This window comes from Gammaproteobacteria bacterium (assembly GCA_016195665.1).
Classification (GTDB): domain Bacteria; phylum Pseudomonadota; class Gammaproteobacteria; order SURF-13; family SURF-13; genus JACPZD01.
In genome coordinates this window covers 1-57671 of the sequence record JACPZD010000011.1, presented here as the reverse complement: position 1 = coordinate 57671, position 57671 = coordinate 1, and the positions used below count along the sequence as shown (strand labels likewise).

Annotated in this window: 53 protein-coding genes, 5 tRNA genes and 1 pseudogene (1 of these 59 running past the window's edge); 46 read left to right on the top strand and 13 right to left on the bottom strand. The window is 59.7% G+C overall.

Going from position 1 to position 57671, the window contains the following annotated elements; genetic code table 11:
- Positions 1-414, top strand: partial view of a transporter gene (locus tag HY028_04055; protein MBI3344024.1) — the 3' portion only. Its footprint begins 42 nt before the window's first position; 414 of the gene's 456 nt are visible here — the last part of the coding sequence; its start codon lies off the left edge, out of view; the stop codon is at positions 412-414.
- Between the two features lie 119 nt (positions 415-533).
- On the opposite strand, the gene HY028_04050 is transcribed toward HY028_04055, so the two are convergent.
- Together HY028_04050 and folD are read right to left on the bottom strand one after the other, a co-directional pair.
- Entirely contained in the window at positions 534-812 is a 279-nt protein-coding gene (locus HY028_04050) for a SelT/SelW/SelH family protein (GenBank protein ID MBI3344023.1), read from the bottom strand.
- A gap of 96 nt (positions 813-908) precedes the next feature.
- Positions 909-1766 carry a bifunctional methylenetetrahydrofolate dehydrogenase/methenyltetrahydrofolate cyclohydrolase FolD gene (folD, locus tag HY028_04045; protein ID MBI3344022.1) on the bottom strand — a complete coding sequence of 286 codons (858 nt, stop codon included), beginning with the start codon at positions 1764-1766 and terminating at the stop codon, positions 909-911.
- A 185-nt stretch (positions 1767-1951) separates the two neighbouring features.
- Between folD and HY028_04040 the strand changes: the two genes are divergently transcribed.
- The 5 genes from HY028_04040 (at position 1952) to HY028_04020 (ending at position 3300) form a co-directional block, all read left to right on the top strand.
- Positions 1952-2028, top strand: a tRNA-Pro gene (locus HY028_04040).
- Positions 2029-2100: 72 nt separating this feature from the next.
- Positions 2101-2177 (top strand) — tRNA-Arg (locus tag HY028_04035).
- A gap of 62 nt (positions 2178-2239) precedes the next feature.
- Positions 2240-2315 (top strand) — tRNA-His (locus HY028_04030).
- 110 nt (positions 2316-2425) lie between these two features.
- Positions 2426-2501 (top strand) — tRNA-Lys (locus HY028_04025).
- Between the two features lie 19 nt (positions 2502-2520).
- On the top strand, positions 2521-3300 hold the full coding sequence (locus HY028_04020) for a hypothetical protein (GenBank protein MBI3344021.1): 780 nt from the start codon (positions 2521-2523) through the stop codon (positions 3298-3300).
- A 388-nt stretch (positions 3301-3688) separates the two neighbouring features.
- On the opposite strand, the gene HY028_04015 is transcribed toward HY028_04020, so the two are convergent.
- Positions 3689-3913, bottom strand: coding sequence for a hypothetical protein (locus HY028_04015; GenBank protein ID MBI3344020.1), 225 nt, complete (start codon positions 3911-3913; stop codon positions 3689-3691).
- An 80-nt stretch (positions 3914-3993) separates the two neighbouring features.
- On the opposite strand from HY028_04015, the gene HY028_04010 reads away from it, so the two are divergent.
- From HY028_04010 to HY028_04000, 3 genes are all read left to right on the top strand, one after another.
- Positions 3994-4950 (top strand): uracil-DNA glycosylase, encoded by a 957-nt coding sequence (locus HY028_04010; GenBank protein ID MBI3344019.1) that lies wholly within the window; start codon positions 3994-3996, stop codon positions 4948-4950.
- 1 nt (position 4951) lies between these two features.
- A complete protein-coding gene (rimI, locus tag HY028_04005; GenBank protein MBI3344018.1) occupies positions 4952-5422 on the top strand; it encodes a ribosomal protein S18-alanine N-acetyltransferase in 471 nt (156 codons plus the stop codon).
- 72 nt (positions 5423-5494) lie between these two features.
- Positions 5495-7075, top strand: coding sequence for a peptide chain release factor 3 (locus HY028_04000; GenBank protein MBI3344017.1), 1581 nt, complete (start codon positions 5495-5497; stop codon positions 7073-7075).
- Here HY028_04000 and HY028_03995 read toward each other — a convergent pair.
- The 3 genes from HY028_03995 to HY028_03985 all read right to left on the bottom strand — a co-directional run bounded on the left by HY028_03995 (position 7072) and on the right by HY028_03985 (position 12018).
- Entirely contained in the window at positions 7072-9963 is a 2892-nt protein-coding gene (locus HY028_03995) for a valine--tRNA ligase (protein MBI3344016.1), read from the bottom strand. The two genes, HY028_04000 and HY028_03995, sit on opposite strands and share 4 nt — an antisense overlap.
- A gap of 77 nt (positions 9964-10040) precedes the next feature.
- A complete protein-coding gene (locus HY028_03990) occupies positions 10041-10460 on the bottom strand; it encodes a DNA polymerase III subunit chi (protein MBI3344015.1) in 420 nt (139 codons plus the stop codon).
- Between the two features lie 52 nt (positions 10461-10512).
- On the bottom strand, positions 10513-12018 hold the full coding sequence (locus tag HY028_03985) for a leucyl aminopeptidase (GenBank protein ID MBI3344014.1): 1506 nt from the start codon (positions 12016-12018) through the stop codon (positions 10513-10515).
- A gap of 68 nt (positions 12019-12086) precedes the next feature.
- Here HY028_03985 and lptF point away from each other — a divergent pair, with 68 nt between their 5' ends.
- Both lptF and lptG read left to right on the top strand, forming a co-directional pair.
- On the top strand, positions 12087-13199 hold the full coding sequence (lptF, locus tag HY028_03980) for an LPS export ABC transporter permease LptF (protein ID MBI3344013.1): 1113 nt from the start codon (positions 12087-12089) through the stop codon (positions 13197-13199).
- Between the two features lie 4 nt (positions 13200-13203).
- The gene (gene lptG / locus HY028_03975; GenBank protein ID MBI3344012.1) at positions 13204-14268 is read left to right on the top strand and encodes an LPS export ABC transporter permease LptG; all 1065 of its coding nucleotides are present in this window, start codon (positions 13204-13206) and stop codon (positions 14266-14268) included.
- 6 nt (positions 14269-14274) lie between these two features.
- Here the strand turns inward: lptG and HY028_03970 are convergent.
- Positions 14275-14350: transfer RNA gene (locus HY028_03970), tRNA-Glu, on the bottom strand.
- Between the two features lie 180 nt (positions 14351-14530).
- Between HY028_03970 and pcnB the strand changes: the two genes are divergently transcribed.
- From pcnB to HY028_03890, 16 genes are all read left to right on the top strand, one after another.
- On the top strand, positions 14531-15826 hold the full coding sequence (gene pcnB, locus HY028_03965; GenBank protein ID MBI3344011.1) for a polynucleotide adenylyltransferase PcnB: 1296 nt from the start codon (positions 14531-14533) through the stop codon (positions 15824-15826).
- 13 nt (positions 15827-15839) lie between these two features.
- Positions 15840-16337, top strand: a complete 498-nt coding sequence (gene folK, locus HY028_03960) for a 2-amino-4-hydroxy-6-hydroxymethyldihydropteridine diphosphokinase (protein MBI3344010.1) — start codon at positions 15840-15842, stop codon at positions 16335-16337.
- A 145-nt stretch (positions 16338-16482) separates the two neighbouring features.
- The gene (locus tag HY028_03955) at positions 16483-17148 is read left to right on the top strand and encodes a deoxynucleoside kinase (protein ID MBI3344009.1); all 666 of its coding nucleotides are present in this window, start codon (positions 16483-16485) and stop codon (positions 17146-17148) included.
- Positions 17145-17948: a 3-methyl-2-oxobutanoate hydroxymethyltransferase gene (gene panB, locus HY028_03950; GenBank protein ID MBI3344008.1), complete on the top strand. Its 804-nt coding sequence runs from the start codon at positions 17145-17147 to the stop codon at positions 17946-17948. The genes HY028_03955 and panB overlap by 4 nt, the downstream gene beginning before the upstream one ends.
- A gap of 145 nt (positions 17949-18093) precedes the next feature.
- Positions 18094-18963, top strand: a complete 870-nt coding sequence (locus HY028_03945) for a pantoate--beta-alanine ligase (protein ID MBI3344007.1) — start codon at positions 18094-18096, stop codon at positions 18961-18963.
- Positions 18964-18992: 29 nt separating this feature from the next.
- A complete protein-coding gene (locus HY028_03940; GenBank protein MBI3344006.1) occupies positions 18993-19373 on the top strand; it encodes an aspartate 1-decarboxylase in 381 nt (126 codons plus the stop codon).
- Between the two features lie 59 nt (positions 19374-19432).
- Positions 19433-19618: a hypothetical protein gene (locus HY028_03935; protein MBI3344005.1), complete on the top strand. Its 186-nt coding sequence runs from the start codon at positions 19433-19435 to the stop codon at positions 19616-19618.
- Positions 19619-20126: 508 nt separating this feature from the next.
- A complete protein-coding gene (locus HY028_03930; GenBank protein ID MBI3344004.1) occupies positions 20127-22664 on the top strand; it encodes a DEAD/DEAH box helicase family protein in 2538 nt (845 codons plus the stop codon).
- A gap of 104 nt (positions 22665-22768) precedes the next feature.
- Positions 22769-23593 carry a KilA-N domain-containing protein gene (locus HY028_03925; protein MBI3344003.1) on the top strand — a complete coding sequence of 275 codons (825 nt, stop codon included), beginning with the start codon at positions 22769-22771 and terminating at the stop codon, positions 23591-23593.
- Positions 23593-26139 carry an N-6 DNA methylase gene (locus HY028_03920; GenBank protein ID MBI3344002.1) on the top strand — a complete coding sequence of 849 codons (2547 nt, stop codon included), beginning with the start codon at positions 23593-23595 and terminating at the stop codon, positions 26137-26139. Before HY028_03925 ends, HY028_03920 begins: the two co-directional genes overlap by 1 nt.
- An 828-nt stretch (positions 26140-26967) precedes the next feature.
- Positions 26968-27222 (top strand): hypothetical protein, encoded by a 255-nt coding sequence (locus HY028_03915; GenBank protein MBI3344001.1) that lies wholly within the window; start codon positions 26968-26970, stop codon positions 27220-27222.
- Positions 27219-27629 carry a type II toxin-antitoxin system VapC family toxin gene (locus HY028_03910; GenBank protein MBI3344000.1) on the top strand — a complete coding sequence of 137 codons (411 nt, stop codon included), beginning with the start codon at positions 27219-27221 and terminating at the stop codon, positions 27627-27629. The genes HY028_03915 and HY028_03910 overlap by 4 nt, the downstream gene beginning before the upstream one ends.
- Positions 27630-27672: 43 nt before the next feature.
- On the top strand, positions 27673-28137 hold the full coding sequence (locus HY028_03905) for a hypothetical protein (protein MBI3343999.1): 465 nt from the start codon (positions 27673-27675) through the stop codon (positions 28135-28137).
- 221 nt (positions 28138-28358) lie between these two features.
- A complete protein-coding gene (locus tag HY028_03900; GenBank protein ID MBI3343998.1) occupies positions 28359-29513 on the top strand; it encodes a glycosyl hydrolase in 1155 nt (384 codons plus the stop codon).
- 51 nt (positions 29514-29564) lie between these two features.
- Positions 29565-29822, top strand: a complete 258-nt coding sequence (locus HY028_03895) for a MoaD/ThiS family protein (protein MBI3343997.1) — start codon at positions 29565-29567, stop codon at positions 29820-29822.
- 10 nt (positions 29823-29832) lie between these two features.
- Entirely contained in the window at positions 29833-30270 is a 438-nt protein-coding gene (locus HY028_03890; GenBank protein ID MBI3343996.1) for a DUF4124 domain-containing protein, read from the top strand.
- 110 nt (positions 30271-30380) lie between these two features.
- Here the strand turns inward: HY028_03890 and HY028_03885 are convergent, their stop codons facing one another.
- Positions 30381-30536: a hypothetical protein gene (locus tag HY028_03885; protein MBI3343995.1), complete on the bottom strand. Its 156-nt coding sequence runs from the start codon at positions 30534-30536 to the stop codon at positions 30381-30383.
- A gap of 464 nt (positions 30537-31000) precedes the next feature.
- Here HY028_03885 and otsB point away from each other — a divergent pair, with 464 nt between their 5' ends.
- The 4 genes from otsB to HY028_03865 all read left to right on the top strand — a co-directional run bounded on the left by otsB (position 31001) and on the right by HY028_03865 (position 36596).
- Positions 31001-31780 carry a trehalose-phosphatase gene (gene otsB, locus HY028_03880; protein MBI3343994.1) on the top strand — a complete coding sequence of 260 codons (780 nt, stop codon included), beginning with the start codon at positions 31001-31003 and terminating at the stop codon, positions 31778-31780.
- Positions 31781-31783: 3 nt separating this feature from the next.
- Complete coding sequence (locus HY028_03875) at positions 31784-33565, top strand: glycoside hydrolase family 15 protein (protein ID MBI3343993.1); 1782 nt, start codon at positions 31784-31786, stop codon at positions 33563-33565.
- An 898-nt stretch (positions 33566-34463) separates the two neighbouring features.
- Positions 34464-35891 (top strand): trehalose-6-phosphate synthase, encoded by a 1428-nt coding sequence (locus HY028_03870; protein MBI3343992.1) that lies wholly within the window; start codon positions 34464-34466, stop codon positions 35889-35891.
- Positions 35892-36098: 207 nt separating this feature from the next.
- Positions 36099-36596 (top strand): hypothetical protein, encoded by a 498-nt coding sequence (locus HY028_03865; protein ID MBI3343991.1) that lies wholly within the window; start codon positions 36099-36101, stop codon positions 36594-36596.
- 114 nt (positions 36597-36710) lie between these two features.
- On the opposite strand, the gene pmbA is transcribed toward HY028_03865, so the two are convergent.
- Entirely contained in the window at positions 36711-38075 is a 1365-nt protein-coding gene (gene pmbA / locus HY028_03860; protein ID MBI3343990.1) for a metalloprotease PmbA, read from the bottom strand.
- A 68-nt stretch (positions 38076-38143) separates the two neighbouring features.
- Between pmbA and HY028_03855 the strand changes: the two genes are divergently transcribed.
- A complete protein-coding gene (locus HY028_03855) occupies positions 38144-38644 on the top strand; it encodes a DUF615 domain-containing protein (protein MBI3343989.1) in 501 nt (166 codons plus the stop codon).
- Positions 38645-38788: 144 nt separating this feature from the next.
- Here HY028_03855 and ampE read toward each other — a convergent pair whose 3' ends face one another.
- Entirely contained in the window at positions 38789-39712 is a 924-nt protein-coding gene (ampE, locus tag HY028_03850; protein MBI3343988.1) for a regulatory signaling modulator protein AmpE, read from the bottom strand.
- A 76-nt stretch (positions 39713-39788) separates the two neighbouring features.
- Positions 39789-40379: a 1,6-anhydro-N-acetylmuramyl-L-alanine amidase AmpD gene (ampD, locus tag HY028_03845; GenBank protein MBI3343987.1), complete on the bottom strand. Its 591-nt coding sequence runs from the start codon at positions 40377-40379 to the stop codon at positions 39789-39791.
- A gap of 221 nt (positions 40380-40600) precedes the next feature.
- Here ampD and HY028_03840 point away from each other — a divergent pair, with 221 nt between their 5' ends.
- Both HY028_03840 and HY028_03835 read left to right on the top strand, forming a co-directional pair.
- Entirely contained in the window at positions 40601-41344 is a 744-nt protein-coding gene (locus tag HY028_03840) for a class II glutamine amidotransferase (protein ID MBI3343986.1), read from the top strand.
- Positions 41345-41375: 31 nt separating this feature from the next.
- A complete protein-coding gene (locus tag HY028_03835) occupies positions 41376-43349 on the top strand; it encodes a cation:proton antiporter (protein MBI3343985.1) in 1974 nt (657 codons plus the stop codon).
- Positions 43350-43357: 8 nt separating this feature from the next.
- Here the strand turns inward: HY028_03835 and HY028_03830 are convergent, their stop codons facing one another.
- A complete protein-coding gene (locus HY028_03830; protein ID MBI3343984.1) occupies positions 43358-44296 on the bottom strand; it encodes a LysR family transcriptional regulator in 939 nt (312 codons plus the stop codon).
- 92 nt (positions 44297-44388) lie between these two features.
- Here HY028_03830 and HY028_03825 point away from each other — a divergent pair, with 92 nt between their 5' ends.
- From HY028_03825 to HY028_03815, 3 genes are read left to right on the top strand one after another with little or no spacing between them, the layout of a single operon-like run.
- Positions 44389-46659: a SulP family inorganic anion transporter gene (locus HY028_03825; GenBank protein ID MBI3343983.1), complete on the top strand. Its 2271-nt coding sequence runs from the start codon at positions 44389-44391 to the stop codon at positions 46657-46659.
- 24 nt (positions 46660-46683) lie between these two features.
- Complete coding sequence (locus HY028_03820; GenBank protein MBI3343982.1) at positions 46684-46974, top strand: transcriptional regulator; 291 nt, start codon at positions 46684-46686, stop codon at positions 46972-46974.
- A gap of 40 nt (positions 46975-47014) precedes the next feature.
- Complete coding sequence (locus HY028_03815; GenBank protein ID MBI3343981.1) at positions 47015-47986, top strand: sodium-dependent bicarbonate transport family permease; 972 nt, start codon at positions 47015-47017, stop codon at positions 47984-47986.
- A 38-nt stretch (positions 47987-48024) separates the two neighbouring features.
- On the opposite strand, the gene HY028_03810 is transcribed toward HY028_03815, so the two are convergent.
- The gene (locus HY028_03810) at positions 48025-48288 is read right to left on the bottom strand and encodes a 4a-hydroxytetrahydrobiopterin dehydratase (protein ID MBI3343980.1); all 264 of its coding nucleotides are present in this window, start codon (positions 48286-48288) and stop codon (positions 48025-48027) included.
- 82 nt (positions 48289-48370) lie between these two features.
- Between HY028_03810 and HY028_03805 the strand changes: the two genes are divergently transcribed.
- The 9 genes and pseudogenes from HY028_03805 to HY028_03765 all read left to right on the top strand — a co-directional run.
- The gene (locus HY028_03805) at positions 48371-49033 is read left to right on the top strand and encodes a hypothetical protein (protein MBI3343979.1); all 663 of its coding nucleotides are present in this window, start codon (positions 48371-48373) and stop codon (positions 49031-49033) included.
- A gap of 343 nt (positions 49034-49376) precedes the next feature.
- Positions 49377-50846 (top strand): annotated as a pseudogene (locus HY028_03800) (ribulose-bisphosphate carboxylase large subunit).
- 21 nt (positions 50847-50867) lie between these two features.
- Positions 50868-51293 carry a ribulose bisphosphate carboxylase small subunit gene (locus HY028_03795; GenBank protein MBI3343978.1) on the top strand — a complete coding sequence of 142 codons (426 nt, stop codon included), beginning with the start codon at positions 50868-50870 and terminating at the stop codon, positions 51291-51293.
- Between the two features lie 254 nt (positions 51294-51547).
- Positions 51548-54943: a CbbX protein gene (gene cbbX, locus HY028_03790; GenBank protein ID MBI3343977.1), complete on the top strand. Its 3396-nt coding sequence runs from the start codon at positions 51548-51550 to the stop codon at positions 54941-54943.
- Between the two features lie 34 nt (positions 54944-54977).
- Positions 54978-56603, top strand: coding sequence for a carboxysome shell carbonic anhydrase (locus tag HY028_03785; protein ID MBI3343976.1), 1626 nt, complete (start codon positions 54978-54980; stop codon positions 56601-56603).
- A complete protein-coding gene (locus HY028_03780) occupies positions 56600-56869 on the top strand; it encodes a carboxysome peptide A (protein MBI3343975.1) in 270 nt (89 codons plus the stop codon). Before HY028_03785 ends, HY028_03780 begins: the two co-directional genes overlap by 4 nt.
- A complete protein-coding gene (locus tag HY028_03775) occupies positions 56844-57137 on the top strand; it encodes a carboxysome peptide B (protein ID MBI3343974.1) in 294 nt (97 codons plus the stop codon). The genes HY028_03780 and HY028_03775 overlap by 26 nt, the downstream gene beginning before the upstream one ends.
- 34 nt (positions 57138-57171) lie before the next feature.
- Entirely contained in the window at positions 57172-57435 is a 264-nt protein-coding gene (locus tag HY028_03770; protein MBI3343973.1) for a BMC domain-containing protein, read from the top strand.
- Positions 57436-57500: 65 nt separating this feature from the next.
- Positions 57501-57671, top strand: a 171-nt coding sequence (locus HY028_03765; protein MBI3343972.1) for a BMC domain-containing protein, incomplete at its 3' end; no start/stop codon positions are given.

The following is a 57671-nucleotide window of genomic DNA, read 5'->3' as shown; positions in this document are numbered from 1 at the left end:
CTACTCGGCGCGATGTTGGCCGGCAGCACGTTGTTTAATCCGTCCGCGCAAGCGGTAGAAAAAACAGAGGCCAAAGTGGAGATTCCAACCACCGCTGAGGCTATTTGGCAGTCAATAGATAAACGGACCGAGGAGTTAGCCAGGGTTATCGAAACCGGCAAGCTGGATGAAGTACACCATCACGCCTTCGCCATCCGTGATCTCGTAGCGGCGTTACCGGCCCGTTCCGGCGCCTTACCTGCCGACAAGCTGGCAAAAGTTAAAACCAACAGTCAGTTCGTAGCGACTTTGGCGGAACGCCTGGATGCCAGCGGTGACGCCAAGGATAAGGCCGGCACGGAATCCAATTTCCAAAAATTGCAGAAAGTGCTGAAGTCGATTCGAGAAAATTACTCCAGCTCCACACGGCTTTAAATTGGCCACCACGGAATTAAGAGGAGTCGTGGGCTCACCCTGTTTTATCTGTGGAGAGAGGGGCCGTTATTGAGGTTGCTTTAGCAAGGCTGAAGGAAAATTCAAGGGGTGACCATCTATTAACGATCGCTATGACCGAGGTCTTTATCAGGGGCGATTGTATCGCGCAGCAGTTGTTTGATTTCTTTCGCTTCGGGAAAGCGGTTCTGTTGTTTGCGCGAAAACAGTGTCTCGCCGTTTACGCGGACTTCAAAGATGCCGCCTGTGCCTGGAATCAACGCGACTTCGCCCAATTCCTGCTCGAAGGTGGTGAGGAGTTCTTGCGCCAGCCAGGCGGCGCGCAACAGCCAGCGGCACTGCGTGCAGTATTCGATTTCAACGCGGTGTTTGGCGGTCATCTGGCAACTATGGAAGCGGCATGCAGGTCGGATCAAGCGTAGCGGATCCGACTAACACTGGTACGTCGGCTCCGCCTAACGGCTTGAGCCGGCCTGCTAATTAGTATGAAATTGCTCCGCGGCATAAAGGGTGTTCTGCAACAGCGTCGCCACGGTCATCGGCCCTACACCGCCCGGCACGGGCGTGATCCAGGCGGCGCGTTGTTTGGCTTCGTCGAATTCCACATCGCCGGTCAATGCTCCACTTTCCAAACGGCTCATGCCGACATCTATTACGATACTCCCTGGTTTAATCCAGGCGCCCTTGATGAGTCCCGGTTTACCAACCGCGGAGACCACGATGTCGGCACGCGCGACCTGCGCCGCAAGGTCCATGGTAAAGCGGTGACACACTGTGACGGTGCAACCGGCGAGCAAAAGCTCTAACGCCATAGGACGTCCGACAATATTCGAAGCGCCGACCACGACAGCATGTTTGCCCTGGATAGCCAGTCCGGTGTTTTCCAGCAGCATCATCACGCCGTACGGTGTGCAGGGCCGTAATAAAGGCAGCCGCAGCGCTAGCCGCCCGATGTTGTAAGGATGAAACCCGTCCACATCTTTGTCGGGCAAAATCCGCTCGATCACCGTCTCGGTGTCAATGTGCGCGGGCAGGGGGAGCTGCACCAGGATGCCGTCCACGGCGGCGTTGCGATTAAGGTCATCAATCAGCGCGAGCAGACGTTCTTGGGTGAAGTTAGCGGGAAGGTCGTGGGCAAGCGAGACGATTCCGACCTCCGCGCAGGCCTTGCGCTTGCTTGCCACATAGACCTCGGAGGCAGGGTTGTCGCCAACCAAGATGACCGCCAGCCCCGGGCTGCGCTGCCCCATGCGGCCCCGCTCGCTGACGCGCTGTTTAAGTTTAAGACGTATCCCCGCGGCAATGGCCTTGCCGTCAATGATCTGGGCGCTCATGGGAGGTATTGATTATGATGGATTTGTGGGGCTAATCATCGCATGCCTTGGTCATTTCACCAAGACTCAAAACAGAATTATCCACGACGGGCCGTGCGAGGTTCTGTTAAAATTGCCAATTAACCCTCCACACCAGCGGCGGTTTCTAATGGCCGACTAGGTAAGGGTCTGAACAGAACAATACTCGGGGTATAGCGCAGCCTGGTAGCGCACCTGCTTTGGGAGCAGGGTGTCGGGGGTTCGAATCCCTCTACCCCGACCATCCCTCATCCCCATCCCTTCTCCCGGAGGGAGAAGAGGGCGAGCCGAGGCGCTCGCGCGCTTTGTATGATTGGCGCCCGTAGCTCATCCGGATAGAGCACCGGCCTTCTAAGCCGGGGGTAGCAGGTTCGAGTCCTGCCGGGCGCGCCACGTTGAAACTAGAGACTCCCGCTTTGAGTCCCGGTATAATGTTCGTTTTAGCCGGTTTGATGGTGGGCGTAGCTCAGTTGGTAGAGCCCCGGATTGTGATTCCGGTTGTCGTGGGTTCGATCCCCATCGCTCACCCCAGTTTACAGATAAGGGCGTTTCGCCCTCATCCCCACCCCTTCTCCCGGAGGGAAGAGCGAAGCAAAGGGTGCAGGGGGCGGGCCGAGGCGCGGTGCGCGCTAAATATATTTGGGCCGTTAGCTCAGTTGGTAGAGCAGCTGACTCTTAATCAGTAGGTCGTAGGTTCGACCCCTACACGGCCCACCAATTCTCAAGGGAGGGTTCCATGCCAAAACCACGCAGTCTTATTCTGGCTGGTTTGTTGGTTTTAACAGCCAGTCCCCTGTGGGCAGCCACCAACTATCAAGACTGGTGGTGGAACTCTGCGCAGTCGGGACAAGGCGTGAATATCGGCCAGCAGGGCAACACCCTGTTTGCGAGTTGGTTCACCTACGATCAAGCCGGCGCGGGCACGTTTCTCACCTTGGCCGGCAACCTGATCAATAATAAAGTCACAGGCGATCTCATTCGTACTGTCGGCCCCGCGCTCGGCACCCCCTTTAATCCTGATCTAGTGGTGCGCACGGTAGTAGGGACGGCCACCTTGACCTTCAGCGACGCCAACAACGCCACGCTGCAATCTACTGTGAACGGCATCAGCGGCACTCTCACGCTCACGCGCTTTACGTTTGCTCCGCTTAATCCAGTGGGTGCTTATTTGGGCGGCGCTACGAATAACAACAGCGGTTGTACGCTCTCTGCTAATAATGGCCAGATCATCTACAGCGCAGCGTATGGGATCACTACCAATAATAATAGCCTGAACATCCAGGAGGCCGTCGTAGGAGGCGGTACCTGCAGCTATGCAGGTACCTATACGCAAAACGGCTCGAGAATCTCGGCCTCAGGATTATTCTCCTGCACAGGCGGGATTGGTGGTACCTGGTCTTCTAAGGAGATACTGCTGCTGGACGATGCCTTTGTTGCGAGCAACTTAAACCTGAAATACACCGCGGGCGAGACCTGTCAGAGCAGTGGAGGCATTAGCGCGACTAAACTGCAATAAGCCCAAGTTGAGCGAGATCAGTCTTCATTTAGATGTGAAGCCCTCGCTGATCGGCAAAAAAATGGGGGTAGTTTTTTAGGCTACCCCCCAACATGTCTACCTTGCACTCGCTTAGCGTAACACTGTCGCCGCATTACTCTACTTGAGTGGGGAAAGACATTCCACACTTCATCAATCCCGTGCCCGGTCGGGCGGGGGCCCGGCGGCACGGCACTGTAATCAGAAGACAGCATAATTTATGCCAAGTTCAGTGTATTCCGAGATTATTTATATAACTTATTGAATATCAATATATTATTTTTTAGAGCGAGAATGGGCTAAGGCGGGGGCGTGTCGGTACAAGTTGGTAGGTTGCGCATTTTTGAGGCGTATCTTGGACGCCCTTACGTCATGGCAGGTAAGGAGAGGGACCCGAAAAGTAGCGCCTGATCAGCCCATTTAATAGCCCAGTCAGCCTTTCCTCTCCGGCGTGGCCGATCTCGGCATATAAGGATTCTGCAATGCCGTTAAAGATATTCAACAGGTGTGGGTCGAAATGCGTCCCGCTCTTCGAGTGCATGATACGCATGACTTCGGCAAGATCGAACGCCTCCTTATTATTAAGCGGGGACAAGTTTGATGTGACGGGTAAGTAGGCGCTATGCTAAGCCCATGGACAGCATTGAGACTCGGCGTAGGCAGTATCTACAGGCGATGGGCATAGATCTCTGGGAGAGACCGTCTGATCGCCCATTGTCGCCAATTGCGACCATGCATCAGACGGTCTCTCCCTCATCCGGCCCTGCGGGCCACCTTCTCCCACAGGCGGGAGAAGGAGAGTCAGTGCGGCCTTCCGGCCGCAAGGTTTTGGGCGGGCGTACGGCGGTCGCTGATGAATCACCCCTCGAATCGTCTTCGGTCGCTCCCGTCGTCCTGCCTCTGACGTACAGGGAAGAACTAATGTCGCGGGAGGCAGGACGCCGGGAGCGACCCGCGACACTAGTAGAACCCTTCGCCAGCGCTCTTCCCTGTGCGTCGGAGGCCAAGATTTTGCAAGGCCATGCTCAACCGGCCTGTGACGCGGCCGAGTCGGCACAGTCCACCATTATGAGCATGGATTGGCCCACATTGGAGCAAGCGGTGCTCGCTTGCACGCGCTGCGCACTGCATAAGACCCGTACCCACGCCGTGCCCGGCGTAGGCAACCGCCGGGCCGAGTGGCTGGTGATCGGCGAAGCTCCGGGCGCGGACGAAGACCGTCAAGGCGAGCCGTTTGTGGGGCGCGCCGGACAATTGCTGAACGCCATGCTGAGGGCTATCGGTCTTGCGCGTGAAGAGGTTTACATCACAAACATCGTCAAGTGCCGGCCCCCAAGCAACCGCGAACCTTTACCTGAGGAGGCGGCGGCCTGTGAGCCCTATCTCAAACGCCAAATAGCGTTGATAAAGCCCAAGATCATTCTGGCCGTTGGACGCATCGCCGCGCAAAACCTGCTCAAGACCGACACCAAGATCGGCGCCTTGCGCGGCAAACGTCATGTTTATCCGGGGAGCGACATCCCCGTCGCCGTGACCTATCATCCGGCCTATCTGTTGCGCTCGCCGCAGGAAAAGCGCAAGGCGTGGGAAGATCTGCGGTTTGCATCCCGTGTGTTCAAGGGCGAGACGTGACATGAGCGCCGTACTGAAGCAGCCCGCCGTCAGTTTGCGGCCCATGGACCCGTCAGACCTGTCTGCGATCATGGCCATCGAGCATCGTGCCTACGATTACCCTTGGAGCGAGGGTGTCTTCCTCGATTGCCTCCGGGTAGGGTATTGCTGCTGGGTCTGTACCAACGGTGAAGCGATTGTGGGCTATGCCGTGATGTCGGTCGGCGGAGGCGAGGCGCACCTGCTCAACATTTGCGTGAGCCCCGAATTCCGCCGCCAGGGTCTCGGCCGCCGCCTGCTCGATCACATGCTGGATTTGGCGCAGCAACACAACTCCGACATGGCATTGCTGGAGGTGCGCGCGTCGAACCTGGCCGCAATCGGGCTTTATCGGAGCATGGGGTTCAATGAGGTGGGCTTACGTATGGGTTACTACCCTGCGCCCAACGGCAAAGAAGACGCTATCATCCTGGCGCGGAGTCTCATGCTCTGAAGGGCGCCCTGATTTGGTGATGGGACTTTAGTACGGTATAATTAATCGTTTTACCAAGTAGTACCGTCCAGTATGTCCGCAATTGTCCATGAAGCGGCGCGCCGCCGCACCTTCGCCATTATCTCACACCCCGATGCCGGTAAGACCACGCTCACCGAGAAGCTGTTGCTGTTCGGGGGCGCGATCCAGCTTGCCGGCACGGTGAAGGGGCGTAAGGCTGCGCGCCATGTAACATCCGACTGGATGGAGCTGGAGAAGCAGCGTGGCATTTCGGTGACCTCGTCGGTGATGCAGTTTCCCTACCGCGACAAGATTATCAATCTGCTCGACACTCCCGGCCACGAGGATTTTTCCGAAGACACCTACCGCACCCTCACCGCCGTGGACTCCGCGCTCATGGTGATTGATTCCGCCAAGGGCGTGGAGGAGCGCACTATCAAGCTGCTGGAGGTGTGCCGGTTGCGCGATACGCCCATCATCAGCTTTATCAATAAGCTCGATCGTGAGGGCCGTCCGCCCATCGAGTTGCTCGATGAAATTGAAACGGTTTTGAAGATACGCTGCGCGCCGGTCACCTGGCCGATTGGCATGGGCAAGGGCTTTAAGGGCATTTTTCACTTGCATAACGACAGCGTGCATTTATACAGCCCCAGTCACGGGGGTAAGATTCAACAGGGTGAGACAGTACAGGGGTTGAACAATCCCAGGCTTGATGAACTGTTTGGCACACAGGCCGGCGAGCTGCGTGAGGAAATCGAGTTGGTGAAAGGCGCGAGCCATGCCTTTGACTTCGAGGCGTTTCGCGCAGGCGAGTTGACGCCGGTGTTTTTCGGCTCGGCGATGAATAATTTCGGCGTGCGGGAATTGCTGGAAGCCTTTGTGGAATACGCACCGTCGCCGCTGCCCCGCGCGACCACGACCCGCACGGTGTCGCCCGAGGAAGATAAATTCACCGGCTTTGTGTTTAAGATTCAAGCCAACATGGACCCCGCGCATCGTGATCGTATCGCCTTCATGCGCGTGTGTTCGGGGAGCTATACCAAGGGCATGAAGCTGCATCAAGTGCGGCTCAAGCGCGAGGTGCAGATCTCCAACGCCATCACCTTCATGGCCGGCGAGCGGGAACACATTGATGAGGCGTACCCCGGCGATATTATCGGCTTGCACAACCACGGCACCATCCAGATCGGCGACACCTTTACTCAAGGCGAGGATCTGAAATTCACCGGCATCCCGCACTTCGCGCCGGAGCTGTTTCGCCGTGCGCGGCTGCGCGATCCGCTGCGCATGAAGGCGCTGCAGAAAGGTCTGGATCAGCTTTGCGAAGAGGGCGCGACACAATTGTTTAAGCCGCTGAGCAGCAATGACCTGATCCTGGGTGCGGTCGGGACGCTGCAATTTGATGTGGTGACCTACCGCCTGCAACACGAATATGGCGTCGAGTGCAGCTTCGAGAGTGTGCCGGTGGTGACCGCGCGCTGGGTGAGCAGCGACAACGCGAAAAAGCTGGAGGAATTTCGCCTCAAACTGGCCGATCATCTGGCGCTCGACAACGCGGGCGATTTGGCCTACATCGCCCCCACCCGGATCAATCTGGAATTGACCCGGGAGCGCTGGCCGGACATACAGTTCCGGGCCACGCGCGAGCATTAACCCAACTGCTGCATCCGCGCCTGCTGCTCGATGAGCTTTTCAAGCGCGGCATGGAAGCCGGCCACTCGCTGCTGTTCCTCCGCGACCACTGCGGCAGGGGCGCGATTCACGTAGTCTGAGTTGGCAAGTTTGGTCTCACTGCGGTCCAGGTCCTTGCGGATTTTCTCGATCTCCTTGGTAAGTCGCGCGAGTTCGGCCTGTTTGTCTATCAGGCCCGCGAGGGGAATGAGTACCTTCATGGCGCCGACCAAGGCGGTCGCCGATTCAGGGGCGGGCTGACCGGCTTCCAGCCAGGTGATGCTCTCCAGGCGTGCCAGATTTATAAGATACGAACGATTGCTGTCTAGCCACGCGCGATCCTGTTCTGAACCGTTTTGCAGCAAGACGGGCAGCGGTTTGGCGGGCGCGATATTCATGCCGCTGCGGATGCTGCGTACACCGAGGATGAAACTCATCACCCAATTCATTTCGGTGACGGCGGCCTCGTCTATCTTGTCCGGCTGCGGAACAGGGTAGGGCTGCAACATAATGGTTGAACCTTGTTTGCCCGCAAGCGGAGCCACACGCTGCCAGATTTCTTCGGTGATAAGCGGCATGATCGGGTGGGCGAGCCGCAATAATGTTTCCAGCACGCGCGCCAAGGTGCGGCGCGTGCCGCGCAGGCTGGACGCACTGCTCTGTTCGGATGTCAGTATCGTCTTGGAAAGTTCCAGATACCAATCGCAGTATTCATTCCAGGTGAATTCATAGATGGCCTGGGAGGCGAGGTCAAAGCGGTAACCGGCGATGGCCTCGGTGACCTGTTGCTCGGCGAGTTGCAGCCGCGAAATAATCCAGCGGTCGGCAAGGCTTAGTGTTGCCTCGCCACCGTCTTGACCAGTCGCTCCCGGCATCCTGCCTCCCGCGACACTGGCACGTCCCTGTGCGTCGCAGTCTTGCCCCTCGGTGTTCATCAGCACATAGCGCGCCGCGTTCCATAATTTATTGCAGAAGTTGCGATAGCCCTCGATGCGGCCAGTGTCGAATTTAATGTCGCGCCCCTGCGTGGCGAGCGAGGCCAGGGTGAAGCGCAGCGCATCGGTGCCGTAAGCGGGTATGCCCTCCGGAAAATGTTTGCGTGTGGCCTTCTCGATTTTCCGCGCCATCTCCGGTTGCATCAAACCGGTGGTGCGTTTGGCGACCAATTCCTCCAACCCGATACCATCAATGAGATCAATGGGGTCGAGTACATTGCCCTTGGATTTCGACATCTTCTGCCCTTCGGCATCGCGCACCAAACCGGTGATGTACACCTCGCGAAAAGGAACCTCGCCGGTGAACTTGAGGCCCATCATAATCATGCGCGCGACCCAGAAGAAGATGATGTCGAAGCCGGTGACCAGCACGCTGGTGGGGTAAAAGGTTTTTAGTTCTGACGTATAGGGAAGAGCGCCAGCGAAGGGTCCTACTAATGTCGCGGGAGGCACGACGCCGGGAGCGACCGGCGCCTCATCCGGCCAGCCTAAGGTGGAGAATGGCCACAGTGCGGAGGAAAACCAGGTGTCGAGCACGTCCTCGTCCTGCCGGAGTGAGGCGTGAGGCGCGAGGCGTGAGGCGTACTTCTGCCGTACCTCGGCTTCGCTGCGGCCCACGTAAATGTTACCCGTATCGTCGTACCACGCCGGGATGCGATGACCCCACCAGATTTGGCGCGAGATGCACCAGTCTTGAATGTTGCGCATCCATTCGAAATAAGTCTTGCTCCAGTTCTCCGGCACGAAACGGATGCGCCCGTCCTCAACCGCCTTGATGGCCGGCTCGGCCAGCGGTGCGACTTTGACATACCACTGATCGGTGAGATAGGGCTCGATTACCGCATGGGTGCGATCGCCGCGCGGCACCATAAGCTTATGGGGTTTAATCTCTGCTATGAGGTCAAGCGCCTCTAAATCCGCGACAACCTGTTTGCGCGCCTCGTAGCGATCCAGGAAGTTATATTTTGAATCCGGCAACAGGATACGCGCATCGCGGGTGAAAATATTAATTAACGGCAGGTCATGGCGCGCCCCCACCTCGTAGTCGTTAAAGTCATGCGCGGGAGTGATCTTCACACATCCGGAGCCGAAGGCAGGGTCCACGTAGTCGTCGGCAATGATAGGTATTTCGCGCCCGGTGAGCGGCAGCTTCACTTGCTTGCCGATCAGCATTTTGTAACGTTCATCATCGGGATGCACGGCGACGGCCGCGTCGCCCAGCATGGTTTCCGGGCGCGTGGTGGCGACGGTCAAATGTCCGCCGCCGTCGGCGAGCGGATAACGGATGTGCCAGAGAAAACCGTCTTCTTCTTGGGAAACCACTTCCAGATCGGACACCGCGGTGTGCAGCACCGGATCCCAGTTGACCAGGCGCTTGCCGCGGTAGATCAGATCCTCTTCGTACAGCCGCACGAATACTTCCGTTACCGCCTTCGATAAACCTTCGTCCAATGTGAAACGTTCGCGCGACCAATCCACCGAGGCGCCCATGCGCCGCAACTGGCGGGTGATGTGGCCGCCCGATTCCTGTTTCCATTTCCAGATTTCATTGACGAACGCCTCGCGCCCGAGATCGTGCCGCGTCTTGCCCTGTGCGGCGAGCTGGCGCTCCACCACCATTTGGGTCGCGATACCGGCGTGGTCGCTGCCGACCTGCCACAGGGTGTTATCGCCCTTCATGCGGTGATAGCGGACGAGCGCATCCATCAGCGTGTCCTGAAAGGCGTGGCCCATGTGCAGACTGCCGGTGACGTTGGGCGGCGGGATCATGATGCAATAAGGCGTTCCCGTCCCGCGTGGCGAGAAATGATTATTTTTTTCCCACGTCTCATACCATTGCTTTTCGATGGACTGGGGGTTGTAGGTTTTATCCATTTAGTAAATTTTCCCTCTGCGTTCTCTGCGGTAAATACGCTACTTCACCACGGAGGACGCAGAGTAATGATGTGAGGCTATGTTGAAATAGTATGGGATTCTAGCGGGTAACCGCGGTCCCGATAAAATCGAAAGCGTTCGCGCGCAGCCTGTCTGCGGGGTTCACCCGGTTCAACGATTTCCGCGATGCGAAGGAACTGGCTGAAAAAAGCCGGGACTTCCTGGCAGAGGTTGATAAGGACATCGAGCCCTGCCTCGGGCTCTGCATCATGACCGATGTGTATCGGCAAATCTGTTTGCTGCCCACTCTTGTAGAGAGCGTGAGGGATAAAGCTGCCTTGCCTGAAGCTCCACAACAGGTCATCGAGTTTCGCCGCTTGCTGTTCGGAACTGCAATGGATGTACAAGCGCTGCCCTTGTGTATAAATCTTCTCGGCGAGACGGCAGGTGAAGAGAAGATGATTGTCCTCAAGGATATAAAAATCAATCCGCGTCACGCGGGTCGCTCCCGGCGTCCTGCCTCCCGCGACATTAGTACATCCGTGTACGTCACATCCTTCCCTTTTTGGGTATGCGATTGAGCAGAAATTGCATCAACAGCGGCGCCGGCCGGCCCGTGGAGCCTTTACGGTCACCGCCCGTCCAGGCGGTGCCGGCGATATCCAAATGCGCCCAATGGAATTTTTTGGTGAAGCGCCACAGGAAACAGGCGGCGGTGATGGCGCCCGCCTCGCGGCCGCCGACGTTGGACATGTCGGCAAAATTGCTCTTGAGCTGATCCTGGTAGTCTTCCCAGAGGGGTAATTCCCACACGCGGTCGCCGCTGTCATCACTCGCCTTTTGCAATTCGTCGGCGAGCGGCCGGTGGTTGCTCAACAAGCCGCTGGCGTGGCGGCCCAGGGCGATTACGCACGCGCCGGTGAGCGTGGCAATGTCAATGACCACCTCCGGCTTGTAGTGTTCGCTGTAGGTGAGTGCGTCGCACAGAATCAGGCGGCCTTCGGCATCCGTGTTGAGGATCTCGATGGTCTGACCCGAGAGGCTGGTCACGATGTCGCCGGGTTTGATGGCATTGCCGCTCGGCATATTTTCGGTGGCCGGAATAATGCCGACCACGTTGATCGGCAACTGCAGCTCGGCGCAGGCGGACAGTGCGGCGAGTACGCTGCCTGCGCCCGACATGTCATATTTCATCTCATCCATCTTGTCGGCGGGCTTGATGGAGATGCCACCCGTGTCGAAGGTGACGCCCTTGCCGACCAGCGCAACCGGTTTATGAGCCTTGCCGGCGCCTTGGTATTCCAGGGTAATCAGCTTGGCGGGCTCGCGCGAGCCGCGCGCCACGGCGAGCAGCGCGCCCATGCCGAGCCGCTCCATGTCCGCTTTTTCAAGCACCGTGACCTTGAGCTTTTTGTGGCGCTTGCCCAGCGATTTCGCCTGTTCCGCGAGGTACGAAGGCGTGCAGATGTTAGCGGGCAGGTTGCCCAAGTCCCGCGCCAGTTTTACGCTTGTTGCGATGGCCAAACCTTCTCGCAAACCTTGCTCGGCCTGCGCGCGCGCGTTGGCTTGGGTCAGGCCCCAGATTATTTTCTTTAGATGGGTGGGAGTATTCTCTTTCTTGCTCTTGAGACGATCAAACTCATAGAGGGCATGATCGGCAACTTCCACAGCCTGGCGGATCTTCCAGTGGAAGTCGCGCGCCTTGATATCCAACTCGGCGAGATAGGCGATGGCTTCCGCTGCGCCGGTGGCCTTGAGGGCGTTGCCCGCCTTGTCGAGCAGTTTGCGATAATGCGCTTCGTCAAGCTCGCGCTCTTTGCCGCAGCCCACCAACAGGATGCGCTCGCAGAGCGTACCCGGGACATGATGCAGCACCAAGGTCTGTCCAATCTTCCCCTCCAGATCGCCGCGCTTCAGTACCTGGGTAAGGAAACCGCCGCTCACTTGATCCAGGGCCTTGGCGGAGGGCGTGAGACGACGTCCCTCGAAGACCCCTACCACCAGGCAGGCGCTGCGTTGTTTTTCGGCGGGGCCGATTTTGATGCTGAATTCCATGTGTTCTCCCGGTTGTGCCATAATTCAAACTAGTTTACCTCAAAAAGCCTCATTTGTAGCCGCCGGCGATGCCTATCATAGACCGCTATCTCATTAAAGAAGTGACGCTCACCCTGCTGGCCGTCATGCCCGTCTTGTTGCTCATTTTTTTAAGCAACCGGTTTGTGCAATACCTGGCCGAAGCGGCGGCGGGCAAACTTCCTTCCGATGTGCTGTGGGCCTTGTTGGCATTCCGTTCCATCAGCGTGCTTTCCCTGTTGTTACCGCTCGCGTTTTTCCTCTCCGTGGTCCTGGCGCTCGGACGTCTGTATAAGGACAGTGAAATGACGGTGCTGGCCGCGTGCGGCGTAAGTCCGCTGCGCATCGTGCAAACCATAGGTGCGGCGGGGGTGGTGATGGCGCTGCTGGTGGCTGCGCTGACCTTTTATATCGAACCCTGGGCGAACGGCCAGACCAATGAGATCAGGAAGCGCGCCGAGGCGACCTCCGAGATCAAGATCATCACGCCGGGGCGTTTCAAGGAGTCACGCCAGGGCGATCATATCCTGTATGTCGAACGGCTCTCGCCGGATATGGAAAAGATGCATAACATCTTCATTCAGAGCAGGCAGGGCGATGTCATCAACATCCTCTCCTCGGAAAACGGTTACCAATACGTGGATAAAAAGACCGGCGATCAATTCGTCGTACTGGAAAACGGCAACCGCTATGAATGGACGCCGGGCGGCAGCGATTTCAAGATCATCAAATACATGAAATACACGGTGCGCATCGAACAGAAGGATGTACCCGTTCAACACACACTCCGCGAAGTCACAGGAGTGGACCCCTTGCTGCGCGCGTTGGGAGAGGGCGCGAGGGCAGAGTTGCAGTGGCGGCTTTCCCTGCCGATTTCGATGGTGTTGCTCGCCGTGCTGGGAGCGCTGCTGGCGCGCACTACGCCCCGCCAGGGCCGTTACGGCAAGCTGTTTATCGCAGTACTGGTGTATGTAATCTATGTGAATCTGATGACGGTGGCGCGTTCATGGGTGGAACAAGCCGCAACGCCTTCCTTGCTCGGCATGTGGTGGGTGCATGGGGTGGTGCTGATGGGGGTGGTCGCGCTGTTCGCGCAGCAAATGGGGTTGAAGGTGTTGCGACCTGATTTCTCCGCATTGCAAACGCCGCCACGAGCAGATTGACGGCATGCGTATTCTGGATCGCTATCTCGGCAACACCGTCGCGCTCAGCACGCTGCTGGTCACGCTAGTCTTGCTCGCCTTGTTTTTCTTTATTGACTTGGCCGAGCAACTGGGCGACGTCGGTAAAGGCAATTATGGCTTGGCGCAGGCCTTACAGTATGCCTTACTGATTCAGGCCCGCCACTTTTACGAACTTTTTCCGGTGGCGGCGTTGCTGGGTACTTTGCTGGGCCTGGGATGGCTCGCGAGCAACAATGAACTGATTGTCATCCGCAGCGCCGGTGTGTCGTTGGCGCAGATCACCCTATCGGTCATGAAGTTGGGCGCCGTGATGATACTCGCTGCAATGGCCGTCGGCGAACTGCTCGCCCCGCTGAGCGAGCAATATGCGCAAAGCCAGCGTTCGATCGCCTTGAGCGACCGCATCACCCTCAAGACCAACTACGGATTCTGGACCCGTGACGGTCAGAGCTTTATCAATATCCGCACCATTCTTCCCGGTGACCGCCTGGGCGACATCTCCATCCATGAATTCGACAAGCACTACAACCTGCGGGTGACGACCCACGCCGAACGGGCCCACTATGAAAACAACACGTGGCGCCTGGAAGGCATCGTGCAAAGTTATATCGGCGATAACGGTGTCACCACACGCAAGATCGAGAGCGCGGCGTGGGAGTCGTTGTTGAGCCCCGAAATCATCAATCTGGTGGCCATCAAACCCGACAAGCTCTCGGTCTGGGATCTTTACAGGTACATCGGCTATTTGCGCGACAACGGACAAAGCGCCGTGCGTTACGAGCAGGCCTTCTGGGGCAAACTCGTCGCGCCGGTCGTCACCGCGGTCATGATGTTCCTGGCGGTGCCCTTTACGTTTGGCGCGCTGCGCACCGCGGGCATGGGGCAGAGGCTGTTGATCGGCAGCATGGTAGGCATCGGATTCCATCTATTCAACCAAACCTTTACGCAAGCAGGGGTTATCTATAACTTGAACCCGCTGCTTACCGCCGCGCTGCCCGCGTTGCTGTTTTTTATGGTTGCCGTGGTGCTGATGCGCCGGGTACAGTGAACCTAATGGCGCTCCCTAGGGGACTCGAACCCCTGTTATCGCCGTGAGAGGGCGATGTCCTAGGCCACTAGACGAAGGGAGCAATAGAAGTGGGGTTGTGGGGCTCTGCGCGGGAAAAATGTTATTATACGCGAACGACTGCGCTACTCAAGCCGGTTAGCAGCACAATAAGGTGCCCGCCATAAAAAAAGACACAGTTATATCAAGCCCTCTGCGTCATACCGATCACATCATCGCAGCCAGTCTGATCAGCGAGAACGCTATGCGGGTGGTGAGCCGGCTCAAGGGAGCGGGCTACGAGGCCTATCTGGTAGGGGGCTGCGTGCGCGATCTATTGCTCGGCCGCGAACCCAAGGACTTCGATGTCGCGACCAATGCCCATCCCGAACAGGTGGAGCATTTGTTCCGCAACTGCCGCCTGATCGGGCGGCGTTTTCGCCTGGCCCACGTGCGCTTTGGCCGCGAGATCGTGGAGGTCGCCACCTTTCGCGGCGGACGAGTTGATTCCGAAGCCTCCGACACACAGGAAAGCATTGGTGTCGCGGGGGGCAGGATGCCGGGAGCGGCCGATCAGAGTGACAGTGGCAGAATTGTCCGGGATAACGTCTATGGAACGACCCTCGAAGAGGATGCCTTGCGGCGCGACTTCACGGTCAACGCCTTGTTCTACGACAGCGGCGACGGCAGCGTCATAGATTACACCGGCGGTCTCGCCGATCTTCGGCTGGGTTTTATGCGCCTGGTGGGCAACCCTCAGCTCCGTTACCGTGAAGACCCGGTCCGCATGTTGCGTGCCGTGCGCTTTGCCGCCAAGCTGGGGTTTCGTATTCACCCCGACAGCGAGGCGCCGCTGTTCGAGCTGGGCTATCTGCTCGAGGATATTCCCTCCGCACGCCTGTTCGAAGAGGTGCTCAAGCTCTTCATGGGCGGTTGCGCGGCGCAGACCTTTGAACTGATGCGCCACTACCAGTTGTTCCGCCACCTGTTTCCCCAGACCGAGGCGAGCCTGGAACATCCCGGTCCCCACATCGGTTTGCTCACCCAAGCGCTGACCAATACCGATGTGCGCATCGCGGAGGATAAACCGGTCACCCCGGCATTTCTATTCGCGGCCCTGTTGTGGGGGCCGATGCGGCTGTTGGCCGAGCAGTTGCGCGGCGCCGATAGCGACGTACAGGGACGTACTAGTGTCGCGGGAGGCAGGACGCCGGGAGCGACCGGCGAGATCCAGGCGATGGAGGCGGCCGCCGATAGGGTGATCTCGCGCCAGATCCGCCGGGTTGCCGTGCCGAAGCGTTTTACCGTACCCATGCGCGAGATATGGGCCATGCAGCCCCGGTTTGCGCAGCGCTCCGGAAAGCGGCCGTTGCGGCTGCTTGCCCATCCCCGCTTCCGCGCCGCTTATGATTTTCTCCTGTTGCGCAATGCGGCGGGTGAGCCGTTACAGGAACTGTGCGACTGGTGGACCGAGCTGCAAACCGCACAAGGCCCCGCTCAGGAGACGATGATCAGCCGTACCAAGGCGCCGGCCCCCCGCAAGCGCCGCCGGCGCCGATAGCCATCCCTCTTCCATGCCGGCGGTACGCGCCTATGTGGGCCTGGGTAGTAATCTGGACGACCCGGAACGGCAGATTACCCGCGCCCTTACCGAACTTACCAAGCTGCCGCACACGCGGTTCATCAAACACTCCAGCCTGTATCTGAGCGCGCCGCTGGGTCCCGCGGGCCAACCGGATTATGTGAACGCCGTGGCGCTTCTGGAGACCGCTTTATCCGCCAAGGAATTACTCAAGCAATTGTTGGAGATTGAACACCGGCATGGGAGAATACGTACGGGTAAACAGTGGGGCCCGCGCACGTTGGACCTCGATCTTCTTTTGTATGGCGACCTGCGCTATGCGGACCCGAGCTTGACGGTGCCCCACCCGCGGTTACATGAGCGCGCCTTTGTCCTGTATCCTCTGGCCGAGCTTGATCCGGAGTTGCACATACCCGGTAAGGGCGCCCTGCAAGAACTGTTCAAACATTGTCCCAAACAGAAACTGACGCCGCTGCCTATTTCGCTCTAATGACCAGCATACTAAAAAGAAACAAAGTAAGCGGATATCCGCTTACTTTGTTTCTTTTTAGTAAAACTTAACTTTTACTCTACCCCCACCCTGTCCCGCCCCCTAAACAGGGGGCGGGGACGTAGACCGGAGTGTCATCTTAATAATGGACTCTTTAGTAACTACCTCCGAGCAACATCGTTATATCGTTGTGGAAGGCCCGATAGGGGTAGGCAAGACCAGCCTCGCCGGACGGCTCGCCGATTCGTTGGGAGCCTCGCTGTTGCTGGAAGAGGCGCAAGATAACCCGTTTCTTGAGCGCTTCTATCAAAATCCGCGCCAGGCGGCCCTGCCGACGCAACTATATTTCCTGTTCCAGCGCGCCCGTCAGATCAAGGCGCTACGCCAGAGGGACTTGTTCCGGCCGGCGCGGGTGTCCGATTTCCTGATGGAGAAGGATCGCCTGTTCGCGGAGCTGACTCTCGATGATGACGAGTTACGCCTGTATCAGCAGGTGTATGGCCAGCTCATCCTTGATGCCCCGGCGCCGGATCTCGTCATCTATCTGCAGGCCCCGGTGGAAGTATTGCTGGCGCGTATCCACAAGCGCGGCTTGAGTCACGAGCGGCTCATCGAGACGGCGTATCTGCAACGCCTGGTGGATGCCTACACGGACTTTTTCTATCACTATGCCGCCGCACCCTTGTTGATCGTCAATGCCGCCGAGATAGACCCCGTCAACAACGAGCAGGATTATCAGCAATTACTGGAGCGGGCCCGTGCCGTCCAGCGTGGGCGACATTACTTCAATCCGTTGCCTATCGCCTTATGACTTCCCTCAAACCGGTGACGCTCACCACCCTGCGCGAGATGAAGCGCACAGGTGAAAAGATCGCCTGTCTCACCGCCTATGACGCGAGTTTCGCCCGGCTGCTTGACGAGGCGGGTATGGATCTGCTTATGGTGGGTGACTCCTTGGGCATGGTCATACAAGGTCACGACAGCACATTGCCTGTCACGGTCGCGGACATGATCTACCACACCCGCAACGTGCGGCGCGGCGCCCGGCGCGCCTTCGTGGTCACCGACATGCCGTTTATGAGCTACGCGAGTCCGGCGCAGGCCGTCGGCAACGCGGCGCGCATCCTGCAGGAGGGCGGGGCGCAAATGGTCAAACTGGAGGGCGGCGCATGGCTGGCCGAGACCGTGCGGGAGCTCAGCGTGCGCGGCATACCCGTATGTGCGCACCTTGGCCTGCTGCCGCAATCGGTGCACCAACTCGGCGGTTATCGCGTGCAGGGGCGCGACCCGTTAAGCGCCCAGACCCTGCTCGATGACGCCAAGAGTCTGGAGGAGGCCGGCGCCAGTCTGTTGCTGCTGGAATCGGTGCCTGCTGCCCTGGCCGCCGACATCACCCGTCACGCCACGGCCCCGGTAATCGGTATCGGGGCTGGGCCGCAGACCGACGGCCAGATACTGGTGCTCTATGATCTGTTGGGCATCACGGAGAAACGCCCCAAGTTTTCCAAAGATTTCCTGGCGGGCGAGGCCGGTATTCAAGAGGCGGTACAAGCCTACATCAAGGCCGTAAAATTAGGCGCGTTCCCTGCCGCGGAACATACCTTCAGCTAACGGGCACCTCTAAAAATGCGTCTTTTGTCTTTATGCGGCGTTAAAATTCTGCTCGGAATGCTCATGTACTGTCGTGTACACTCCGCTTCCTCGCAGAATTTCGCCTTGCCTAAAGACAAAATCCACTATTTTTAGAGGTGCCCTAATGCAGACTGTAAAAACCATCAGCGCCCTGCGCGCGGAGCTTGCGCCTTGGCGCGTGAAAGGTGAACGTATTGCCTTTGTCCCGACTATGGGCAACCTGCACGCCGGTCACCTCAAGCTGGTGGAGATCGCCAAAAAACAGGCCAAACGGGTCGTGGTGAGCATTTTTGTGAACCCTTTGCAATTCGGGCAAAAGGAGGATTTCGCGTCATATTCACGCACATTTGAAGAAGATAGCAGCATTTTATCAGAAAATAGCGTAGATGTACTATTTGCCCCGGAGCCCGAAGAGATCTATCCAGAGAGTCTGGCTACCCTGACTAGAGTGGAGGTGCCTGGGCTGTCGGATATTCTTTGCGGAGCTTCCCGTCCGGGTCATTTCAGGGGAGTCGCCATGGTAGTTAACAAGCTGTTCAACATCGTGCAGCCTGATCTGGCCGTGTTCGGCGAAAAGGACTATCAGCAACTGCTGATTATCCGGCGCATGGTCAAAGACCTCGCCATGCCGGTCGAGATCGTGGGCGTACCCACGGTACGCGAGCCGGACGGACTCGCCCTGAGCTCGCGCAACGGTTATTTGTCGGCGGAGGAGCGGCGGCAGGCCCCCCAACTCTATCAGGCCCTCTGCGCCGTGCGTTATCAGCTCATGAAAGGCAAGGGATGCGACTTAGCCGCTGCCGAGGAAGTAGGACTGGTATGGCTGCGTAATGCCGGTCTGCGGCCCGATTACCTCAGCGTGCGCCGGGCGCAGGATCTCGGCCCCGCCGGTGCGGATGACCGGAATGTGGTAATCCTCGCCGCCGCCTGGCTGGGCACTACGCGCCTGATAGACAATCTCCAGGTGACGTTGCAGGGCGACCCCCAAAGTTAGATAATACGATTCTATCAGGAGGTCCCGCCATGCAGTACACCCTGCTCAAAGCCAAGCTTCATCACGCCCGTGTCACCCATTCCGAACTGGAATACGAAGGCTCGTGCGCGATAGACGGCAAACTCCTGGACGTGGCCGGCATCCGCGAGTATGAGCAGATCCACATCTACAATCTCAACAACGGCGAACGCTTTACCACCTACGCCATCCGCGCCGCGGACAATTCCGGCATCATCTCCGTCAACGGCGCCGCCGCCCACAAGGCCAGCCCCGGTGACCGCATCATCATCGCCGCCTACGCGGTACTCAACGCCCACGAACTCGCCAACTTCCACCCCACCCTGGTCTATCTCGACCCATACAACCGCATCACCCACTGCCGCAACGCCATCCCTGTGCAGGTGGCTTAAGAGGGCATGCGCGGTGTCAGGGGTAGGTCGGATCAAGCATAGCGGATCCGACATTTGCCATGGGTGAAGTGGTTCCATTCAAACGCCCCAGCCTCGCCGAACGCCACCGCGGGAAAACCCTGTGCGGCAGCGGCTTCCACAAATGGGAGATCGTGCAGGAAAAATCGTTCGACGTGAAACAGGGCAAGCTGGTTACCTTATACCGCTGCGCCCGCTGCCAGGCCACCAAGAACGAAACCCGCTGAGCCTTGCTTGCAGGCGATCGTCACCCGTGACGGAATTAGCCAATGATGAATCCTTGGTAAAGGCATGCGGGAGCAATTTGCCGATTCGTTAGCGGCATTTTATATTCAAACTTGTTGAAATAGGGTGAGAAATCTTATGCTTTCGTTAGAGTTTTTTAGTTCCGAGAGTTATAACTTAGCGGATGTTTAGTATGGAAGACATTACATGATTTCACCGCAGTACTTATTCCAGTCCCGAAAGGTGGCTTCACCGCACTCAATCCCGAAACAGGAACAACCACTCAGGGCGAGTCTGTCGAGGAAGCTCTTGCAAATCTGCGTGAAGCCACCGAGCTTTACCTTGAGGAGTTCCCCATCACCACACCAGGCCAACCCCTGGTCACTTCGTTCTAAGTAGAGGTACATGCCTGAATTGCCGCTCGTTTTGGGCACTGAAACCGTTGAAGCCGCGCGCGCCTGAGCTTGTACGTTATAACGCTTGACCACCTACGCTGAGACAGGAACGCGAGTGTCCGATAAAGAAGCCACAGCCCGAATCAAGATCAACAAGTTGCTTGAAGCGGCTGGCTGGCGCTTCTTTGCGGACGGAAGCAAACCCGCCAACATCCGCCTAGAACCCAGCGTCACCGTCAAATCATCAGATCTGGATGCCCTCGGCGACAACTTCGAGAAGACCAACAAGGGCTTCATCGACTTCCTGCTGCTCGACGCCAAGGGCTTCCCGCTCATCGTCCTGGAGGCCAAGTCGGAGGCCAAGAATCCGCTCGTCGGCAAGGAGCAGGCCCGCAAATACGCCAAGTCCCAGAGCTGCCGCTTCGTCATCCTCTCCAACAGCAACCTGCACTACTTCTGGGACCTGGAGCGCGGTAACCCCTGCCTCATTACGTCCTTTCCTACGCCGGACTCGGTGATCGGCTACCAGCAGGTTATGCCCAACCCGCAACGCCTCGTCGAGGATCAGGTCGGCGACGACTACATCGTGCTGACCCAACGCCCGAACTACCAATCCGAAGCGGCGTGGCGCAACGAGGCCGAGCGTCCCGGCTACATCCAGGCCAACAAACTGCGTTTCTTGCGGCCCTATCAGTTGAAGGCCATTCACGCCCTGCAACGAGCCGTGAAGGACGGCACAGACCGCTTCCTGTTCGAGATGGCCACCGGCACCGGCAAGACACTCACTGCCGCCGCCGTCATCAAGCTCTTCCTCCGTTCCGGCAATGCCCGCCGCGTCCTCTTTCTGGTGGATCGCCTCGAACTGGAGGAGCAGGCCAGGAAGGCTTTCGTCGCACAGCTCTCCGCCGATTTCCAGACGGTGATCTATAAGGAGAACCGCGACGACTGGCGACGGGCGGAAATCGTTGTCACCACGGTGCAGTCGCTGCTCTTCAACAACAAGTACCAGCGGCTCTTCTCGCCGACCGATTTCGACCTGGTCATTTCCGACGAAGCCCACCACTCCATCGGCGGCAACGCCCGCGCCGTCTTCGACTACTTCATCGGCTACAAGCTCGGCCTTACCGCCACGCCGCGCGACTACCTCCGCAGATTCGACAGTTCGAATCCTGGCACCCGCGACCCGCGCGAGGCCGAGCGTCGCTTGCTGCTGGACACCTACCGCACCTTCGGTTGCGAGAACAGCCAACCAACCTTCCGCTATTCGCTGCTCGACGGCGTTAAGGAAGGCTACCTGATCAACCCCACTGTGGTGGATGCCCGCACCGAGATCACCACCGAACTGCTCTCCGAAGAGGGCTTCGTCGTCTCCTTCACCGACGATGCCGGCGAAGACCAACAGGAGGCCTTCAAGCAGCGCGAGTTCGAGAAGCGCTTCTTCGCCGACGCCACCAACCAGCTTTTCTGCAAAACCTTTCTGGAAAACGCCCTGCGCGATCCGGTCAGCGGCGAGATCGGCAAGTCCATCATCTTCACGGTCAGCCAGAATCACGCCGCCAAGCTGGCGCAGATACTCAACCGGATGGCCGACCGCATGTTCCCCGGCAAGTACCAGTCCGACTTCGCCGTGCAGGTCACCTCGCAGATTCCCGATGCCCAGCAGTTCACCATCAACTTCAGCAACAACAATCTGCTCGGTTCGGCCAACTTTATCCCCGCTTACAAAACCAGCAAGGCGCGTGTCTGCGTGACCGTCGGCATGATGACCACCGGCTACGATTGCACCGACATCCTCAATCTCGGTCTATTTCGACCGATTTTCTCGCCGACCGACTTCATCCAGATCAAGGGGCGTGGCACCCGTAAGCACAACTTCCTCGAACAGCTCTTCGACGACAGCATCAAAGCAGGCATGGCGCAGCCGCAAAAGACTGCCTACAAACTCTTCGACTTTTTCGCCAACTGCGAATACTTCGAGGAGGAGTTTAACTACGACGAGGTGCTGAAGCTACCAAAGCCGAGGCCGGGCGTTCAAAAGGGCGGCGGTGAAGGCCCGGTCACTTACGCAGGAACCTGCGAACATCTTGGAATGGACATTCTTGCGGGGATCAGGGAAGAGGTCATCGGCCACGAGGGCATGAAGATCGACCGCATGTTCTTCGAGAGATTCGAGGACACCGTGCGCGACGATGCCACCATAGCCGCTGCGGTGGAGGCCGGACAATGGGATCGCGTCATCGACTATGTCAACCGCGAGGTCTTCGACAAGCCCGAGGAGTTCTACACCCTCGACAAGTTGCGCAAAGCCGCCGCCGTGGATCGGCGCCTCACCCTGCGCGAAATCCTCGAAAAGATCTTCGGCCTCATCCCGCGCTTCAAGTTCAAGGACGAATTGCTGGAAGAAGAGTTCGCCAAGTTTGTTGCCGACGCCAAACCCACAGAGGCCGAGGCCATCCCGGCCATCAAGAACTACTTCAAGGCTTACGTCATCAGCGACCAAGTGCGCCACATTATCGAGAGCAGGCACTTCACCGATCTGGCGACCAATCCCTTTTTCGACAGCCGTGCTTTCAAGGCCGTACCGCCGAAGTACCGCACGCTCATTCCCAATTACATCAAGGACTACGTGTCCCTGAACCAATTCGCGCCTTGAATCATGAATCCATCCTCTTATCGGTTTAAATATGGCGAATTCGCCATATTTAAACCCGTCGAATTCGACGGGTTTGGCGCTACCCCACCCCAAAGGCAGATCCCATGAGCAAAACGAAGAAAAGCACCATCGAGGTTCAAGGAACCGCCATCGCGATCGTTTCGAGCAGCGATCACGATTTCATATCCCTAACCGACATGGCGAAAAAATTTGGCGATGATTCGCTGATCTACAACTGGATGCGCAATCGCAACACCCTTGAACTCATTGGTATTTGGGAGCAAATCCATAATCCGGATTTTAAAGGTCTCGAATTCGAGACCTTTAGAAAGCAAGCCGGCCTCAACAGCTTCTCTCTGACCCCCAGGAAGTGGATCGAAGCCACGGATGCTATTGGATTTCAATCGCGGGCTGGACGTTACGGCGGCGGAACCTACGCCCACAAGGACATCGCCTTCGAGTTCGGTTCCTGGCTCAGCCCGGAATTCAAGCTCTACCTCATCAAGGAATTCCAGCGCCTCAAGGATGAAGAAAACGACCGGCTCAAGCTCGGGTGGAATCTCCAGCGCACCCTGTCCAAGATCAATTACCGCATCCACACCGACGCCATCCGCGAGACGCTTATCCCGCCCGCCATCACCAAGAAGCGGGCATCGCTGGTCTATGCTAACGAGGCCGACCTGCTCAATGTCGCCCTCTTCGGGCAGACCGCCAAGGAATGGCGCGATACCCATCCCGACGCCGAGGGCAATATCCGAGACCACGCGCCGCTGGAGCAACTGGTCGTCCTGACGAATCTGGAAAGCCTCAATTCTGTCCTCATCCGCCAGGGTCTGCCCCAGCCTGAGCGCTTGCGCAAGCTAAACGAAATCGCCATCTCCCAGATGCGCACCCTCCTGGCCGACACCAACGTGAAACGTCTCAAGTAATGCTCGACACCGACACCAAACGCCGCATCGACACCGCCCGCGACATCCTCGTCGGCAAAGTGCCCGATCCCAAGTCCCAGGTAGAGCAGATCACCATCGCCCTGATCTACAAGTTTATGGACGACATGGACGCCGAGAGCGAGGAGTTCGGCGGTAAACGCAAGTTCTTCGCCGGTGAGTTCGCCCGCTACGGCTGGGCCAAACTCATGCGCTCCCGGCTGGGCGGCCACGAGACTCTGAACCTCTACGCCGAAGCGATCGCCAAGATGCCGGAGAACCCCGGCATCCCGCCGCTGTTCCGCGACATCTTCAAGAACGCCTATCTGCCCTACCGCGACCCGGAGACCCTGCGCGCATTCCTCAAGATCATCGACGAGTTCAACTACGACCACAGCGAACGTCTCGGCGACGCCTTCGAGTATCTGCTCTCCGTGCTCGGCTCGCAGGGCGACGCCGGGCAGTTCCGCACGCCGCGCCACATCATCGACTTCATCGTCGCGATCATCGACCCGAAGAAGACCGAGACCGTGCTCGACCCCGCGTGCGGCACCGCCGGGTTCCTGATCTCGTCCTACAAGCACATTCTTGGCGCCAACAAATTGAACATGGATAAACAAGATGGACAGGATGAAAACGAACAATCCTGTGAATCCTGTCCATCCATGTTTGTCTCTTCTCTCACCCCCGACGAAAAAGCCCGCCTCGCGCAGAACTTCAAGGGCTACGACATCTCGCCCGACATGGTGCGCCTGTCGCTGGTTAATCTGTACCTGCACGGCTTCGCCGACCCGCACATCGCCGAGTACGACACGCTGACCAGCCAGGACCGCTGGAACGAGTACGCCGACGTGATCCTCGCCAATCCGCCCTTCATGTCGCCGAAGGGGGGGATCAAGCCGCACAACCGCTTTTCGGTGCAGTCCAAGCGCAGCGAAGTCCTCTTCGTGGACTACATGGCCGAGCACCTCACGTCCACTGGTCGTGCTGGCATCATCGTGCCCGAAGGCATCATCTTCCAGAGCCAAACCGCCTACAAACAACTGCGCAAGATGCTCGTCGAAAACTCCCTCGTCGCCGTGGTGTCACTGCCGGCGGGCTGCTTCAATCCCTACTCCGGCGTGAAGACCAGCATCCTTATCCTCGACAAATCTCTCGCCCGGCAGAGCGACACCATCGCCTTCTTCAAGGTCGAGAACGACGGCTACGGCCTCGGCGCCCAGCGCCGTGCCATCGAGAAGAACGACCTCCCGCAAGTCCAAGCCGAACTCGCCGCCTACCTGCACGCCCTGCGCTCCAAAGCGCCCACCGAGATCATCCTCGCCCTCACGTCCACCGCCCAGATAGTGCCGAAAGAAAAGATTGCCGCGAATGGCGACTACAACCTGAGCGGCGAGCGGTATCGGGAGGGCGTCGTCCGCTCCGGCCGACGATGGCCGACAGTTCCGTTGAGCGATGTTTGCTCGCTTCAACGCGGCCTCTCTTATTCCACAGCGGAAATCGGCGATAAAGGGAATGGCGTCCCTTTCTACAACCTGAAGTCAATCAAGCGGCAAGGCGTGCCACAGCGGAATGACTTCAAATACTTCACTGGCGAAGTCAAAGATCGGCACTTGGTGGAACCGGGAGACGTACTCATTGCCCTGACTGATCTGACGCCCACTTCAGAACTCATTGGCTCACCAAAGCTCATCACCGACCCGACCAAAGCCGCGTATTCCGCTGACTTGGGAAAATTGGTCTTCAAGGTCGCGACGGTTCAACCGCAATTCCTCTATCACCTGCTGCGTTCAAACCATTACCGAGAATACATCGTCACATATTCGCACGGAGCAAACGTCAAACATCTCCAATCAGATGGCTTCTACGCGTTCCAAATTCCCCTGCCGCCGCTGGAAGTACAGAAGGAGATCGTGGCGGAGATCGAGGGCTACCAGAAAGTCATCAACGGCGCCCGCGCCGTCCTCGACAGCTACCGCCCCCACATCCCCATCCACCCCGACTGGCCTATACGAGAACTTGGCGGCCTGGCGGAGAATCTGGATTCACAGCGCGTTCCTATCACCAAGGGCGATCGCAAGGCAGGCCCGTTCCCGTACTACGGCGCATCTGGCATCGTCGATCGTGTCGCCAATTACATATTCGACGAAGACATTCTACTCATCTCGGAAGATGGGGCGAATCTGCTTGCTCGCTCAACGCCTATCGCGTTCTCGGTCGCGGGAAAGTGTTGGGTCAACAACCATGCTCACGTGTTGAATTTCGCGCATCCAGCCACACAGAAATTCGTGGAGGTCTATCTCAACTCAATTTCCATCGAGGAGTTCGTTACCGGAGCAGCGCAGCCGAAGCTGAACCAAGAGGCTTTGAACAGAATTCCGATTCCACTCCCAGACGATGTCGCCACACAGCAAGCCATCGTCGCCGAGATCGAAGCCGAGCAAGCTCTGGTCGCCGCCAACCGCGAGTTGATCGAGCGCTTCGAGAAAAAGATTCAGGCCACTCTCGCGCGGGTGTGGGGGGAAGAACCAGGCGCATGTACAAAATAGAGATGCCAGCAGTAAGATTGTTAACATGGTTTGCACCAGTAATCGGTTTGTGTACACTTGCCGCTCAAGACTGGCGGAACAGGAGGTTAACCCATGAATAGAAACGATCCGTTGCTGAAGATTCGTTTCGACGGCGAAGCCGTTGGGCCGGGCAAGATACCGGTGACACACTTGTTGCGTTTTCTAACGAATATGAATAAGGCGCTTCAGCGGACGGGACGTGTCCTGATGGGCGAGGCCGAAAGCGTGCGCCGGGGACCGCAGCCACGCAGTATCAAGGAGGAAGTGGCCCTCGACCTGGTGTTGTTGACGCACGGCAGTCCGGCGGCGGTGCTGGGCTTCGAGCGGCGGCAGTCGGAAGCGGCGTTGCCGGGAATGGACCTGGGCCTTGAGATTCTGGAGAAGGCGCTGAGCGGGCTGTCCACCGTACAGGAGGCGGACGATAAACTTCCCGCTGGCTACGACGCTGGCGTTCTGATGGCTTGGCGCGATGCAGGAATACTCTTCGGTAAGGGAATCACCAAGATCGATTTCACCCTAAATCATGGGGAAACGCCGCTGACAACGACCTTCACGCCGGAGGGCTTCACGCGAATACAGGAACGCATCAAGGGTCCGCAGGCAAATATCCGCACCATCGAAGGCCGTTTGTTAATGGCGGATTTCAAGGAACATGGAACGCGCTGCCGTGTGCATCCATCCGTTGGCGAACCGGTGCTTTGCCTCTTCGACGAAGCCCAGAAGGACGAAGTCCTTGAAGACATCCTGCGCTACGTTCGTATCGTGGGCGAGGCGAAAGAGGACCCCCTGACCGGCAGAATCGCCAGTATTAAGATTCACGACATTGAGCGGTTGGAGGATCGCGAGGGCGAGGCCGCCGATTTGCTCCCGCAGGGCACTCCGATCTCCCGCGGTTTCTGGGAATCACCAACGTTGGACGAATTGGCGCAGGCCCAGAACGTGAGACCGATGACGGACGTGAGGACGCTCTTCGGCACATGGCCGGGTGAGATGAACGACGGCTTCGAGGAGACCATTGACGAATTGCGGCATTCGCATATGGGAAAAGGCGGATTGCGATGAGCGACGCCAAGATCATCCTCGACACGAACATCGTCTCTTACCTGATGAAGGGCGGCCCGCTGGCCGAAGCCTATGAGCCGCATGTCCAGGGAAAGTTGCTCGCCATTGCCTTTATCACAGTAGGCGAGATGTACTTCGGCGCGGAGAACAAGAACTGGGGCGAGAAGAAGCGGAAGGATCTCGAAACGAGACTCCGCAATTTTGTCGTGATTCCTTACGATCATGAAATCGCCCGTTGCTACGGGCGTCTGACGGCGGAGCGAAAGCGCAACGGGCAGCCTATCGCTCCCAATGACGCCTGGATTGCCGCTTGTGCCGCACGCCATGCTGTTCCACTTGTTACGCATAACGCAAAGGACTTCGAGGGTATCACGTCGCTAGAGGTCATCACGGCAGGAGGAACGTGACCGATCGTAGCTACAGAGGACTTTCCGTCCCTATACGTCCCTGATGGGCGAAGCGCTCGAACTCGCCAACTACTTGCCACTCTCCTTCAAGACCCGCAGCGAGCAGGACTACATCGCCTTCCTGTGGGATGCGTTCGAGACCAACTACACCCACGGCAAGCGCCAGTTCGCCTTCCTCGCCTGCCACATGCTTACCATGAGCTGCGTCTACTTCAACATCTGGCGGATTCGGCAGGCCCGGCCGGAGGATTTCGAGAAGGGCCTCATCGGTTTCGGCAAGGACATCGAAAAGAGCCTGCTGGGCGCGACCTCGCCCTTGGTCTTCAGCGCCGTGAACGAACGCAGCATCCTGCGCCTGCTCAAGCTCATCGCCTGCGACAACGGCAAGATCGGCGCCTACGCCAAGCTGGTGGATGACCGCAACGAGACCGCCCACCCCAACGGCAACGTCTTCTTCAGCACCCAGGCCGCGGACGGCGTACCGCCGCCGCTGCAACCGGAGCGTTGAACGTCCACTTCGCGCAAACTATAGTGCCAGGTCTGTTTTCTTGTCGCAAACAGAGGTGGATTCGCTTACAAGCGCACCCCGGGTAGCTTGATGTCTCACTACTTTTGATTTGAGGGTATCGTTCAGATATTCTTATGGCGTATGGCGAAACATGTTGTAGAGGGAGGGTGATCATGCCGCGCACGACCAAGAAGTCGGCAACTCGAAAGCAGGGGTCAGCCGTGCGTGCAACACCTGTCCCACGCCGACGTCCGGCGCGCGGGGTGCGGGTGCTCGTCGCCACGCGCAAGGGTGCGTGGCTGTATCACGGCGATGCGACGCGAAAGACGTGGCGGGCCGATGGACCGCACTTTCTCGGCCACATCGTCAATCACCTCGTGCTCGACCCGCGCGACGGGCGAACGCTCCTGGCGGCGGCAAAAACCGGTCACCTCGGTCCGACCATCTTTCGCTCTACGGATTTTGGCCGTAGCTGGAAGGAAGCCGCAAAGCCGCCCGCTTTCGCCAAGACGCCGGATGGGAAGGGCCGCGCTGTGGATCACACGTTTTGGCTCACGCCGTGTCACGCGAACCAGCCGGACGTGTGGTACGCGGGAACGTCGCCGCAGGGACTCTTCCGCTCCGACGACGGAGGCGTCACGTGGGAACCGTTCTCCGTCATCAACGACGATCCGCGGTACCGGACGTGGATGGGCAGCGTGCAGGACGGCACGCCGGATGGCCCGAAGCTACACTCCATCATCGTTGATCCGCGCGACCCCAAGCACCTTTACTTCGCCATGTCGGGCGGCGGCGTGCACGAATCGGTGGACGGCGGCCGAACCTTTGCGCCGATCGTGAACGGGATGGAAGTGGTCGAGGGTTTCGACGCGGGTAATATCGCCTTCCACGACCCGCATTGCGTCCGGCTCTGTCCCAGCAATCCGGACCGCTTGTATCAACAGAACCACTGCGGCATTTACCGGCTGGACCGGCCGTCCAAACAGTGGGTGCGCATCGGCAAGAACATGCCAAGGCGGGTCGGCGACATCGGTTTTCCGATGGTGGTGCACCCGCGTGATGCGGACACCGCGTGGGTGTTCCCGATGGATGGTACGACCGTGTGGCCGCGTACGAGCCCCGACGGGAAGCCCTCGGTCTATGCCACGCGTAATGGCGGCAAGCGCTGGCAGCGTCTCGATTCCGGCCTGCCCGCGAGTCAGGCATGGTGGACGGTGAAGCGCCAGGCCATGACAGCGGACGCGCAGGATCCCGTGGGGCTGTACTTCGGGACGACGAGCGGAGAGCTGTGGATGAGCCGCGACGAAGGCAAGCGATGGTCCTGCATCGCTCGGCATCTTCCCGAAATTTACGCCGTAGAGACCGCCGAGGTATGATTACTCTGCCGTCTCTGTAATGGCGAATGCCATCGAGTTGAGGTTAGGTTCATGAAGGTGTTGATTCCCACTCCGCTACTCTCCTACACCAACGAGCGGGAGGTTGAAGCCACCGGCGCGACCATCACTGAACTGCTTGCCGGCCTCGACCGTCAATATCCCGGCCTGCGTTTCCGCGTGATTGATGAGCAGGGCCGGATGCGGCCGCACATGCGATTCTTCGTCAACGGCGAACAGGTGTTCGGTATGACGCATTCGCTATCGCCGCATGATGAGGTGCTGATCGTGCAAGCATTGAGCGGCGGGTGAGGTTCGAGCTATGATAAAAAAACTGGTTGTAATAGCGCTGTGTTGGATTGCGGGGCCGGCGTCGGGCGAGGTGTATGAGGTGTATAAATGCCAGGACGGCAAGGGCAACGTCGTGTACAGCGACAGTCATTGCGGGCAGGTGGGGCCGCTGGTGAAGCCGTCCGCTACGGATGCGTCGGCCGGCGGATTGCGGCCGGGGGAGGAGCAATGGTTGCGCGATATCAAGGACAGGGAGGCCGCTGAGCGGAAGGAGAACCAGCGGCGTGAGGCGGAACAGAAGGCCGCGCTGCGCAGTGCAAAGCAGGATGCGAAATTATGCCGCAGTGCAAAGCGGCATATCGCGGAGGTCGAGGAGGAGTTGTGGCAGGGCTACAAGGCGAAGCGCGCGGAAAAGCTCAGGCGCAAGCTCGCGGAGTACAAGGAAGATGCGGGGATATACTGCAAGTAGTCTAAAAGAACCTCTGATATATCAGAGGTTCCGTGCGGTACAGGGGGTGCACCGCCCTATCTCAAATATGTAAGTGTTTGAGATAGGGCGAAAAACAAAAATCATATTTTTTATTTTTTGCCGGGCAGGAAGCCCCAATGCCGCGGGCGCAGGGGTGAGGCGGCAAAGCTGCCGAACGGGTGTACAGGACGTACACCCAGATCTTTCGAGCGCAGCAGGATGCGAAGCGAAGAAAGCGCAGGAGCGGCCGTCTCTGAAAAATCCATGGATGGTTTTTTCAGAGTTTCTAAGGAACCTCTGATTAAGTCAAAGGTTCCTGCGATACATGGATGTATCGCCATTTTTCAATTACGCAAGTAATCGAAAAATGAAGAAAAGCAAAAACCGCGTTTTTGCTTTTCTTGTTCTGATAAGTCCTGGACGGACTTATTCAGAGCTTCCCTAAAGTCAAATAGGGTGTATTTGAGTCTACAAGGATTGCAGATAACAACCACGGAATTTTCATCATTCGCCGTTCCCTGTAGCCGCTGCGTGCCGCGAAGAGCGAAACCCGCTGATCAATATTTCTCGGCGATGGTTTCGATCAGATTCAAACCGGTGCGGATGCTCTGTCCCGCCCCCTACATAGGGGGCGGGGACGTAGCGGGAAGTGTAGTCTTGCTTACTGACTTATGAGTAACTTCCGGCGCCAACGCCGGCAGGTGGTTTCGTTCCAACGAAAGAGTTGACGATGCTTGAGCAAAATCCAGCCTCGGTCGAGGCGTCGCCACTGCCGTCCTTCGACACTGCTTGGGCGGTATTTCTCGACGTGGACGGCACACTGCTCGATCTGGCAGAGCGGCCGGAAAAGGTCGAGTTGCGGCCGGGTTTGATCCGGACGCTCAAGGCGCTGCGTCGCGTGGCGCCTGTGGCGCTCATCAGCGGGCGGCGTATCGCCGACCTCGACCGGCTGTTCGCGCCGCTGAGGTTGCCGGCGGCAGGTCAGCATGGCGCCGAGCGCTGTGGCGCGGACGGGCAGGCGCACCGCACCGTGGTCGCCGAAGCAGCGCTCGGGGGGGCGCGCGCGCATCTTCTGGCGTGGGCGCACGATCACCCCGGGATATTGCTTGAGGACAAGGGCCTGACCCTGGCGCTGCACTATCGCGGCGCGCCGCACCTGGAAGCCGAGGCCGCGCGGGTAACGCGCGAAACACTCCAGTGGCTCGGTGATGGCTTCATGTTTGGATCGGGCAGCATGGTTTATGAGATCCGCCCGCGCGACTCGGACAAGGGGCGCGCGATTACCGAATTCATGCATGAGCCGCCGTTCGCGGGGCATGTGCCGGTTTTTGTGGGCGACGATATTACCGACGAGGACGGCTTCGCCGTCATCAACCGCTTGGGCGGTCATTCGATCAAGGTCGGCGCAGGACCGACGGCGGCGCGCTGGCGGCTCGCCGATGTCATGCAGGTGCTGGCCTGGCTTGACCGCTACGTACAATGGGTTGCAGCGCAGAGACCCGGGGGTTAGACCATGGACAACCTGGATCTCGGGCTGATCGGCAATTGCAGCATCAGCGCCCTCGTCGACCCGAGGGGACGGATCGTGTGGTCCTGTATGCCGCGCTTCGACGGCGATCCGGTCTTTTGCGCCCTGCTCGGAAATGAGCAGGGTGTTCGCGGCGCGTTCGCGATCGAGCTGCAGAACCTCGCACGTAGCGAGCAGCGCTATCTACGCAATACCGCCATTCTGGTGACGACGCTCTACGACCATACGGACGGGGTGGTGGAGATCACCGACTTCGCGCCGCGCTTCAACCAGTTCGGGCGCACGTTCTGTCCGATGATGATCGTGCGCCGTGTACGCCCCCTCTCCGGTAGCCCGGTGATCCGCATCCGCCTCGGGCCTGCCCACGACTACGGCGCAGGGGTCCCGACGCTGACCTTCGGCAGCAATCACATCCGCTATGTCTCGCCGCAGATGGTGCTGCGCCTCACCACCGACGCCTCGATCACGGCGGTGCTGGAGCAGACACCGTTCGTCCTCGAGCGCGACGTCACCCTGATGATCGGGCCGGACGAGACCGTCCCGGAGGCCCCGGGCGAGATCGGCCAGCGGTTTTTTGGGGAAACGCGCAACTATTGGCAAGACTGGGTGCGTTTCCTCGGCATCCCGTTCGAGTGGCAGGATGCGGTGATACGCGCGGCGATCACGATCAAGCTCGCCGCCTTCGATGACACCGGCGCCATCGTCGCCGCCATGACCACCTCGCTACCCGAAGCGCCGGACAGCGGTCGCAATTGGGATTATCGCTACTGCTGGCTGCGCGACAGTTACTTTGTGGTCGCGGCGCTCAATCGCCTGAGTGTGACGCGCACCATGGAGCGTTACCTGCGCTATATCGTGAACATCGCCGCGAACCTGTCGGGCGGACGTCTGCAACCGGTGTACGGCATCAGCGGTCACGCTGATCTGGAGGAATCCATCGTATCCGGCCTTCCGGGTTATCTGGGCATGGGACCGGTGCGTACCGGCAATGCAGCGTACCAACAGGTGCAGAACGACGTCTATGGCGCGGTTGTGCTTGCCGCAACCCACATGTTCTTCGACGAGCGCCTCGACCGCCCCGGCAACGAAGGCCTGTTTCGACGTCTCGAGGCGCTGGGAGAGATGGCGCGCGCGGTGTATAGCCAACCCGATGCGGGCATTTGGGAACTGCGCAACGCCGCGCGCATTCACACCTTCTCCAGCGTCATGTGCTGGGTCGCCTGCGACCGCCTGACGCGTATCGCCATACGCCTCGGCCTAAACGACCGCGCCCACTACTGGCGCGGGCATGCGGACATCATTCACCGTGCGGTCTGCGAGAACGCCTGGGATGCGAAGCAACAGAGCTTCGTGGAGAGCTTTGGCGGTAAAGAACTCGATGCGAGCCTGCTGCTCTTGCATGAACTCGGATTCCTGGCCGCGGATGATCCGCGCTTCGCCGGTACGGTGGCGGCGGTCGAGCAGCACCTCAAGCGGGGCGATTTCGTCTTTCGCTACACGCAGAAGGACGATTTCGGCGAGCCGCAAACCGCGTTCGTGGTCTGCACGTTCTGGTATATTGACGCCCTCGCGGCCCTCGGTCGCCGCGAGGAGGCGCGCGCGCTATTCGATACGCTGCTCGCCTGCCGCAATTCGCTGGGCTTGCTCTCGGAAGACATAGACCCCGCCAGCCGCAGACTCTGGGGGAATTTTCCGCAGACCTACAGCATGGTGGGGCTCATCAACTCCGCCATGCGTCTGAGTAAGAGCTGGGAAGAAGTTTTCTGACAACACCCGCTCCTGCCCGCACCCAGGCAGGGTAGAAACAACAGGAGGCATCATGACGACCGCATCGCGACCGAAGCTTGCGCGCTCCCTGCGCCTGGGACTTCTGATTGCCGCAACCATAGGGGTTGCCACGGGCCTGTTCGCCTGGCGGCAGGCGAACGATGAGCGCCGGATTGACCTCGAGGATGTGAACCGCCGCGCCCACGTGCTGGCGCAGCAACTTTCCGGAACGGTGGAAAAGGCCCTGACGCTGCCCGACGCGCAGGCGCGCGAAGCCTTGCGGCCGCGGCTCGAGGGCTATAGCCGCCTGATCGGCTACGCCGTCTTCCGGCCGGATGGCCGGCTGGTGGCGGCGGGCAAGGCGGTGGCGGAGTTTTCGGACCGGCTCGAGTCGGCGGCCGATCTGACAGCGCAGACGGGCAAAGACACGATCGAGGTCGTGCGCTTCCAGGGCGTGCCGATCCTTGCCTTCGCAATTCCGCTCAAGGACAAGGACGGTTCCGCGCAAGGCGTACTGGTGGTGGCGCACGATGTTTCATACATAGACGAACGCGCCACCGACCGGCTGGTACGCTACGGATTCTGGATACTGATCGTGACGCTGCTCGCGGTGATGCTCGTGGTCGGCATGACCTGGTTTACCTACGAGCGCCCGCTGCACAAGCTGGCGGACTGGATGCGGCGCCTGCGCACCGAGAACGTTTCCGAGGCGCCGCCGCCCGGCTTGCCGTCGGCGCTGCTGCGCAGCGAGACCGACCGGCTCGCCGCTTCCTTCCGTGCCGCGAGATCAACGGGGCGCAGGCTGTCGCAGGCGGCGATGCACGCCGAGCAGGTCTGGACCCTCGACCGGCTGCGCACCCATGCGATCCACGCGCTGGGCGAAGACCGCCAGCTTATCGTGGTGAGCAACCGCGAGCCCTACATGCATCAGCTGCGCGACGGTAAGCCGTACATGATTATGCCTGCCGGCGGCCTGGTCACTTCGCTTGATCCAGTGCTGCAGGCCTGCGGCGGCGTGTGGATCGCGCACGGCGGAGGCGACGCCGACCGCGAGACCGCGGACGCGTCGGGGCGGCTCACAGTGCCGCCGGATGACGCCCGTTACACGCTCCGGCGCGTGTGGCTCACGCGCGAGGAGGAGCAGGGCTACTACTACGGCTTCTCCAACGAGGGGCTGTGGCCGCTGTGCCACCTGGCGCATGAACGCCCGGTGTTCCGCGCCGCGGACTGGGAATATTACCGCCAGGCGAATCAGCGCTTCGCCGACGCCGTGATCGAGGAGATCGGCGACGGCAAGGCCGTGGTGCTGGTGCAGGACTATCAGCTTGCTCTGGTGCCGCAGATGCTGAAGGCGGTGCGCCCGGACCTGCGCGTGGGGCTGTTCTGGCACATCCCCTGGCCGAACCCGGAGGCGTTTCGCATCTGCCCGTGGGGCGCGGAGCTTCTTACCGGCATGCTCGGCGCCGACCTGGTGGGCTTTCACCTGCAGCAGTACTGCAACAACTTTCTAGACACGGTGGATCGCGTGCTCGAGTCGCGTCTCGACTGGGACCACTTCGCCGTCGAGCTCAAGGGGCGCGTGTCGCGGGTGCGGCCGTTTCCCATCAGCGTGCAGAACTGGGCCGAGCGCAAGGTCCCGGCGGGCGAAGATCTGGCGCAGCAGATCGCCGCGCTCAAGGCGCAGCACAAGATCGAGGGCGCTTACATCGCGGTGGGCGTGGACCGCATTGACTACACCAAGGGTTTGCCGGAGCGCTTCCGCGCCGTGGGCCGGTTCCTGGAAAAATACCCGCAGTATCGCGGGCGCTTCACGTTCGTGGAGCTGGGAGCCCCGAGCCGCACGCACCTCCGCCGTTACCGCGACCACATTGCGCAGCTCGAAGCGCTCGCGGATGAGATCAACTGGAAGTACCAGACAAACGGCTGGAAACCCATTCACTTCCTGGCGGCCCACCATGACGCCAAGACAGTCCATGCGTTCTTGCGCATGGCCTCGATGTGCATCGTCAGCTCTTTGCACGACGGCATGAACCTGGTAGCCAAAGAGTACGTCGCCGCCCAGGAATCGCACGAGGGTGTGTTGATCTTGTCGGAGTTCGCAGGCGCGGCGCGCGAACTCGCCGATGCGCTCATCATCAACCCATACGACACGGAGCAGTTCGCCGATGCCATCCGTTACGGTATGGAAATGGACCCGGCGGAGCGGCGCGCGCGCATGGAACGGATGTACCGTATCGTCGAGGAGCACAACATCTATCGTTGGGCCGCGGGCTTCCTCACCGAGCTCGCCGCCACCCGCGCCGCGGCGTTGGGCGAAGCTACTTGAAAGCCGCATCGCCGCAGTGGGAGAGCGTGCAAGAAAACTCGTTTGATGTGAAGCAGGGCAGATTTGGTGACTCTGTTCCGCTGTAGCCGCTGCCAGGCAACGAAGAATCGAGGCAGCCGATTGGCGTTAGCGCTATTGACGATGCGTTATGCAACTATCACACTAAAGCATTACTGTGAATTCGATTCCAAACATACCAGAGATCTTATGCGACAGATACTTATTAAATTTAGTTTGATCCTTGCTCTGTGGATGGTCAGCTTTGCAGCATCGGCCGAACCTGCCATGTCGGAAGACATGGCCTATCTGTTCGCGGCGGCGCGATATCTGAACGTACAGAAGGAGCAGGGTAATTCTATACTCAGCGCCACCGCGGCCCTCAAGGCGCGCGCGATTAACCGTAAGGATTTTTACAAGGCGCTGGAAGACTCGCGCGCGGGTGCGCTCAAGGAGTGGGATGAAACTTATCTGAAGACGCGCAAACCCCTGGTGCCGGCCGCACGCAAGGATCTCGATGAGCGGATTCAGCGCAGCCGCGATTTGCGCGAGGCGGCTTGCAAGGAGTGGCTCGGTCAGCCCAAAAAGAATCCTTTGGTATTAAAAAGCGCCAACAAGTTGTTCTATGATTCGATGGAACTGGAGCAGCGGCTTTTGGGCGAGGTGGCGGAAGCCCTGGTGGTGGCCACCCGGAACAAGGCTAAATAAGTTAACTACTCATCGCAAAGGCGCAAAGACGCAGAGAACGCAAAGTGATTTATTATAAAAACACATAAAACCTTGGCGTCTTCGCGTCTTGGCGTTGAGTTTTTAGCACGGGGGTTACTCCCCCGCGATAGTCATGTTTTCGATCAGGATGGAGCCGGTGCGGATGTTGCCGCGCACGTCTACGTCATTGCCGACTTCCGCGAGCTGCAAAAAAATATCGAGTAGATTGCCGGCGATGGTGATCTCCTCCACCGGGTATTGGATCTCGCCGTGTTCCACCCAGAAGCCGGCCGCGCCGCGCGAATAATCGCCGGTGACGGTGTTGACGCCCATACCGATCAGTTCGGTGACCAGCAAGCCCTTTCCCATCAGCCGCAACAGCCCGTCTAAATCATAGCTGCCCGGGTCAATGAACAGATTGTGCACCCCGCCCGCATTGCCGGTGGTCTGCATGCCGAGCTTGCGCGCCGAGTAACTGTCGAGCACGTAGGACTCCAGCACACCGCCGCGCACGAAGTCGTGCGCGGCGGTGGCTACGCCTTCGTTATCGAATGGCGCACTGCCCAGGGCCTTTTTGAGGTGCGGTTTTTCGTGTATGTGCACGTGGGCCGGGAAGATCCGTTTGCCCAGGTGATCGAGCAAGAAGGAAGCCTTGCGGTAGAGGCTGCCGCCGCGGATGGCGCTCATGAGGTGCGACAACAGACTGGTGGCCGCCGGGGCTTCGAACACCACAGGCGCCTGGCGGGTGCTGAGTCTTCTGCCGTTCAGACGGCGCAAGGTGCGTTGCGCGGCGTGCTCCCCGATTCGTCCGGGAGTTTCCAATTCGCTGTGATCGCGGGCCACGCTGAACCAGTAGTCACGTTGCATGCCGCTCTCGCTTTGGCCGATGACGGCGCAGCTCAAGCTGTGGCGGCTGGTAGGGTAGCCGCCGATAAAGCCGTGGCTGTTGCCGTAGATGTTCAGTCCCTGATGACTGGAGAGACTCGCCCCTTCGGAGTTGGTGATGCGTTTATCCAGCGCACGCGCGGAATCTTCGCATTCGGTGGCAAGCGCAATCGCGTGTTCGGCGCTGACCTGCCAGGGATAATAGAGATCGAGATCGGGGGTCTCGCGCGCCATGAGTGCGGCGTCGGCGAGGCCCGCGCAATCGTCCTCGGCGGTGTAGCGGGCGATGTTGCAGGCGGCGCGCACCGTTTCCTTAATAGCCTGGGCGCTGAAGTCGGAGGTGCTGGCCGATCCCTTACGATGACCGAAGTAAACGGTCACACCCAGGGCCTTGTCACGATTATGTTCGATGGTCTCCACCTCGCCCAGGCGCACCGTGACCGACAGGCCCGACTCGATGTTGAGTCCCGCCTCCGCGCTGCTTGCGCCTTGTGAGGCGGCCTCCAGCAGGAGATCGTGAACCAAAGCCTGAAGCTGGGCGGCATCCCAGAGGGTCTCAGAGGGCGTATTAGCAGGATTTAAGATAAGTGACATAACTTGCGAATTTTAGCATGCCGTGGCCGGGCGTGTGGTTAAATATAAGGTTGGAGCGGGGCTGGCGCATGGCTGAAGACGAAGGTTTTGATGTTGAACAAAAGAGCAAATCCCAACTCAAGCGGGAGATGACCTCTTTGCAAGACTTGGGTGAGGAGCTGGTGGAATTACCTGTCCGGCTCTTGCAGAGATTTGATCTGCCGGAGAACCTGCTCGATGCCATCGGGGCGGCGCGCGGCATGAGCAGCCGCGGGGCGCGCAAACGCCAACTGCAATACATCGGACGTTTGATGCGCGAGGTGGACGCGGAACCGATCCGCAAAACCATGGATGACATCAAGCACCGGCAGGTCCACGCCGCTCAGCAACTTCACCTGATCGAACGCTGGCGTGAGCGCCTGTTGAACGAGGGTGACGGCGCCGTCCAGGCGCTTTGTGAAGAGTATTCCGGGACGGATCGGCAGCGTGTCCGCCAATGGCTGCGCGCCGCGGAGCAGGAGAAGGCGGCGAATAAATCACCCACGGCGGCGCGGGCGTTGTTTCAATATCTGCGGGAGTTGATAGCGTAGCACGCTCTAACCGATAAAACTTTTACCGCAGAGGACGCGGAGGAATACGATCAAATCTGTTTCTCCTCCGCGTCCTCTGCGGTGTGCTTTGTGTTGGAAACTCTTAAAAAATCATTTCACGCTGGCTGTCATCGTATAAGCTTTTCAGCCTACCCGGCCAGCCAAGGTCATGAGGGCGATAATCACTACCCAGGCGACTAAGGTGCGCCACACCAGGGCCTGGGCGGCCTTGATATGCGCGATCTCAGCCTGTACGTCGGCCGCTCCCGGCTGGCTGCCTGCCTGCACGTCGCTGCCCTGAGGGCCTTCGCGCAGGCTTTCGGCGTCGAGATGCAGGGCGCCCATGCCGCTCGCCAGCAGTACCTGCACGCTTGATTCTTCCCATTTCTCCGCCTTTCCGGCGGAGCCGCGCCAATTGCCTATGGCGTCCACAAAGCTGCCGCTGACCGCATAACCCACGGCCACCAGACGCGCCGGTATCCAATCCAGAATGGCGTGCAGGCGCTGGGCGGCCTGGGCGAACTCAGAGGCCGGGTGTTCCTTGCCGGTGAAGTTTTTGAGTGTTGCGGAGAGCCGGTAGAGCGCCGCACCGAGCGGCCCGAGCACGCCGAACCAGAACAGCACGGCCATGATGCGCTCGTTTCCCTCTATCAGGATGGACTCGGTGACCGCCTGACTCAACTGAAAATTCTGACTCGGGATTTGCTGATGCAGGATGTCGGCGGCGCTGTGCTGTGCTGCTTCGATATCGCCAGACTCGCGGGCGTCAATATAGGCCTGTACCTGATCGTCCAGATTTTTGGGGCCGAGACAGTACCACAGCACGGCCACGCCGAACGGGAAGGCCAGGAGGGGATGCGCCCTGCCCAGCAGATAGTCCACCAGCGCAATAAGAAATACGGGAAGCGCGACGGTCAACAGCACGCCCAGCGAACCGTTGGCGATCGCCTTCAACTGGAAGCGTATCGAGTTGGCGAACTCCAGGAACCACTCAAAGCGGCGCACGCCCTGCCAGGTGGCGAAGGCCTTGTCTATTCCCAGGCTGATCAGAATGGCAATCAATATCATGACGCGCGCACCCTTATTCGAAGTGATGTAATGATAGCGGGAATGGGGCTATGTTGCACGGAGATGATTGTAAACCTCAGACGGCTGGGGGGGAACTATTTATTAGCAAGCTGCGCAAGCGCTCCCAATCAAAACTCGGTCCCGGGTCGGTCTTGCGTCCGGGCGCGATGTCGCTATGCCCCACGATCCGCTGCGGCGTGATCCCGGGGTAGGCGGCCATTAGCGTGCGTGCTACTTCGGCCAGCGCCGTGTACTGCGCGGGTTCATACGGGTGATCGTCGGTTCCCTCCAGTTCGATGCCGATGGAAAAATCATTACAGGCCGTGCGCCCCTCAAAGCGGGATTCCCCCGCGTGCCAGGCGCGCAGGTGCAGCGGCACGAACTGGACGATCTCGCCGCTGCGGCGGATGAGCAGGTGGGTGGAGACTTTCATCCCGCAGATATCCGCGAAATACGGGTGGGCCTTCGGATCGAGGGTGTTCAGGAACAATGACTCGATGTGCGGCCCGCCGAACTCACCGGGCGGCAGGCTGATGTTATGAATGACCAGCAGGTCTATGCCGCAGTCCGCGGGCCGCGCATCGCAATTCGGCGAGGGGACTTGTTGTGCTCCGTCCAGCAGCCCGTTCGAGCAATCCAGTTGTATAAGGGTAGGACTTTTTTGCATCGGCATATTTCTGTATTCGAATCGTGTTGCATGTTACCTTGGGAACGCCTGATTTATTCCTGTTGAACCGCCAAGAACGCCAAGATTTTTCATTACAATCCAATCTTTTTTCTTGGCGATCGTGGCGTCTTGGCGGTTGGCGGTATATTTTTCAGAGTTCCCCTTGTACAGTACGCTAACAGCTTATTTGGAAAGCGCAAGGGCAATGTGAGGGAATAACTATGTGCGAACTCGCTGCTTATCTTGGTCCGAGACTGATACTTGGAGAAGTCACGGGGCTTATGGAGTCCGGATTGGGGCGCGACGCCTATGGATTCGGGTTGGGCTGGTACGCCCCCGACGGCTCACCTGCGGTCTATACCCGCAGCAAGCCACCCGCATGGGACACCAATCTGCCGCACCTGGAGCGCAGCCTGGAGAGTAACCTGTGGCTGGTGCATCTCCAGCTTGAGGCGGCGCTGGCCGTCTCTCATCAAACGGGTCCGCAGCCTTACTGCGACGACGAGTTTATCTTCGGCCACTGCGGCGTCATTGAGGGCTTCCGGGACCGGCTGAGCCCGTTAATGAGACAGTTCATGGCTCCCGAGGTCGAGGCCGGGATCGGCAGCACAACGGCTTCGGAATATCTATTTGGCCTGCTGCGTCATCTGCTGCAGGACGACGACGAGATCTCCTTGGATCAGGCATTGGGCCAGATGTTTGAACTGCTGGATGACTGGCTGGAGAATGAGGTCGCGCTGCTTAACATTATTTTATCCGACGGCGAGACCTTGTGCGCCGCGCGTCACGCCATCAATGCCGGATGCGCGCCGCTCTATTTCACCACCGACGTGGACGATTATCCCGGCGCGCAGCTTATCGCCTCCTCACCGCTCACCGCCTCCGCATTTTGGCAGCCGATACCCGAGCATCATCTGCTGATACTCGATCCCGCGGCGCCGCCGGAGCTTGCGGCGCTTGGGTAAACAGATCACAGCACCGGCGCCTGCATGATTCATGGGTATCTTTGAACAGTTATTGATGCTGCTCGCCGCCGCCGTGCTGGTGGTGGCGCTGTTCAGGCGTTTTAACCTTCCTCCCATCATGGGCTATCTGTTTGTCGGAGTGCTGGTCGGCTACCCTGGCTTACCCTGGCTTTCTATGTCCGCCGATACCCACTTTCTGGCCGAGTTTGGCGTGGTGTTTCTGATGTTCGCCCTCGGCCTGGAATTTTCGCTGCCCAAGCTGTTAGTGATGAAGGGCACAGTGTTGGGCCTCGGCGGTGCGCAGGTGCTCATCAGCACAGTCCTGGCTGCGGTGGCCGCTTGGCTGCTAGGTATGTCGCCAGCGGGCGCCCTCGTGGTGGGCGGGGTGCTCGCCATGTCATCCACCTCCATAGTGGGCAAACAGCTCGCCGAACAATTGGAACTCAATTCCCGCCACGGCCGGTTCGCCATCGGCATCTTATTGTTCCAGGATCTGGCGGTTATTCCCTTTTTAGTAGTGATTCCCGTCTTGGCAAGCAGCACCGCCGACTCCATTGCATTGACGTTGGCCGAGGGGCTGCTCAAAGGTATAGTGGTGGTTTCGCTACTGCTCGCCGCCGGCCGCTGGATGTTGCGCCCGTTGTTCAGGGTCATCGCCGCCGCCCGTTCTACCGAATTGTTTATGCTCACGGTGCTGCTGGTTACGCTCACCGCCGCCTGGTTTACGCAGCAGATGGGACTCTCCATGGCTCTGGGGGCGTTTCTCGCGGGCATGGTCATCAGTGAAACCGAGTTCCGTCATCAAGTGGAAGCGGATATCCGCCCGTTCCAGGATGTGTTGTTGGGCTTATTCTTCATTACCATCGGGATGCGGCTCGATATCTCGGCATTGCCGCAGATCTGGTATTGGGTGCTGCTGCTGGTGGCCGCCATCGTGGTTTTCAAGATCTTGCTGATTATGGGCCTGGCCTTGTTGGCGAAGATGGAGCGGGGCGTCGGGCTGCGCGCGGGGTTGGCGCTTGCACAGGCCGGTGAGTTCGGTTTTGTGATGTTGTCGTTGGCTACCGATTATAAATTACTGGGTGGCCCGGCCAGCCAGATTATTCTCGCGTCGGCCATTCTGAGCATGACCCTGTCGCCGCTGCTGATACGTTATAACGGCGAGCTGGCGAAAAGATTTCTCGCCTTGAGTTACGGGCAAGGCCGTTTGCAAACGGAGGTGCGGATCAGTGAAGCCACGCAAGGCATGAACCAGCACGTCATTATCTGTGGCTATGGACGGGTGGGTCAAAACATCGCCCGCATTTTAGAACAAGAGGGATTTGAATTCGTGGCGCTGGACCTTGATCCGCTACGGGTGCGAGACGCGCAGGACGCCGGCGATCCGGTTCACTACGGCGATTCGGCGCGCCGGGAAATATTGCAAGGGGCGGGCTTGAGCCGCGCCCGCGCGCTGGTGGTGAGCTTCGGCGACATGCCGGCGACGTTTAAGATACTCGAACACATCCGCCGCCTGCGTCCGGATATGCCCGTGCTGGTGCGCGCCCGCGACGATTCCGAGCTGGAACGGCTGCTGGAGGCCGGCGCCACCGAGGTGGTGCCGGAGACGCTGGAGGCGAGCCTCATGCTTGCATCGCAATTATTGCTATTGCTCGAGGTGCCCGTTTCCAGTGTGGTGCGGCGGGTGGGCGATGTGCGCAGCGACCGTTATCGCTTATTGCGGGGTTTCTTCCCCGGACAAGATCATTACGCGTTGGGTCAGCCCGAAAGTCAAAGCGAACGCCTGCATTCGGTCATGCTGCCGGAAGGCGCGTATGCGGTGGGGCGCACTCTGGAGCAACTGGGCCTGGATAAGCTGGATGTGGTGGTCACGGCGGTGCGTCGCGGCGGGATCCGCGGCCCGCAACCCGAGCCTTACACCCAGTTGCGCGCAGGCGACGTTCTGATACTCTACGGCAGTGCGCATGCGTTGGAGCGCGCCGAAGAGATGTTGTTGAAGGGCTGACGCCAGGTTTAGCTGCCGCGCCGGGTTTTACCGGAGGCAAACGGCGACTCGGCGACGCGCGTGCCCTCGCTGAGCAAATAATCGTAAAACGCACGCGCCACCACCGACAAATGTTTACCGGCCGGGTATACCGCGTACCAGTGGCGCTCTATGGGGAAGCCCTGTACGTCCAACACCGCAAACGGGCCGCTTTCTCCCTCCAGCGCGAGGGTGTGACGCGACAATACCGATATCCCCAACCCCCCCGCGATAGCTTGCTTGATCGCCTCGTTGCTGCCGATCTCCATGCTGATGTTGATTTTGAGACGGTTTTTGTCAAACAGACGCTGTGTGGCCATGCGCGTGCCGGAGCCTGGTTCACGCATCAGAAACGGCTCCTTGGCGATGCGTTCCAGCGCAATGCGGCGTTTACCGGCGAGCGGATGATCGTGACGCGCGATGACCACCAGCGGATTTTCCAGAAATGACTTGTAGACCACATCCAGGTTGTCCGGCGGCTGACCCAGAATGTACAGGTCATCCAGATTATTGGCCAGCCATTCCAGCACGCGCTCACGATTGGTAACCTTGAGCGACACCTCGATCCCCGGGTAACGCTGGCAAAACGGTCCCAGCGCACGCGGCACGAAATATTTCGCGGTAGTGATCGCCGCGAGCTTGAGATGCCCTTTTTTCAAACCTTTACGGTTCGCGACATCCATCTCGAAGCGCTCGATACTGTCGAATATCTCACGGCAGGTGGCATGGAGCGCCTGGCCGGCGCCGGTGAGGTGGATGCGTTTGCCGATTTGCTCGAACAACGGCATGCCCACCGTGCCAGTGAGCTGTTTGATTTGCATGGAAACGGTGGGCTGGGTGAGATGAAGCTCTTCGGCGGCGCGCGTAAAGCTCAAGTGGCGCGCGATGGCTTCAAACACCTTTAGCTGGCGTAAGGTGGCGTGGCGCATGTGTGCTCCTGATGATCCATAGACGGGAGCCTATCACAGTCATCATAAAACTTTAATTTCATTTATTGTACAGGCTAGGCATTATCCTGGCTATGCCGAAAAATATTTCGCTCCAGACGGAAAAACCGCAAAACGGGATCAAAGGTTTAAAGCACTGGCGCTATGACCTGCTGGCGGGCTTGCAGGTGGCGCTGGTGTCGCTGCCGCTGTCGCTCGGCATCGCCATCGCCTCAGGCGCGCCGCCGGTCACGGGCGTGATCTCGGCCATCATCGCCGGGCTGATCTTCCCGTTCCTGGGCGGCGCCTACGTCACCATCAGCGGGCCGGCGGCGGGGCTCGCGCCTGCGTTGCTCGCGGGCATGATTATGCTCGGCGACGGCGATCTCGCGGCGGGTTATCCGCTGCTGCTGGTGGCGATCTGCCTCACCGGCCTGGTGCAGATCGTGCTGAGCCTATTCAAGGCCGGGCGTTTCGCGCTGTTCCTGCCGGTGACGGTGGTCGAGGGGATGCTGGCGGCGATCGGCGCCATGATCATCATCAAGCAGATCCCGGCGCTGCTGGGCGATTTCGTGCCGCCCGCGAAGAGCATGCTGGTGACGATTTCGAACTTGCCCACAAGCTTTCTCAGGATCGATCCGGCGATAGCGGTGATCGGCGGCATCTGCCTGTTTCTGATGTTCTACCTCAACCGTACGCGCCATGCCCGGCTGCGGCGCATCCCGGCGCCGCTGTTCGTGGCGGGCGTCGGCATCGGGTTCGGCTACCTGCTGCAGCTCGATGCGAAGTATCTGATCGCCATGCCGCATAACATCATCGAGGGCGGCATCACGTTGCCGGCCTTCGGCGCGGTGTGGGACCGCACCAAACTGTGGTGGAGCGTGCTGCTGGTGGTGATCACGCTCACCCTGATTGACGGCATCGAGTCGCTCGCAACCATCGCCGCAGTGGACAAGATAGACCCCTACCAGCGCAAGTCGCACCCCAACGTGACGCTGCGCGCCATGGGTGTGTCGAACACGCTGTCGAGCATCTTCGGCGGACTCACCATCATCCCCGGCGGCGTCAAGAGCCGCGCCAACATTGACGCCGGCGGACGCACTCTGTGGGCCAACTTCTACAATGCGGTGTTCCTGATCGTGTTTCTGTTCCTCGCCAAGGATCTGATCGCGCGCATCCCGCTCGCGGCCATCGGCGCGATCCTGGTCTACGTCGGCTGGCGGCTGTGCGAGATCCGCGTGTTCAGCAAGACTTTCGCCATCGGGCGCGACCAGATCATCATTTTCGTGGCGACGATCGCGGCGATTCTCGCCACCGATCTGCTGATCGGCATCCTGTTGGGCATCGCGGCGGAGATCGCGCTGCTCGTATATCTGCTCACGCCGTCGTTTCGCGCGGTGCTGACCGGGCGGCTCACCTTCGCCCAGTCGTTCAAACTGCTATGGGGCAACTTCGCCGGGCTGTTCCGCAACCCGGTGATCAAGGTCAAGGTGGAAAATGGCGCTTCACTGCCGCACTACCGCATCTCGCTCGGCTCGATCGTGTGCTTCAATCTGCTGCCGCTCGACAAGCTGCTGCAGGCGATTCCGCCGGGGGCGGGCATCACGCTCGCCGTCACCGAATCCGGCCGCATCATTGACCACACCGCGATGGAATACCTGCACCAGTTCCAGGAGGCATGCCTGCACGCGGGCCGGCCGTTCGAGATACTGGGCCTCGACAACTATTACCAGTTCACCCGCCACTCGCTGTCGGCGCGCATGCATGACGCGAAGCTGGTCAAGGAGAAGGCGCGGCTGTCGGCGCGCGAACAGCAGATGGCCGAGGTGGCGCGGCGCCACGGCTTTCAGTTCGCGCCGGCCACAGTGGGCACGCTCAACAGCCACGACTTCGTATACCTGCGCCGCGGGGCCGATCGCCAGGAGAGCAACGTGATGACCGGCGCCTATCGCGGCTGCGAGGTCAGGATATTCGATTACAGCCACACCGCCGCCCCGGACTACTACGCCGGGCACCGTCATACGATCATCATGCTGAGCCGGGGGCCGGCTGAGGGCGGCAGGTGGCCCAATCTCGCAATCACACCCGGCAGTTATCTGGAGCGCTACCTCATTGAATATCACGAGGTGGATCTCGCATCTCACCCGGCGCTTTCACAGCACTACCGCCTCTATGCACACGAACCGGAGCAGGGGCTGTCACTGACCAGCACAAGGCTGGCGAAATTGCTGCTCGCGCAACCGGGCTTCTATGTCGAGATCCGTGACAATGTCCTGCTGGCCTTTCGCCCCGATCAGGGACTTGAGCCGCCGGAGGCCATCGAGCATCTGCTGGCCTTCGCTGACATAATGGACGGACATGGCTGACATAACAGGCGCAGGAAATATCCCATGAAGGCAGTTAAAAAGGTCGAGGTGGTTGTTGAGTCGGTGGCCGTGCCGCAAGTGCTGGCTTTGCTCGAGAGGCACGGTTTTCCCAGCTACACCATGATTCCCGGCGCTTATGGCAAAGGTGATCGGGGCGAGAGTCTGGGCGGGGTGAGCGGCGAGTTCAATAACAGTTATCTGGTCATCGTCTGTGACGCGGAACGGGTAAATGATCTGGTGGAGTTGATCCGCCCGGTGCTGAAGCGCTTTGGCGGTGTGTCACTGGTGTCTGATGCGTTGTGGGTGAAGCACTAATGCAGTTGCCCACTGAACATGCGTTTACGGGGTATGTGAGATGTTGGGCGGCCTGCTGATTCCGGCGGTATTGTTTTTCGCGCTCGGTATGGTGGCGCACCTGGTGCGTTCGGACTTGAAGTTTCCCGAACTGGCCAAGGGCCTGTCGATTTATCTGCTGCTGGGCATCGGCCTGCACGGCGGCATGGAGCTGGCCAAGGCGGATTTAGGAGCGGCACTCGAAGCCGTGGCAGCGGCCTTTGCCTTGGGTATCCTGCTGCCGCTCATCGCCTACGCGATACTGCGCTGGCTGGGGCACATGGACACACTCAACTCTGCTGCGATTGCCGCGCACTATGGTTCAGTGAGCGCCGGCACATTTTTGACCACGCTGGCCTTTCTGGAAACGCAAAACATCACGCATGAGACCTACCCGGTGATCATGCTCGCCATCATGGAGTCGCCAGCCATCATTATCGGCTTGCTGCTCGCCAAGCTGACACGCCCGCGTGACAGTACGTCTGATGCCGATGGCGGCCAGACGGTGGGTCAGTTGGTACACGAAGCCGTTACCAATGGCAGCGTGATCCTGCTGTTTGGCGGTATTGCAGTGGGCGCGTTCGCCCTGTCCGATGGCCTGCAAAAGATTATGCCGTTCTACGACGGGATATTCATGGGCGTGTTGTCCCTGTTTCTGCTCGAGATGGGCATGGAGGCGGCCAAACGCATTGGGGAGTTCCGCCGCATGGGGATGTTTCTGGTGGGTTTCGGCATCATCATGCCGCTGATCGGGGCAGCGTTTGGTCTGGTTACCGGTCACTACCTGCTCGGCTTCAGCCCCGGCGGCACGATGCTGGTGGCCATTTTGGCAGCGAGTGCATCCTATATCGCGGTACCGTCCGCCATGCGGCTCGCGATTCCTGAGGCGAATCCCTCCTTTTATCTGACGCTGTCGCTCGGTGTGACGTTTCCTTTCAATGTGATAGTCGGGATACCGCTCTACTGGGAGGCATCGCTGTGGATGGCGCGTTGATCGATCCGGGCCGGCCAGAGGATAGTGCCGGCCGCGTGCTATGGCGTACCGGCAAGCGCCGTGACCCGCGCGGCGAATTCGTAGTCGGCCGGCGCCAGCGCGCTGCCGTCACGCGCCTGCACCGTCACGTTGACGTATTTGGAGGCAAAACCCAAATCCGGGTAATAACCCAGATCCTTCGACAAGCCCTCCAGGGCATCGAGAAAGGCGCGTGTCGCAGAGTAGCCTTCAAACTCGAAACGGCGAAACAGGAGGGGGTTTGTCGCGCGCTTCCCGGCCGGGGGCGGCGCTTGTGTCGGCAGATGGTGACATGCAGGGTTCCTCGTATTTAAGTAGCGAGTGGCGAGTAGCGAGTAGCAGGGATGAAAACAGTCGTGCTTTTCCTTGCCACTCGCCACTTCTATTCAATGCAGCCCGGCTTCCGGCCAGACTCCGCTTAACAGCGCCACGCCATGGTCGGCGCGCGAACAGCAGATGGCCGAAGTGGCGCGGCGTCACGGCTTTCAGTTCGCGACGGCCACAGTGGGCACGCTCAACAGCCACGACTTCGTATACCTGCGCCGCGGGGCCGACCGCCAGGAGAGCAACGTGATGACCGGCGCCTACCGTGGCTGCGAGATCAAGATATTCGATTACAGCCACACCGCCGCCCCGGACTACTACACCGAGCACCGTCATACGCTCATCCACCATCTTGAAGCTGGTGAGGCGCCATTGCCCAATCTTGCGATCACGCCCGGAGGTTATCTTGAGCATTACCTGGTCGAGTATCAGGAGGTGGATCTGGCAGGCCGCCCGGCGCTCGCCCCGCACTACCGTCTCTACGCGCAGGATCCGGCACGGGCGCTTGCCTTTGTCGGGACGGAGATCGAACAGTTGTTACGCGATCACCCGGGCTTCTATGTCGAGATCCGCGACAACGCTTTGCTCGCCTTCCGCCCCGAGCAGGAACCACCCGAGGCGATCGAGTTGTTGCTCGCTTTCGCCGAAGTCGCTCCCGGCGTGGTGCCTCCCGTGCCGTACATGGATGCACCAATGTCGCGGTAGGCACGACGCCGGGAGCGACCGACACTAGCAGAACCCTTCGCTACCGCTCTTCCCTGTGCGTCGCCGGAGGGCGAACCCGGGCGGCGCGCGTAAACCGCAGCGGCGTTGGCGTGTGTTAACCATCATCACTATGTGTGCTCAAGGAAAAAAATAATACATAGATAAAAATCTATAAATATAATTTTTATTATTGATTATTATTTATAAGGTTTTTTGCTTAATATAGGCATTAAAAGGTGCTGCGCGTCAGCGATCCCCATGCTGAGTGGGCAGGCGCTGCGCCGGGCGACACGTAACGTGTACGGTTTAACGATTGATAATTGATAAACAAGTGGAGGCCGTTATGGCGAAAGACGCAGATGTAGGAACACTGAAGGAAGGCAAGGAGCGCTATAAAGCGGGCGTGATACCTTACGCCAAGATGGGCTATTGGGAGCCGGACTACAAGCCCAAGGACACCGACATGCTGGCGATGTTCCGTATCACCCCGCAAGAAGGTGTGGATGCGATTGAAGCGGCGGCTGCCGTGGCCGGTGAATCCTCGACCGCGACCTGGACCGTGGTATGGACGGATCGTTTGACCGACGCGCCCCTGTACCGCGCCAAGGCGTACAAGGTGGACCCGGTGCCCGGCACCCCCGGCCAGGTCTTTGCCTACATCGCCTATGACCTCGACCTGTTCGAGCCCGGCTCCATCGCTAACCTGACCGCTTCCATTATCGGTAACGTGTTCGGCTTCAAGGCGGTGAAAGCACTGCGCCTGGAAGATATGCGCATTCCGGTTGCCTACCTGAAGACCTTCCAAGGTCCCGCTACCGGTGTCGTGGTTGAGCGCGAGCGTCTGGACAAGTTTGGCCGTCCGTTGCTGGGGGCAACCACCAAGCCCAAGCTCGGCCTGTCCGGCCGTAACTATGGCCGTGTGGTGTATGAGGCGCTGAAGGGCGGTTTGGATTTTGTGAAGGACGACGAGAACATCAACTCGCAGCCCTTCATGCACTGGCGCGACCGTTTCCTGTATTGCATGGATGCGGTCAACAAGGCCTCCGCCGCCACAGGCGAGGTTAAGGGCCACTACCTGAACATCACCGCGGGCACCATGGAAGATATGTATGAGCGAGCCGAGTTCGCCAAGGAACTGGGCTCGATCATCGTCATGATTGACCTGGTCATCGGCTAAACCGCGATCCAGAGTATGGCCAAGTGGTGTCGCAAGAACGACATGATCCTGCACCTGCACCGCGCCGGTAACTCGACCTACTCGCGCCAGAAGAATCATGGCATGAACTTCCGCGTGATTTGCAAGTGGATGCGTATGGCGGGCGTGGACCACATCCATGCCGGCACCGTGGTCGGCAAGCTGGAAGGCGATCCGCTCATGATTAAGGGTTTTTATGACACCTTACTGCAAACGCACACCCCGGTGAGCCTGGAGCATGGCCTGTACTTCGAACAGGACTGGGCTTCGCTGAACAAGGTCATGCCGGTCGCGTCCGGTGGTATTCACGCCGGTCAGATGCATCAGTTACTGACTTATCTGGGCGACGACGTGGTGCTGCAATTCGGCGGCGGCACCATCGGCCATCCGATGGGCATCCAGGCGGGCGCCACGGCAAACCGCGTGGCGCTGGAGGTCATGGTTCAGGCGCGTAACGAAGGCCGTGATATCTGGAACGAAGGCCCGCAGATTCTGGCGAAGGCCGCCAAGTGGTGTACACCGCTGAAAGTCGCGCTGGAGTTGTGGAAGGATGTCAGCTTCAACTATGAGTCCACGGACACCCCTGACTTCGTGCCCACCGCCACCATCAGCCGTTGATATAGCAAACAGGAGATAGTTATGAAAATCACACAAGGCACCTTTTCGTTCTTGCCGGATCTCAGCGACGATGAGATTCGCGCACAGATTCAATACTGTTTAAGCAACAAGTGGGCGGTCAGCGTGGAATTTACCGACGATCCGCACCCGCGTAATACCTACTGGGAGATGTGGGATTTGCCGATGTTTGATCTCAAGGATCCGGCGGGCATCATGCTGGAGGTGAACGCCTGCCGCAAAGCCTACCCCAATCACTATATCCGGGTGTTGGCCTTTGACAACAAACGCGGCGTCGAAAGCGTGACACTGTCGTTCATCGTCAACCGCCCGTCGTACGAGCCGGGTTTTGGTCTCACGCGCCAGGAGGTCAATGGCCGCAACATTCGTTACACCGTGCACTCTTACGCCACCGATAACCCAGAGGGTGAGCGCTATAGTTACTCATAAGTCAATAAGTAAGGCTACACTTCACGTCACGTCCCCGCCCCCTATGTAGGGGGCGGGACAGGGTGGGGGTAGGTAAAACAGGGTATTTACTCAGGAGTCACATCATAAGCATTGTAGCCTTACTTTGTGACTCCTGAGTAAAAACAGTAGCGAGTGACGAGTTGCTGGTAGCGAGGAGAAAGCGAGGATGGCACAAATCAATTATCCTCGCCACTCGCTACCAGCTACTAATTGACTGATAAACGAGAAATAGCATGGCGACGACAGCAGGACAACAGACGAGTACAGGCGACGCGCAGGTCAGCGTAGCCGGCGCCTTCCGCGACTCGGAGGTCGAGGAGGTTCTCGACAAGCTGGATCGTGAATTGGTGGGCTTGAAGCCGGTCAAGACACGCATCCGCGAGATCGCGGCGTTGCTGATGGTGGACAGGCTGCGCAAGGGTATGGGCCTCAGCTCAGGGCCGCCCAGTTTGCACATGTCGTTTACCGGCAACCCCGGCACCGGCAAGACCACGGTCGCCATGCGTATGGCGGAGATTCTGCACCGCTTGGGCTACATCCGTCGTCCTGAAGTGGTGTCGGTGACGCGCGACGATCTGGTCGGCCAGTACATCGGCCACACCGCGCCCAAGACCAAAGAGGTCTTGAAAAAGGCGATGGGCGGCGTGCTGTTCATAGACGAGGCCTATTACCTGTACCGCCCGGAAAACGAGCGCGACTACGGTCAGGAGTCCATCGAGATTCTGTTACAGGTGATGGAGAATCAGCGCGACGATCTGGTGGTGATCCTGGCCGGTTATAAGGATCGCATGGATACCTTCTTCAAGAGCAATCCGGGCATGGCCTCGCGCGTCGCACACCATCTGGATTTTCCGGACTTTGCGGCGGATGAACTGATGCAGATCACGCACCTGATGCTGCAACAACAGCAATACCGCCTCAGCCCCCAGGCGGAGCAGGCGTTTTACGACTACATCCAGCGGCGCATGAAGATGCCGCAGTTTGCCAACGCCAGGAGCATCCGCAACGCGCTGGATCGCGCGCGCCTGCGCCAGGCCAATCGCCTGTATGCCAAGGGCGGCGCGCTGACGCGCGAGCAACTGATGACACTCGAGACGGAAGACATCATGGTAAGCCGGGTGTTCCGGGAAGGTAAGCCGGACGGCCTGAAAGAGGAAGCAGAGACTGAAAAAAAAAGTTTGGAGAACGCACGGGTCGCTCCCGGCGTCCTGCCTCCCGCGACACTAGTACATCCGTATACGTCGAAAGTTGATAACCCGGTTGCAAGCACGCCGGACGCACGGCGCGAGGCGACAAGCGAACCACATCATGCAATACAGGACAGTCCTATGCAGACAAACATGAAACCTGATGAATCGGCCCAGCATAACAGCCTATCAGCGGACGCCGGTTTCGGCGGTATGCCTCATACCCTACCGCCCGCACAGTCCGGGTCGGGTTGGCAGAAGCGTACCAAGCGCGCACACGCTGCGCGGCCCGCTCAGCCCCCGGCACCGCTGCGCGAGCCGCCCAAAGTGGTGAACGGGCGTTGCGAGTTTGGTCAGTGCGAAAACGAGACGCAACAGGAGGACACCGGGCAGCGCGCGTCCGTATCCGCCAATATAAAGCCGATGCCGTTGACCGAGCAGGCCTCAGACTCCAGGGCTGATGCTGCGACCGGTTTCGGCGTGCCGCGTGAATTGCATGCGCCGCGCGTGGTGGTGCGGCGTGTATCAAATATGCGCAAGAAGGCGGCACGCGACAGGACGCCGCAACCGCTGCCGCAGATCAACCGTCCGGAGCCGGTGGTGGTGAACGGGCGCTGCGAATTCGGCCAGTGCGAGGCGCCGCCCAAGGTGGAGGAGGCGAGCACCACCGGCGGTCAGATCGTTACGGGCACGCTGGTGGAGCGCAGCGCCAAGGTTACCGGCAACGAACCGGGCAGTTGCAAGAAGGTCACCGGCACCGAATATATCGGCCCCGACCAATATACGGCGCTGTGCGCCGGCGAACCGTATGTGCCGCCCGCCAAGGTGGGCGCGACCCACACCGTGGGTGGCGCGCAACGCGTCACCGGCACGGAAGTGGGGCCGAGCATCAAGGTGACGGGCGACGAGCCGGGCACGTGCAAGCGTATTACCGGTGTTGAATATCTTGGTGCGGAAAACCACGCGCAGCTTTGCGACGCACAGGGAAGTGCTAGTGTCGCGGGAGGCAGGACGCCGGGAGCGACCGACACGACGCCGGGCGCGCCCGCACCCAAGACGGGTGTGACACGCACGGTAAAGAACAAGGCCGTGACCGGCACGCAGGTCGGTACCAGTCCCAAGGTGACGGGTGACGAGCCGGGTTCCTGCAAGCACGTTACCGGCGATGAATACCTCAATCCGGCCGCGGCGGATGTGCCATGCGCGGATGCACAATCGCCCGGCCCGGCCAAGGTGAATGTATCGCGCACCACGCATGGGCGCACGGTCACCGGCACGCTGGTGGGCGGGTCCGCGAAAATTACCGGTGACGAGTATGGCGCATGCCATGGAATTACCGGCACCGAGTACATCGGCGCGGAGTTGCAAAAACAACTTTGCGGCACGGAGCCCGCAGCATCACCCGCCAAGGTCGGCGTGGCGCGCACCTGGCAGGATCAGCCGGTGAGCGGCACCCAGGTGGGACGCTCAGAGAAAGTGACCGGCGACGAATACGGCGCCTGCAAGGGCGTCACCGGCACGCCCTACGTGGGACCTGACCGCTATGAGGAATTTTGCGACGCGCAGGGACGCGCTAGTGTCGCGGGAGGCAGGACGCCGGTAGCGACCGACGCGCAGGGACGCGCTAGTGTCGCGGGAGGCAGGACGCCGGGAGCGACCGACACGCGTGACGTGCAGACCAGCGCGGCGCGCGTGGTGGCCGAGCGCAAGCCGGCGGGCCACGCCATGACCGGCATCCAGCCCGGCGTCAAGGGCAAGATGACCGGCGACGAGCGCGGCGCGTGCTTGAGCGTCACCGGCACGCCGTATATGGGCGACGATCAGTATAGCCAGGCCTGCGCCAGCCAGGGAGGGCTTAGTGTCGCGGGAGGCAGGACGCCGGGAGCGACCGTCACGGACGGTGCGCAACCGGTGGCGCAGAGCGCCAAGGCTAAAGGCGCATTCAGCGTCACCCCTCCCGTGCGTGTCGCGCACGCGGTGGCCATGCACAGGGTGACCGGCACGGTCTATGACGGCGCGACGAGTATTACCGGGCCATTGGCCAAATCAGCGGGCATGGTGACCGGCACCGCGGAGTTCCGCCAACCTGCTCACGGCGCCGCGCAGGTGCAAAAAACCGACGCACCAGGACGCGCCAGTGTCGCGGGAGACGGGATGCCGGGAGCGACCGAAACGAAGTCGCGCGTTACCGGCGAAGGCACCGAGGCGCGCCGCATCACCGGCGACGACTGGGCGCGTAACGAGCGCGTCACGGGCACCGAGGGTACTTCCTCCACCGCGCGTAATCTCACCCAGCGCGGCCAGCCGCGTGGGGTGCAGGCCAATGCGCGTCGCTTCCGTGAGGTAGAGCATCCGGAAGCGCCACCCAGCAAGGTTACCGGCAGCAGCGGTAGCGCCATGAGCGGTTCGCTTATCACGGTATCGGGCGGCGCACGCGGGTAGCGTGTAGAGAAAATTACAGGAATGCACTAAAGACATGGTCGCCACCATCACACGCAGTCACGCGCAGCGAGGCTCTCTTCGGGAGGCGCGCAACCGCTATGGATTAACGCGCGCGCAGCAGTGGCGTGAGCCTGCAGCGCGCCGGGTAGAAGCGGACGCGCCGCTTGTGTCGGCCACGCTACGCGCTGAAACCACGCACCCCGGCGCCAGCCAGGGAGGGCTTAGTGTCGCGGGAGGCAGGACGCCGGGAGCGACCGATTGGGCGGCAGGGCTCGCGCCGCCGCGTTTCCCGGACTGCCAGGCCAATCAGCGCCTGTGGGACGATGAACACGCTGTGCGTGTGGCGTTTGACGGCATCGTACCCGCCTTGAAGGAAATCGCGGCCTTGCAGCACGAACACGACTTTGTGCCGCGCGCCCAAGAGATCGCGCAGCAACAACTGGGCTTTCCCTTGCCCGATGCGCTATTGCAAAACGCCTGGGTGGAGACCCTGGACATGCGCGATCTGTATGCGCATGCGGTGTGCCAGACCTACCTGCGCCTGCGCGAGCGCGAGGCGCAAGAGCAGGCGCAGGACAGTGCGGAGGAGGCACAACGCTTCTTCCTGGAAGGCGGTTTTCACAGCGTGGATATCTCGCCGTGCGCGGATGGACGCCTGAAGGGCCTGGTGAAATATATCCTGCGGTTACCGGCGCGCGCCGTACACCGCGAGGCTTATGCGGGCGCGCTGTTTGATATTGAAGAAAGCGTGCGGCGCTGGGCGGATACCGAGTTGCGCCGCCACCGCGAGGGTGTGCCGAGCCTGCCCGATGCCGCTACGCAGTACCTGAAGATAGCCGTGTACCACTGGAGCGGCACGGACAGTCACCAGGGCTGCGCGGCGCACGGCAGCGATGCGCGTGCGGCGGCGCAGGGGGCTCTGGACCGGCTTACCGAGTTTCGCCAGGCGATAGAGAACAGTTATTGCTGTGGCGCCTCGGTGGCCACGTTGCTTATCGGTGTGGACACCGACAACGACGCCATCAAGGTGCACGTGCCGGATGGCAATGACGGGATGAGCGTGTATCGCTACGTGGACAACAAGGCGGTGTACCAGCAAGTCATGCAAGGCGCCGCGCCGCGCGCCGCGGTGCGGGCGGCCGTCGAGCAGGCGCTCGCCGCGCAGGGCTGGGGCAGGGCGGAGGGGCGGCCGGCGGATGGGATGCTGCGCTTTATCGCCCGGCTGCTGGAGAACAACCTCAAGCAGCAGGATTATGTGGATAAATATTATCAGGGACGCTACCCGGACATCGGTCATCAGGAGCGCTTCATCAGCGTGGGCAACGGCTACTCCGACGTACAACTGCGCAATCTTGCCTACTACGCGCATATGGACACATTGGAGGAAGGCGCGGCGGATCTGGACGTGGGCGTGAAAATTTTTAAAAAGCTCAACGCCGTACACGGCCTGCCGACGCCCGTCATCCTGCAGGTGAGTTACAACCGGGCGGTGCCCAATGCGCGTGAGCGCGCGAGATGCCGCGCACTGCGTCTGGGTGACGCCATCCGTCAGCGCTATGCGGAGCTGGCTCAAGCCCGTTTGTTGAGCGTGTTTACAAATTTGCAGGATAAAGACACCGGCGCTATCGAATTCGTCGCCGAACATGAGGGTAACGCATGAAAATCTGCCAAGTGGAAACGACGCTGGTCTCCACCAACCGCATCGCCGGCCTCGGCCACCGCTCGCTGCGCGTGGTCAAGGAAAAAGGCGGCGCTCGCTCGGTGGCGGTGGATGCGGTGGGCTGCCGCCCCGGCGACTGGGTGATCGTGGTGGGCAGTTCGGCGGCGCGCGAGGCGGCGGGCAGCAAGGACTATCCGTCTGACGCCACCATTGTCGGCATCATTGATTACTGGGGAGAAGATGGAAATCCTCCAAGTCATGAGTGATCTAGTGTGCACGCAGCGCGTGGAGGGCCTGTACAGCGCCTCACTGCGCGTACTGCGCGACGCCAAGGGCAAGTTGAGCGTGGCGGTGGATCCGGTGGGCGTGCCGCCCGGCAAATGGGTGTTCGCCATGAGCGGCTCGGCGGCGCGTTACGCAGCGGGCGACTTTCGCGTGCTCACCGACCTCACCATCGGCGGCATCATAGATGGTTGGGACGAAAAAGATGTTGGCGGAGCAGCAGGTATAGCGCAGAAGCCGTCAACACGGTAGTAAGCAGGTGTTTTTGTAAGCAGTAGTGTGTGGCATGATCGAGACGCGCGGGCTGGTGCCGGCGATAGAAGCCGCCGACGCCATGACCAAGGCGGCGGAAGTGCGGCTCATCGGGCGCCAGTTCGTCGGCGGCGGTTACGTCACGGTGCTGGTGCGTGGCGAGACCGGCGCGGTGAACGCGGCGGTGCGTGCTGGCGCGGATGCGTGCGAGCGCGTGGGTGACGGCCTGGTGGCGGCGCACATCATCGCGCGCGTGCATGGCGAGGTGGAGCAGATCCTGCCGGCGGGTGTCAGCTAGTAACCGCGTGGGGTTATAGCGAAAGCTATAACCGGTTTTAAATACTTTTAATCAGGAGATTAGCTATGGCAAATGAAGTAACGGGTATCGCGCTGGGCATGATCGAGACGCGCGGGCTGGTGCCGGCGATAGAAGCCGCCGACGCCATGACCAAGGCGGCGGAAGTGCGGCTCATCGGGCGCCAGTTCGTCGGCGGCGGTTACGTCACGGTGCTGGTGCGTGGCGAGACCGGCGCG

Bases quoted from the DNA above. Each gene is read 5' to 3' on its own strand.
- HY028_03775 (MBI3343974.1), top strand. From the start codon at position 56,844: ATGGAAATCCTCCAAGTCATGAGTGATCTAGTGTGCACGCAGCGCGTG.
- HY028_03995 (MBI3344016.1), bottom strand. From the start codon at position 9,963: ATGGATAAAACCTACAACCCCCAGTCCATCGAAAAGCAATGGTATGAG.
- pmbA (MBI3343990.1), bottom strand. From the start codon at position 38,075: ATGTCACTTATCTTAAATCCTGCTAATACGCCCTCTGAGACCCTCTGG.
- HY028_03825 (MBI3343983.1), top strand. From the start codon at position 44,389: ATGCCGAAAAATATTTCGCTCCAGACGGAAAAACCGCAAAACGGGATC.
- HY028_04000 (MBI3344017.1), top strand. From the start codon at position 5,495: ATGTCCGCAATTGTCCATGAAGCGGCGCGCCGCCGCACCTTCGCCATT.
- HY028_03795 (MBI3343978.1), top strand. From the start codon at position 50,868: ATGAAAATCACACAAGGCACCTTTTCGTTCTTGCCGGATCTCAGCGAC.
- lptG (MBI3344012.1), top strand. From the start codon at position 13,204: ATGCGTATTCTGGATCGCTATCTCGGCAACACCGTCGCGCTCAGCACG.
- ampD (MBI3343987.1), bottom strand. From the start codon at position 40,379: ATGCAAAAAAGTCCTACCCTTATACAACTGGATTGCTCGAACGGGCTG.
- HY028_03935 (MBI3344005.1), top strand. From the start codon at position 19,433: ATGGGTGAAGTGGTTCCATTCAAACGCCCCAGCCTCGCCGAACGCCAC.
- HY028_03855 (MBI3343989.1), top strand. From the start codon at position 38,144: ATGGCTGAAGACGAAGGTTTTGATGTTGAACAAAAGAGCAAATCCCAA.
- HY028_03885 (MBI3343995.1), bottom strand. From the start codon at position 30,536: ATGGATTTTTCAGAGACGGCCGCTCCTGCGCTTTCTTCGCTTCGCATC.
- HY028_03985 (MBI3344014.1), bottom strand. From the start codon at position 12,018: ATGGAATTCAGCATCAAAATCGGCCCCGCCGAAAAACAACGCAGCGCC.
- HY028_03770 (MBI3343973.1), top strand. From the start codon at position 57,172: ATGATCGAGACGCGCGGGCTGGTGCCGGCGATAGAAGCCGCCGACGCC.
- HY028_03835 (MBI3343985.1), top strand. From the start codon at position 41,376: ATGGGTATCTTTGAACAGTTATTGATGCTGCTCGCCGCCGCCGTGCTG.
- HY028_03890 (MBI3343996.1), top strand. From the start codon at position 29,833: ATGATAAAAAAACTGGTTGTAATAGCGCTGTGTTGGATTGCGGGGCCG.
- lptF (MBI3344013.1), top strand. From the start codon at position 12,087: ATGCCTATCATAGACCGCTATCTCATTAAAGAAGTGACGCTCACCCTG.
- rimI (MBI3344018.1), top strand. From the start codon at position 4,952: ATGAGCGCCGTACTGAAGCAGCCCGCCGTCAGTTTGCGGCCCATGGAC.
- otsB (MBI3343994.1), top strand. From the start codon at position 31,001: ATGCTTGAGCAAAATCCAGCCTCGGTCGAGGCGTCGCCACTGCCGTCC.
- HY028_03910 (MBI3344000.1), top strand. From the start codon at position 27,219: ATGAGCGACGCCAAGATCATCCTCGACACGAACATCGTCTCTTACCTG.
- HY028_03815 (MBI3343981.1), top strand. From the start codon at position 47,015: ATGTTGGGCGGCCTGCTGATTCCGGCGGTATTGTTTTTCGCGCTCGGT.
- HY028_03820 (MBI3343982.1), top strand. From the start codon at position 46,684: ATGAAGGCAGTTAAAAAGGTCGAGGTGGTTGTTGAGTCGGTGGCCGTG.
- pcnB (MBI3344011.1), top strand. From the start codon at position 14,531: ATGCGGGTGGTGAGCCGGCTCAAGGGAGCGGGCTACGAGGCCTATCTG.
- HY028_03865 (MBI3343991.1), top strand. From the start codon at position 36,099: ATGCGACAGATACTTATTAAATTTAGTTTGATCCTTGCTCTGTGGATG.
- panB (MBI3344008.1), top strand. From the start codon at position 17,145: ATGACTTCCCTCAAACCGGTGACGCTCACCACCCTGCGCGAGATGAAG.
- HY028_04010 (MBI3344019.1), top strand. From the start codon at position 3,994: ATGGGCATAGATCTCTGGGAGAGACCGTCTGATCGCCCATTGTCGCCA.
- ampE (MBI3343988.1), bottom strand. From the start codon at position 39,712: ATGATATTGATTGCCATTCTGATCAGCCTGGGAATAGACAAGGCCTTC.
- HY028_03875 (MBI3343993.1), top strand. From the start codon at position 31,784: ATGGACAACCTGGATCTCGGGCTGATCGGCAATTGCAGCATCAGCGCC.
- HY028_03895 (MBI3343997.1), top strand. From the start codon at position 29,565: ATGAAGGTGTTGATTCCCACTCCGCTACTCTCCTACACCAACGAGCGG.
- HY028_03785 (MBI3343976.1), top strand. From the start codon at position 54,978: ATGGTCGCCACCATCACACGCAGTCACGCGCAGCGAGGCTCTCTTCGG.
- HY028_03925 (MBI3344003.1), top strand. From the start codon at position 22,769: ATGAGCAAAACGAAGAAAAGCACCATCGAGGTTCAAGGAACCGCCATC.
- folD (MBI3344022.1), bottom strand. From the start codon at position 1,766: ATGAGCGCCCAGATCATTGACGGCAAGGCCATTGCCGCGGGGATACGT.
- HY028_03780 (MBI3343975.1), top strand. From the start codon at position 56,600: ATGAAAATCTGCCAAGTGGAAACGACGCTGGTCTCCACCAACCGCATC.
- cbbX (MBI3343977.1), top strand. From the start codon at position 51,548: ATGGCGACGACAGCAGGACAACAGACGAGTACAGGCGACGCGCAGGTC.
- HY028_03940 (MBI3344006.1), top strand. From the start codon at position 18,993: ATGCAGTACACCCTGCTCAAAGCCAAGCTTCATCACGCCCGTGTCACC.
- HY028_03955 (MBI3344009.1), top strand. From the start codon at position 16,483: ATGGACTCTTTAGTAACTACCTCCGAGCAACATCGTTATATCGTTGTG.
- HY028_04050 (MBI3344023.1), bottom strand. From the start codon at position 812: ATGACCGCCAAACACCGCGTTGAAATCGAATACTGCACGCAGTGCCGC.
- HY028_03830 (MBI3343984.1), bottom strand. From the start codon at position 44,296: ATGCGCCACGCCACCTTACGCCAGCTAAAGGTGTTTGAAGCCATCGCG.
- HY028_03840 (MBI3343986.1), top strand. From the start codon at position 40,601: ATGTGCGAACTCGCTGCTTATCTTGGTCCGAGACTGATACTTGGAGAA.
- HY028_04020 (MBI3344021.1), top strand. From the start codon at position 2,521: ATGCCAAAACCACGCAGTCTTATTCTGGCTGGTTTGTTGGTTTTAACA.
- HY028_03905 (MBI3343999.1), top strand. From the start codon at position 27,673: ATGGGCGAAGCGCTCGAACTCGCCAACTACTTGCCACTCTCCTTCAAG.
- HY028_03920 (MBI3344002.1), top strand. From the start codon at position 23,593: ATGCTCGACACCGACACCAAACGCCGCATCGACACCGCCCGCGACATC.
- HY028_03945 (MBI3344007.1), top strand. From the start codon at position 18,094: ATGCAGACTGTAAAAACCATCAGCGCCCTGCGCGCGGAGCTTGCGCCT.
- folK (MBI3344010.1), top strand. From the start codon at position 15,840: ATGCCGGCGGTACGCGCCTATGTGGGCCTGGGTAGTAATCTGGACGAC.